At 69.7% G+C, this 55,767-nt stretch carries 54 protein-coding genes (2 of these 54 only partly in view); 33 read left to right on the forward strand and 21 right to left on the reverse strand.

Translation table 11 applies throughout. The annotated features are described in order from the left end of the window. From zwf to tkt, 6 genes are all read left to right on the forward strand, one after another. Positions 1-1,104, forward strand: partial view of a glucose-6-phosphate dehydrogenase gene (gene zwf / locus R2APBS1_RS18955; protein WP_015449173.1) — the 3' portion only. 303 nt of this gene lie to the left of the window's left edge; 1,104 of the gene's 1,407 nt are visible here — the last part of the coding sequence; its start codon lies off the left edge, out of view; the stop codon is at positions 1,102-1,104. Further along, complete coding sequence (locus tag R2APBS1_RS18960) at positions 1,098-1,814, forward strand: HAD family hydrolase (RefSeq protein ID WP_015449174.1); 717 nt, start codon at positions 1,098-1,100, stop codon at positions 1,812-1,814. Before zwf ends, R2APBS1_RS18960 begins: the two co-directional genes overlap by 7 nt. Before the next feature lie 37 nt (positions 1,815-1,851). Further along, on the forward strand, positions 1,852-2,946 hold the full coding sequence (gene tal / locus R2APBS1_RS18965; protein WP_015449175.1) for a transaldolase: 1,095 nt from the start codon (positions 1,852-1,854) through the stop codon (positions 2,944-2,946). Beyond that, positions 2,943-4,592 carry a glucose-6-phosphate isomerase gene (gene pgi, locus R2APBS1_RS18970; RefSeq protein ID WP_015449176.1) on the forward strand — a complete coding sequence of 550 codons (1,650 nt, stop codon included), beginning with the start codon at positions 2,943-2,945 and terminating at the stop codon, positions 4,590-4,592. The genes tal and pgi overlap by 4 nt, the downstream gene beginning before the upstream one ends. Then, positions 4,589-6,235 carry a phosphoglucomutase (alpha-D-glucose-1,6-bisphosphate-dependent) gene (pgm, locus tag R2APBS1_RS18975; RefSeq protein WP_015449177.1) on the forward strand — a complete coding sequence of 549 codons (1,647 nt, stop codon included), beginning with the start codon at positions 4,589-4,591 and terminating at the stop codon, positions 6,233-6,235. Before pgi ends, pgm begins: the two co-directional genes overlap by 4 nt. A 99-nt stretch (positions 6,236-6,334) precedes the next feature. Further along, positions 6,335-8,383 (forward strand): transketolase, encoded by a 2,049-nt coding sequence (tkt, locus tag R2APBS1_RS18980; protein ID WP_015449178.1) that lies wholly within the window; start codon positions 6,335-6,337, stop codon positions 8,381-8,383. Positions 8,384-8,446: 63 nt separating this feature from the next. On the opposite strand, the gene R2APBS1_RS18985 is transcribed toward tkt, so the two are convergent. Continuing rightward, on the reverse strand, positions 8,447-9,202 hold the full coding sequence (locus tag R2APBS1_RS18985; protein ID WP_015449179.1) for a Bax inhibitor-1/YccA family protein: 756 nt from the start codon (positions 9,200-9,202) through the stop codon (positions 8,447-8,449). Between the two features lie 123 nt (positions 9,203-9,325). Between R2APBS1_RS18985 and hemC the strand changes: the two genes are divergently transcribed. Next, the gene (gene hemC / locus R2APBS1_RS18990) at positions 9,326-10,243 is read left to right on the forward strand and encodes a hydroxymethylbilane synthase (protein ID WP_007512233.1); all 918 of its coding nucleotides are present in this window, start codon (positions 9,326-9,328) and stop codon (positions 10,241-10,243) included. Positions 10,244-10,302: 59 nt separating this feature from the next. On the opposite strand, the gene R2APBS1_RS18995 is transcribed toward hemC, so the two are convergent. Together R2APBS1_RS18995 and R2APBS1_RS19000 are read right to left on the reverse strand one after the other, a co-directional pair. Further along, positions 10,303-11,112, reverse strand: a complete 810-nt coding sequence (locus tag R2APBS1_RS18995) for a DUF481 domain-containing protein (protein WP_007512232.1) — start codon at positions 11,110-11,112, stop codon at positions 10,303-10,305. A gap of 98 nt (positions 11,113-11,210) precedes the next feature. Continuing rightward, positions 11,211-12,101, reverse strand: a complete 891-nt coding sequence (locus R2APBS1_RS19000) for a hypothetical protein (RefSeq protein WP_015449180.1) — start codon at positions 12,099-12,101, stop codon at positions 11,211-11,213. 102 nt (positions 12,102-12,203) lie between these two features. On the opposite strand from R2APBS1_RS19000, the gene R2APBS1_RS19005 reads away from it, so the two are divergent. After that, the gene (locus R2APBS1_RS19005) at positions 12,204-13,187 is read left to right on the forward strand and encodes a helix-turn-helix transcriptional regulator (protein WP_041676832.1); all 984 of its coding nucleotides are present in this window, start codon (positions 12,204-12,206) and stop codon (positions 13,185-13,187) included. 10 nt (positions 13,188-13,197) lie between these two features. Next, positions 13,198-14,133, forward strand: a complete 936-nt coding sequence (locus R2APBS1_RS19010; RefSeq protein ID WP_007512229.1) for a patatin-like phospholipase family protein — start codon at positions 13,198-13,200, stop codon at positions 14,131-14,133. Between the two features lie 10 nt (positions 14,134-14,143). Here R2APBS1_RS19010 and R2APBS1_RS19015 read toward each other — a convergent pair whose 3' ends face one another. The 5 genes from R2APBS1_RS19015 to R2APBS1_RS19035 form a co-directional block, all read right to left on the reverse strand. Further along, complete coding sequence (locus R2APBS1_RS19015; protein WP_007512228.1) at positions 14,144-14,512, reverse strand: DUF488 domain-containing protein; 369 nt, start codon at positions 14,510-14,512, stop codon at positions 14,144-14,146. A gap of 64 nt (positions 14,513-14,576) precedes the next feature. Then, a complete protein-coding gene (locus R2APBS1_RS19020; RefSeq protein WP_015449182.1) occupies positions 14,577-15,293 on the reverse strand; it encodes a glycosyltransferase in 717 nt (238 codons plus the stop codon). Between the two features lie 145 nt (positions 15,294-15,438). Then, positions 15,439-16,308, reverse strand: coding sequence for a ParB/RepB/Spo0J family partition protein (locus R2APBS1_RS19025; protein WP_015449183.1), 870 nt, complete (start codon positions 16,306-16,308; stop codon positions 15,439-15,441). 3 nt (positions 16,309-16,311) lie between these two features. Then, positions 16,312-17,181 carry a ParA family protein gene (locus R2APBS1_RS19030; protein WP_015449184.1) on the reverse strand — a complete coding sequence of 290 codons (870 nt, stop codon included), beginning with the start codon at positions 17,179-17,181 and terminating at the stop codon, positions 16,312-16,314. 77 nt (positions 17,182-17,258) lie between these two features. Continuing rightward, positions 17,259-18,350 carry an ABC transporter ATP-binding protein gene (locus tag R2APBS1_RS19035; protein ID WP_015449185.1) on the reverse strand — a complete coding sequence of 364 codons (1,092 nt, stop codon included), beginning with the start codon at positions 18,348-18,350 and terminating at the stop codon, positions 17,259-17,261. Positions 18,351-18,484: 134 nt separating this feature from the next. Here R2APBS1_RS19035 and R2APBS1_RS19040 point away from each other — a divergent pair, with 134 nt between their 5' ends. Further along, the gene (locus tag R2APBS1_RS19040; protein WP_015449186.1) at positions 18,485-19,846 is read left to right on the forward strand and encodes a GH1 family beta-glucosidase; all 1,362 of its coding nucleotides are present in this window, start codon (positions 18,485-18,487) and stop codon (positions 19,844-19,846) included. 16 nt (positions 19,847-19,862) lie between these two features. Here R2APBS1_RS19040 and rsmG read toward each other — a convergent pair whose 3' ends face one another. Together rsmG and R2APBS1_RS19050 are read right to left on the reverse strand one after the other, a co-directional pair. Beyond that, positions 19,863-20,492 (reverse strand): 16S rRNA (guanine(527)-N(7))-methyltransferase RsmG, encoded by a 630-nt coding sequence (rsmG, locus tag R2APBS1_RS19045; protein WP_007512215.1) that lies wholly within the window; start codon positions 20,490-20,492, stop codon positions 19,863-19,865. Positions 20,493-20,642: 150 nt separating this feature from the next. After that, entirely contained in the window at positions 20,643-21,092 is a 450-nt protein-coding gene (locus R2APBS1_RS19050; RefSeq protein WP_007512213.1) for an SPFH domain-containing protein, read from the reverse strand. A 410-nt stretch (positions 21,093-21,502) separates the two neighbouring features. Here R2APBS1_RS19050 and R2APBS1_RS19055 point away from each other — a divergent pair, with 410 nt between their 5' ends. The 6 genes from R2APBS1_RS19055 (at position 21,503) to R2APBS1_RS19080 (ending at position 30,094) form a co-directional block, all read left to right on the forward strand. Beyond that, the gene (locus R2APBS1_RS19055; protein WP_007512211.1) at positions 21,503-22,513 is read left to right on the forward strand and encodes a LacI family DNA-binding transcriptional regulator; all 1,011 of its coding nucleotides are present in this window, start codon (positions 21,503-21,505) and stop codon (positions 22,511-22,513) included. A gap of 168 nt (positions 22,514-22,681) precedes the next feature. Continuing rightward, complete coding sequence (locus tag R2APBS1_RS19060; protein ID WP_015449187.1) at positions 22,682-25,492, forward strand: TonB-dependent receptor; 2,811 nt, start codon at positions 22,682-22,684, stop codon at positions 25,490-25,492. Between the two features lie 132 nt (positions 25,493-25,624). Next, a complete protein-coding gene (locus R2APBS1_RS19065; RefSeq protein WP_015449188.1) occupies positions 25,625-27,088 on the forward strand; it encodes a glucoamylase family protein in 1,464 nt (487 codons plus the stop codon). Next, the gene (locus tag R2APBS1_RS19070) at positions 27,085-28,386 is read left to right on the forward strand and encodes a sugar ABC transporter substrate-binding protein (protein ID WP_015449189.1); all 1,302 of its coding nucleotides are present in this window, start codon (positions 27,085-27,087) and stop codon (positions 28,384-28,386) included. Before R2APBS1_RS19065 ends, R2APBS1_RS19070 begins: the two co-directional genes overlap by 4 nt. Continuing rightward, positions 28,383-29,276, forward strand: coding sequence for a carbohydrate ABC transporter permease (locus R2APBS1_RS19075; RefSeq protein ID WP_007512203.1), 894 nt, complete (start codon positions 28,383-28,385; stop codon positions 29,274-29,276). Before R2APBS1_RS19070 ends, R2APBS1_RS19075 begins: the two co-directional genes overlap by 4 nt. Beyond that, a complete protein-coding gene (locus tag R2APBS1_RS19080) occupies positions 29,273-30,094 on the forward strand; it encodes a carbohydrate ABC transporter permease (RefSeq protein ID WP_015449190.1) in 822 nt (273 codons plus the stop codon). The genes R2APBS1_RS19075 and R2APBS1_RS19080 overlap by 4 nt, the downstream gene beginning before the upstream one ends. 41 nt (positions 30,095-30,135) lie before the next feature. On the opposite strand, the gene R2APBS1_RS19085 is transcribed toward R2APBS1_RS19080, so the two are convergent. The 4 genes from R2APBS1_RS19085 to xth form a co-directional block, all read right to left on the reverse strand. Then, the gene (locus tag R2APBS1_RS19085) at positions 30,136-30,969 is read right to left on the reverse strand and encodes a pirin family protein (protein WP_015449191.1); all 834 of its coding nucleotides are present in this window, start codon (positions 30,967-30,969) and stop codon (positions 30,136-30,138) included. Positions 30,970-31,072: 103 nt separating this feature from the next. After that, positions 31,073-31,819 (reverse strand): DUF4336 domain-containing protein, encoded by a 747-nt coding sequence (locus R2APBS1_RS19090; RefSeq protein ID WP_015449192.1) that lies wholly within the window; start codon positions 31,817-31,819, stop codon positions 31,073-31,075. Between the two features lie 77 nt (positions 31,820-31,896). Further along, positions 31,897-32,574 carry a YecA/YgfB family protein gene (locus tag R2APBS1_RS19095; protein WP_015449193.1) on the reverse strand — a complete coding sequence of 226 codons (678 nt, stop codon included), beginning with the start codon at positions 32,572-32,574 and terminating at the stop codon, positions 31,897-31,899. Continuing rightward, positions 32,571-33,383 (reverse strand): exodeoxyribonuclease III, encoded by an 813-nt coding sequence (xth, locus tag R2APBS1_RS19100; protein ID WP_007512191.1) that lies wholly within the window; start codon positions 33,381-33,383, stop codon positions 32,571-32,573. Before xth ends, R2APBS1_RS19095 begins: the two co-directional genes overlap by 4 nt. A 222-nt stretch (positions 33,384-33,605) precedes the next feature. On the opposite strand from xth, the gene R2APBS1_RS19105 reads away from it, so the two are divergent. Continuing rightward, positions 33,606-33,815, forward strand: a complete 210-nt coding sequence (locus tag R2APBS1_RS19105) for a cold-shock protein (RefSeq protein WP_007512189.1) — start codon at positions 33,606-33,608, stop codon at positions 33,813-33,815. Between the two features lie 105 nt (positions 33,816-33,920). Here the strand turns inward: R2APBS1_RS19105 and R2APBS1_RS19110 are convergent, their stop codons facing one another. Next, positions 33,921-35,978, reverse strand: a complete 2,058-nt coding sequence (locus tag R2APBS1_RS19110) for a M3 family metallopeptidase (RefSeq protein ID WP_015449194.1) — start codon at positions 35,976-35,978, stop codon at positions 33,921-33,923. An 87-nt stretch (positions 35,979-36,065) separates the two neighbouring features. Here R2APBS1_RS19110 and R2APBS1_RS19115 point away from each other — a divergent pair, with 87 nt between their 5' ends. Beyond that, positions 36,066-36,599, forward strand: coding sequence for a gamma carbonic anhydrase family protein (locus tag R2APBS1_RS19115; RefSeq protein ID WP_015449195.1), 534 nt, complete (start codon positions 36,066-36,068; stop codon positions 36,597-36,599). 7 nt (positions 36,600-36,606) lie between these two features. On the opposite strand, the gene R2APBS1_RS19120 is transcribed toward R2APBS1_RS19115, so the two are convergent. The 3 genes from R2APBS1_RS19120 to aroE all read right to left on the reverse strand — a co-directional run bounded on the left by R2APBS1_RS19120 (position 36,607) and on the right by aroE (position 38,364). Continuing rightward, a complete protein-coding gene (locus R2APBS1_RS19120; protein WP_015449196.1) occupies positions 36,607-37,158 on the reverse strand; it encodes a hypothetical protein in 552 nt (183 codons plus the stop codon). 112 nt (positions 37,159-37,270) lie between these two features. Next, positions 37,271-37,537, reverse strand: a complete 267-nt coding sequence (locus tag R2APBS1_RS19125; RefSeq protein ID WP_015449197.1) for a YkgJ family cysteine cluster protein — start codon at positions 37,535-37,537, stop codon at positions 37,271-37,273. Beyond that, on the reverse strand, positions 37,534-38,364 hold the full coding sequence (aroE, locus tag R2APBS1_RS19130; protein ID WP_015449198.1) for a shikimate dehydrogenase: 831 nt from the start codon (positions 38,362-38,364) through the stop codon (positions 37,534-37,536). The genes R2APBS1_RS19125 and aroE overlap by 4 nt, the downstream gene beginning before the upstream one ends. Before the next feature lie 113 nt (positions 38,365-38,477). Here aroE and R2APBS1_RS19135 point away from each other — a divergent pair, with 113 nt between their 5' ends. Further along, the gene (locus R2APBS1_RS19135; RefSeq protein ID WP_007515133.1) at positions 38,478-38,735 is read left to right on the forward strand and encodes a hypothetical protein; all 258 of its coding nucleotides are present in this window, start codon (positions 38,478-38,480) and stop codon (positions 38,733-38,735) included. 21 nt (positions 38,736-38,756) lie between these two features. On the opposite strand, the gene R2APBS1_RS19140 is transcribed toward R2APBS1_RS19135, so the two are convergent. After that, positions 38,757-40,244 carry a RimK family alpha-L-glutamate ligase gene (locus tag R2APBS1_RS19140; protein ID WP_007515131.1) on the reverse strand — a complete coding sequence of 496 codons (1,488 nt, stop codon included), beginning with the start codon at positions 40,242-40,244 and terminating at the stop codon, positions 38,757-38,759. A gap of 191 nt (positions 40,245-40,435) precedes the next feature. On the opposite strand from R2APBS1_RS19140, the gene R2APBS1_RS19145 reads away from it, so the two are divergent. The 5 genes from R2APBS1_RS19145 (at position 40,436) to idi (ending at position 46,170) form a co-directional block, all read left to right on the forward strand. Further along, on the forward strand, positions 40,436-40,969 hold the full coding sequence (locus R2APBS1_RS19145; protein ID WP_015449199.1) for a GNAT family N-acetyltransferase: 534 nt from the start codon (positions 40,436-40,438) through the stop codon (positions 40,967-40,969). 235 nt (positions 40,970-41,204) lie between these two features. Then, positions 41,205-42,197 carry a diphosphomevalonate decarboxylase gene (gene mvaD, locus R2APBS1_RS19150; RefSeq protein WP_015449200.1) on the forward strand — a complete coding sequence of 331 codons (993 nt, stop codon included), beginning with the start codon at positions 41,205-41,207 and terminating at the stop codon, positions 42,195-42,197. Further along, entirely contained in the window at positions 42,197-43,216 is a 1,020-nt protein-coding gene (locus tag R2APBS1_RS19155) for a mevalonate kinase family protein (protein WP_015449201.1), read from the forward strand. The genes mvaD and R2APBS1_RS19155 overlap by 1 nt, the downstream gene beginning before the upstream one ends. Positions 43,217-43,244: 28 nt before the next feature. Further along, positions 43,245-45,590 (forward strand): hydroxymethylglutaryl-CoA reductase, degradative, encoded by a 2,346-nt coding sequence (locus tag R2APBS1_RS19160; protein WP_015449202.1) that lies wholly within the window; start codon positions 43,245-43,247, stop codon positions 45,588-45,590. Continuing rightward, the gene (gene idi / locus R2APBS1_RS19165; protein WP_007510003.1) at positions 45,583-46,170 is read left to right on the forward strand and encodes an isopentenyl-diphosphate Delta-isomerase; all 588 of its coding nucleotides are present in this window, start codon (positions 45,583-45,585) and stop codon (positions 46,168-46,170) included. Before R2APBS1_RS19160 ends, idi begins: the two co-directional genes overlap by 8 nt. On the opposite strand, the gene R2APBS1_RS19170 is transcribed toward idi, so the two are convergent. Next, positions 46,148-46,837, reverse strand: coding sequence for a hypothetical protein (locus R2APBS1_RS19170; protein ID WP_015449203.1), 690 nt, complete (start codon positions 46,835-46,837; stop codon positions 46,148-46,150). The genes idi and R2APBS1_RS19170 overlap by 23 nt on opposite strands. Positions 46,838-46,948: 111 nt before the next feature. Here R2APBS1_RS19170 and lptM point away from each other — a divergent pair, with 111 nt between their 5' ends. The 9 genes from lptM (at position 46,949) to rbsK (ending at position 54,582) form a co-directional block, all read left to right on the forward strand. After that, a complete protein-coding gene (gene lptM, locus R2APBS1_RS19175) occupies positions 46,949-47,125 on the forward strand; it encodes an LPS translocon maturation chaperone LptM (RefSeq protein ID WP_015449204.1) in 177 nt (58 codons plus the stop codon). Positions 47,126-47,138: 13 nt separating this feature from the next. Continuing rightward, complete coding sequence (gene dapF / locus R2APBS1_RS19180) at positions 47,139-47,987, forward strand: diaminopimelate epimerase (RefSeq protein ID WP_015449205.1); 849 nt, start codon at positions 47,139-47,141, stop codon at positions 47,985-47,987. Between the two features lie 94 nt (positions 47,988-48,081). Continuing rightward, positions 48,082-48,774: a DUF484 family protein gene (locus R2APBS1_RS19185; RefSeq protein WP_015449206.1), complete on the forward strand. Its 693-nt coding sequence runs from the start codon at positions 48,082-48,084 to the stop codon at positions 48,772-48,774. A gap of 7 nt (positions 48,775-48,781) precedes the next feature. Then, positions 48,782-49,666: a tyrosine recombinase XerC gene (gene xerC / locus R2APBS1_RS19190; RefSeq protein ID WP_015449207.1), complete on the forward strand. Its 885-nt coding sequence runs from the start codon at positions 48,782-48,784 to the stop codon at positions 49,664-49,666. A gap of 88 nt (positions 49,667-49,754) precedes the next feature. After that, entirely contained in the window at positions 49,755-50,846 is a 1,092-nt protein-coding gene (locus R2APBS1_RS19195; protein ID WP_015449208.1) for a glycosyltransferase family 9 protein, read from the forward strand. 74 nt (positions 50,847-50,920) lie between these two features. Then, positions 50,921-51,457: an ATP-dependent protease subunit HslV gene (gene hslV, locus R2APBS1_RS19200; RefSeq protein ID WP_015449209.1), complete on the forward strand. Its 537-nt coding sequence runs from the start codon at positions 50,921-50,923 to the stop codon at positions 51,455-51,457. Positions 51,458-51,563: 106 nt separating this feature from the next. Further along, on the forward strand, positions 51,564-52,907 hold the full coding sequence (gene hslU / locus R2APBS1_RS19205) for an ATP-dependent protease ATPase subunit HslU (RefSeq protein WP_007510018.1): 1,344 nt from the start codon (positions 51,564-51,566) through the stop codon (positions 52,905-52,907). A 36-nt stretch (positions 52,908-52,943) separates the two neighbouring features. After that, positions 52,944-53,567: a hypothetical protein gene (locus R2APBS1_RS19210; protein ID WP_007510020.1), complete on the forward strand. Its 624-nt coding sequence runs from the start codon at positions 52,944-52,946 to the stop codon at positions 53,565-53,567. Between the two features lie 118 nt (positions 53,568-53,685). Beyond that, positions 53,686-54,582: a ribokinase gene (gene rbsK / locus R2APBS1_RS19215; RefSeq protein WP_015449211.1), complete on the forward strand. Its 897-nt coding sequence runs from the start codon at positions 53,686-53,688 to the stop codon at positions 54,580-54,582. A gap of 1 nt (position 54,583) precedes the next feature. Here rbsK and mnmE read toward each other — a convergent pair whose 3' ends face one another. After that, a protein-coding gene (gene mnmE / locus R2APBS1_RS19220; protein WP_015449212.1) for a tRNA uridine-5-carboxymethylaminomethyl(34) synthesis GTPase MnmE crosses the window boundary here: on the reverse strand, positions 54,584-55,767 show its 3' portion. 160 nt of this gene lie beyond the right edge of the window; the window shows 1,184 of its 1,344 coding nt (coding positions 161-1,344); its start codon lies beyond the right edge, outside the window; its stop codon occupies positions 54,584-54,586.

Consider the following 55,767-nt stretch of genomic DNA (forward strand, 5'->3'; position numbering starts at 1 on the left):
CGGGCGCTGGGCGCGGCACAACGGCCGCTGCACTATCTGGCGATCCCGCCCGGGCTGTTCGCCGTGGTGGCGAAGAACCTGCAGCAGGCCGGCTGCGCCGACGGGGCTCGGATCGTGGTGGAGAAGCCGTTCGGCCGCGACCTGGCCTCGGCGCAGGCGCTCAACCGCACGCTGCACGCGGTGTTCCCGGAGTCGGCGATCTTCCGCATCGACCATTACCTGGGCAAGGAGCCGGTGCAGAACCTGTTGTATTTCCGCTTCGCCAACACCGTGCTGGAGCCGGTGTGGAACAACCGCTACGTAGACCGCGTGCAGATCACCATGGCCGAGCAGTTCGGCGTGGACGGCCGCGGCGCGTTCTACGAGGGCGTCGGTGCTATCCGTGACGTGCTGCAGAACCACCTGCTGCAGGTGACCTCGCTGCTGGCGATGGATGCGCCGATCGGCAGCGAGCCGGAAGCGCTGCGCGCGGAGAAGCTGCGGCTGTTCCGCGCGATGCGCCCGCTCGACCCGGCCGAGGTGGTGCGCGGCCAGTTCCGCGGCTACCGCGAGGTCGAGGGTGTGGCCGCCGATTCCAACGTGGAGACCTTCGTGGCGCTGTGCCTGCACATCGACACCTGGCGCTGGGCCGGCGTGCCGTTCCACATCCGCGCCGGCAAGCGGCTGCCGCTGACCACCACCGAGGTGATGGTGGACATGAAGGCGCCGCCGCTGTCGGTGTTCGACCCGGTCGGCGCGGCGCAGTCGAACTACTTCCGCTTCCGGCTCAGCCCGCAGGTGATCCTCGCCGCGGGCATGCGGGTGAAGCAGCCGGGCGAGGAGATGCGCGGCGAGCCGGTGGAGCTGGTCGTGCGGCACGACCTGGCACCGGAGAAATCGCCGTACCAGCGCCTGCTCGGCGACGCGATACGCGGCGACAACGCGCTGTTCACCAGCGACGAATGCGTGGAGGCGGCGTGGGCGGTGGTCGACCGCGTGCTCGCCCACGAAGGCGCGGTGGAGCTCTACGAGCCGGGCAGCTGGGGTCCGGCCGCGGCGGCGCACCTGGTCGGCGGCGACGAGGGCTGGCACGACCCGCGGGCGGAGGAGAACCGGCCATGCTGAGCCACCCTGCCGCCGAAGCCGCTGCGGTGGTGTTCCTGCTCGACGTGGACAACACCCTGCTCGACAACGACCGCTTCGGCGCCGACCTCGGCGCCACGCTGGAGGCGGCGTTCGGCGCCGCTGCGCGCGAGCGCTACTGGGCGATCTACGAGGAGCTGCGCCAGCAGTCCGGCTTTGCCGATTACCTGGGCGCGCTGCAGCGCTTCCGCACCGGCCTGGACAACGACCCGTCGCTGCTGCAGATGTCGTCCTACCTGCTGGACTACCCGTTTGCCGAACGGCTGTATCCGCACGCGCTGGAAACCGTGGCGCACCTGCGCACGCTGGGTCCCACCGCAATCCTGTCCGACGGCGACGTGGTGTTCCAGCCGCACAAGATCCAGCGCGCCGGGCTGTGGGCCGCGCTACGCGGCGAGGTGCTGGTCTACGTGCACAAGCAGCAGATGCTGGTGGCGATGCAGCAGCGCTACCCGGCCGCGCACTACGTGATGGTGGACGACAAGCCGCAGGTGCTGGCGGCGATGAAGCAGCGCCTGGGCCGCAAGCTCACCACGGTGTTCGTGCGCCAGGGCCACTACGCGGCCGCCGGTGCCGGCGAAGCCGTCACGCCGGCGCCGGACCTGACCCTCGCGTGCATCGGCGATCTGCGCCGGCGTAAGCTTGAAGACTTCCTGCCGAGCGCGCCCGCGATCAGCCTGCCGGCAGACTGACATCATCTATCGATCGAATCGGAGACACGGAGCAAGCATGAAAGCGACTCGCCAATTGCACGACCTCGGCCAGAGCCTGTGGCTGGACAACATCACCCGCAGCCTGCTCGACGACGGCACGCTGGCGCGCTACATCGCCGAGGACTCGATCACCGGCCTCACCTCGAACCCCAGCATCTTCGACGCGGCGATCGGCGGCGGCGACGCCTACGACGCCGGCATCCACGCCAAGACGCTGGCCGGGCTGTCCGGCGAGGCGCTGTTCACCGAGCTGGCGCTGGAAGACCTGCGCCGCGCGGCCGACCTGTTCCGCCCGGTGTTCGACGCCACCGGCCAGGTCGACGGCTGGGTCTCGATGGAGGTCTCGCCGCTGCTGGCCGCCGACAGCGCCGGCTCGATCGCCGCGGCGCGGCACATCCACCACCAGGGCCGGCGCGACAACCTGTTCGTGAAGATTCCCGGCACCCCGGAAGGCGTGCCGGCGATCGAGGAGGCGATCTTCCTCGGCATTCCGATCAACGTGACCCTGCTGTTCTCCTGCGCGCAGTACCAGGCCGTGGCCGAGGCGTACCTGCGCGGCATCGAGCGGCGCCTGGCCGCCGGGCTGGACCCGCGCGTGGGCTCGGTCGCCTCGCTGTTCATCAGCCGCTGGGACGTGGCCGCCAACCCGCAGCTGCCGGACGCGCTGCGCAACCAGCTGGGCATCGCGGTGGGCCAGCAGACCTACCGCGCCTACCGCGAACTGCTGGCCTCCAAGCGCTGGCACAAACTCGCCGCCGCCGGCGCCCGGCCGCAGCGCCTGCTGTGGGCCAGCACCGGGGTGAAAGACCCGTCCGCGCCGGACACGCTGTACGTCAGCGCGCTGGCCGCGCCGGACACCATCGACACGATCCCGGAGAAGACCCTGCACGCGTTCGCCGACCACGGCCAGCTGCACGGCGTGCTGGCCGACGACGGCGGCGACGCGGACGCGGTGCTGGCGCAGATCGCCGCCGCCGGCGTGGACCTCGACGCGCTGGCGCTGAAGCTGCAGCGCGACGGCGCCGCGGCGTTCGTGAAATCGTGGCAGCAGTTGCTGCAGCGCATCGCCGACAAGGCCAGCGCACTGGAAAAGGAATCCCAGCTGCCATGAGCGAGCCGCGACTGACCCGCCTGCCCCAGTGGCAGGCGTTGCAACGGCATGCCGACGCGATCGGCCACAAGCATCTGCGCGAGCTGTTCGCCGCCGACCCGCAGCGCGGCGAGCGCTACGTGCTGGAGGACGTCGGCCTGTATTTCGACTACGCCAAGCAGCGGGTGGACGCCGACGCGCTGCGCCTGCTGCGCGAACTGGCGCTGGCCTGCGGCCTGCCGCAACGGGTCGAGGCGATGTTCCGCGGCGAGCGCATCAACACCACCGAGCAGCGCGCCGTGCTGCACGTGGCGCTGCGCGCGCCGGCAGGCGAAGCGATTCTGGTCGACGGCCACGACGTGGTGACGGACGTGCACGCGGTGCTCGAGCGCATGGGCGCGTTTGCCGAGCGCGTGCGCAGCGGTGCCTGGCTGGGCCACGGCGGCCAGCGCATCCGCCACGTGGTCTCGATCGGCATCGGCGGCTCCGACCTCGGCCCGGTGATGGCGTACGAAGCGCTGCGCGCGTACAGCCGGCGCGAGATGACGTTCCATTTCGTCTCCAACGTGGACGGCACCGACATCGCCGAGGCGGTGCACGGCCTAGACGCGGCCGAGACGCTGTTCATCGTCTGCTCGAAGACCTTCACCACGCTGGAGACGCTGGCCAACGCGCGCGCCGCGCGCGCCTGGTGCGTCGCGGCGTTGGGCGACGAGGCGGCGGTGGCGAAGCACTTCGTGGCGGTCTCCACCAACGCCGCCGAAGTGGCGAAGTTCGGCATCGACACCGCCAACATGTTCGGCTTCTGGGACTGGGTGGGCGGGCGCTACTCGATGGACTCGGCGATCGGCCTGTCCACCATGCTGGCGATCGGCGCGGAGCATTTCCGCGCGATGCTGGCCGGCTTCCACGCCATGGACGAGCACTTCCGCCACGCGCCGCTGGAACGCAACCTGCCGGTGCTGATGGGCCTGCTCGGCATCTGGAACAACAACTTCCTCGGCGCGGCCAGTGTCGCGGTGCTGCCGTACGAGCAATACCTGAAGCGCTTCCCGGCCTACCTGCAGCAGCTGACCATGGAAAGCAACGGCAAGCGCGTGACGCGGGACGGCGCCGCGGTCGACTACGCCACCGGGCCGATCTACTGGGGCGAGCCGGGTACCAACGGCCAGCACTCGTTCTACCAGCTGCTGCACCAGGGCACGCGCCTCGTGCCGTGCGACTTCATCGGCTTCGGCCAGAGCCTGAACCCGCTCGGCGACCAGCACGACCTGCTGCTGGCGAACCTGATCGCCCAGGGCGAGGCGCTGGCGTTCGGCAAGACCGCCGAGGAAGTGCGTGCCGCCGGCACCGATGCGGCGCTGGCCCCGCACCGCACCTTCCCCGGCAACCGTCCCAGCAGCACCCTCCTCGCCAAGAAGCTCACTCCGCACACGCTCGGCACGCTGATCGCGTTGTACGAGCACAGCGTGTTCGTGCAGGGCGTGATCTGGGACATCGACTCGTTCGACCAGTGGGGTGTGGAATTGGGCAAGCAGCTGGCGAAGACCACCATTGCCGAGCTGACCGCGAAGAACATGCCGACGCTCGCGCACGACAGCTCCACCAACGCCCTGATCCACCGCTATCGCCAGCTGCGCGATCGCCAGACAACGGAAGGTCCATGAGCCAGAAGATCAGTCCCCTCGCCGGCAAGCCGGCACCGTCGTCGATCCTGGTCGACATCCCGCAACTGCTGGCCGCCTACGCCGACCTGAAGCCCGATCCCGCGGTGCCGGCGCAGCGCGTGGCGTTCGGTACCTCCGGCCATCGCGGCAGCTCGCTCGAGCGCAGCTTCAACGAGGCGCACATCCTGGCGATCAGCCAGGCGATCTGCGAGTACCGCCGCTCGAAAGGCATCGACGGCCCGCTGTTCATCGGCGCCGACACCCATGCGCTGTCGCAGCCGGCGTTCGAGAATGCGCTGGAAGTGCTGGCCGCGAACGGCGTCGCGGCGATGATCTCCGCGGGCGGCGAGGTCACGCCGACGCCGGCGGTGTCGCACGCGATCCTGGTCTACAACAAGGGCCGCACATCGGGCCTCGCCGACGGCATCGTGATCACGCCGTCGCACAATCCGCCGGACAACGGCGGCTTCAAGTACAACCCCAGCAACGGCGGCCCAGCCGACAGCGACATCACCAAGTGGGTGGAGAACCGCGCCAACGCCCTGCTCGAAGGCGGCCTGAAGGACGTGCGCCGGATGCCGTACGCGCAGGCGCGCCAGGCGGCCACCACGCACGAGCACGACTATCTCAACAGCTACGTCGCCGACCTGGCGAACATCGTCGACTTCGACGTGATCCGCAGCGCCGGCGTGCACATGGGCGTCGACCCGCTGGGCGGCGCCGGCGTGCACTACTGGGCGCCGATCGCCGAGCGCTACAAGCTCGACCTCACCGTGGTCAGCGCGGTGGTCGACCCGCAGTTCGCCTTCATGAGCGTGGACTGGGACGGCAAGATCCGCATGGACCCGTCGTCGAAGTACGCGATGCAGCGGCTGATCGGGCTGAAGGACCAGTACGACGTCGCGTTCGCCTGCGACACCGACCACGACCGCCACGGCGTCGTCACCCGCAGCAGCGGGCTGATGGAGCCGAACCACTACCTGTCGGTGCTGATCGACTACCTGTTCCGCCATCGCCCGCAGTGGGGCGCGCACGCCGCGGTGGGCAAGACCGTGGTCAGCACCGCGCTGATCGACCGCGTGGCGAAACGGCTCGGGCGACAGCTGTACGAGGCGCCGGTCGGCTTCAAGTGGTTCGCGCCGGGCCTGTTCGACGGCTCGCTCGGCTTCGGCTGCGAGGAAAGCGCCGGTGCCTCGCTGCTGCGCCGCGACGGCACGGCCTGGGTCACCGACAAGGATGGCCTGGTGCCGGCGCTGCTGTCGGCCGAGATCACCGCGCGCGAGGGCAAGGACCCGGGCGAGCTGTACGCGCAGCTGACCCGCGAGCTCGGCAAGCCGTTCGCCAGCCGCGTCGATGCTGCCGCCACCCCGGCGCAGAAGGCGAAGCTGGCGAAACTGTCGCCCGATCAATTGAAGAGCGACCAGCTGGCCGGCGAAAAGATCGAGCAGGTGCTGGACAAGGCACCCGGCAACGGCGCCGCGATCGGCGGCATCAAGGCGATCGCCGCCAGCGGCTGGTTTGCCGCGCGGCCATCCGGCACCGAGGCGATCTACAAGGTCTACGCCGAGAGCTTCAAGAGCGAGGAACACCTGCAAGCGCTGCTGAAGGAAGCCCAGGGCATCGTCGACGCCGCGCTCGCGTAGGAGCGCGCCTTGTGCGCGCTGGCTCTTCGTCACGTAACGAAAGGCATCGCGCGCACGCTGCGCTCCTGCATAACCCCATCCACCACCGGAGATACCGCCATGTCCCACACCCTCGACCAGCAATGCATCGACCTGCTGCGTTTCCTGTCGGTGGACATGGTGCAGAAGGCCAACAGCGGCCATCCCGGCCTGCCGCTGGGCGCCGCGCCGATGGCCTACGCGCTGTGGACGCGGCAGCTGAAGCACAACCCCGCCAATCCGCACTGGTCCGACCGCGACCGCTTCGTGCTGTCCGCCGGCCACGGCTCGGCGCTGCTGTACAGCCTGCTGTTCGCCACCGGCTACGACCTCACGCTGGACGACCTCAAGCAGTTCCGCCAGTGGGGCAGCAAGGCGCCCGGGCATCCCGAGTACGGCCACACGCCGGGCGTCGAGATCACCACCGGCCCGCTCGGCCAGGGCCTGGCCAACGCGGTGGGCATGGCGATCGGCGAGGCGCACCTGGCCGCGCGCTACAACCGCGACGGCCATCGCGTGATCGACCATCGCACCTGGGCCATCGTCAGCGACGGCGACCTGATGGAAGGCGTGGCCAGCGAGGCCGCCTCGCTGGCCGGGCACCTGAAGCTGGGCAAGCTGGTCTGCCTGTACGACGACAACGACGTGACGCTGGCCGGCGGCACCGACATCACCTTCTCCGAGGATCGCGCGAAACGCTTCGAAGCCTACGGCTGGCAGACCATCCACGTGGCCGACGGCAACGACCTGGCGGCGATCGACGCCGCGCTGCTTGAAGCGCGCGCCGACACCACGCGGCCCTCGCTGATCCTGCTGCGCACGCATATCGGCTACGGCTCGCCCGAGCAGGACACGTTCAAGGCGCACGGCTCGCCGCTGGGCGTCGAGGACGTCAGGAAGACGAAGGAGAAGCTGGGCTGGCCGGTCGAACCGGACTTCCTGCTGCCGCCGCCGGCGCTGGCGCATTTGCGCGAGGCATTGGATCGCGGCGTGGCAGTCGAGCGCGCCTGGAACAGCCGTATGGACGTCTATGCCAAAGCCTTCCCCGAGCTGGCCGCCGAGTTGCAGGGCCGCCTGGACGGCGAACTGCCGCCGGGCTGGGACGCGGACATCCCGGTGTTCCCCACCGACGCCAAGGGCCTCGCCACTCGCGTCGCCGGCGGCAAGGTGATGAACGCGATCGCGCCGAGATTGCCCGCCCTGTTCGGCGGCTCGGCCGACCTCGATCCGTCCACCCACACCGCGCTGAAGGACCTGGGCGACTTCAATCCGCCGCTGGCGCCGGGCGAAGACAGCCAGGGTTCGGACGGCGGCGGCTGGAGCCACGCCGGGCGCAACCTGCACTTCGGCGTGCGCGAACATGCGATGGGCGCGATCGCGAACGGGCTGGCCGTGCACGGCGGCTTCGTGCCGTACGGCTCGACCTTCCTGATCTTCTCCGACTACATGCGCCCGGCGATCCGCCTGGCCGCGCTGATGGGCGTGCACGTGGTGCACGTGTTCACCCACGACAGCGTGGCGCTGGGCGAGGACGGCCCCACCCACCAGCCGATCGAACAGCTGGCCAGTCTGCGTGCAATCCCCAACCTCAGCGTGATCCGCCCCGCCGACGCGAACGAGACCACGGTGGCGTGGCGGGTGGCGCTGGAAACGAAGCGGCGACCGGTGCTGCTGGCGCTGACCCGGCAGAACGTGCCCACGCTGGACCGCACCCGCTACGCCAGCGCCGACGGCCTGCGCCGGGGCGCGTACGTGCTCCGCGATGCGCCGGACGGCAAGCCCTCGCTGATCCTGATCGCCAGCGGCTCCGAAGTCGGCCTGATCGTCGAAGCCGCCGACCAGCTGCAGGCCGATGGCATCGCCGTGCGCTGCGTGTCGATGCCGAGCTGGGAGCTGTTCGATGCACAGCCGCAGGCGTATCGCGATCAGGTGTTACCGCCCGACGTACCGGCCCGGCTGGCGGTGGAGCTGGGCGTATCGCAAGGCTGGGACCGCTACACCGGCGCGCACGGCGACATGCTCGGCATCGACCACTTCGGCGCCTCCGCCCCGGCCGAAGTGCTGCTGCGCGAGTTCGGCTTCACGGTGGACAACGTGGTGGCACGGGCGAAGGCGCTGCTGGGCAAATAAGCCCGCGGACACGAAGAGGCCGGCGGATCGCGACGATTCGCCGGCCTCTTTGTTTTCAGTCGATCAATTGCGCGACTGCAGCTTCGACAGCAGGCGCAGCAGTTCCAGGTACAGCCAGACCAGGGTCACCACCAGCGCGAACGCGCCATACCACTCCATGTACTTCGGCGCGCCCTGCTGGGCGCCGGTTTCGATCAGGTCGAAGTCGAGGATCAGGTTCAGCGCCGCGATCACCACCACCACCGCGCTGAACGCGATGCCGACGCCGCTGCTGCCGTTGATGAAACCGATCGAGTGGCCGAAGAAGCCCATCGCGAAGTTGGCCAGGTACAGCAGCATGATGCCGCCGGTGGCGGCGACGATGCCGAGCTTGAACTTCTCGGTGGCGCGGATCAGCCCGCTGCGATAGGCCAGCAGCAGTGCGGCCATGGTGCCGAAGGTCAGCCCCACCGCCTGCATCACGATGCCGGGGTAGCGCAGCTCGAAGATCGCCGACAGCGCGCCGATGAACAGCCCTTCCGCCACCGCGTACAGCGGCGCGGTGAACGGCGCCCAGGTCTTCTTGAACGCGGTGACCAGGCCCAGCACCAGGCCGCCGAGGGCGCCGCCAAGCACCAGCGGCAGCATCGCCGGCAGGCTGTCCGGGCCGGCGAAGCGGCTCCAGCTGACCATCGCGCCGACCAGCACCAGGAGCAGCAGCAGGCCGGTCTTGTTGACCGTGCCGTTGATCGTCATCGCCTCGTCGCCGCGCGTGAAGACCGCGCCGCTGGAAGCGTCGAGGAAGGTGTTCTTGTTGAGCGCCGGATTGCCGCTTTGCATGGTCTGCTCCCGTGGTTTGCCCTCATCGTAGCGGCTTTGCCGGCGCCCTGCGCCAACATGCCGTTACGCCGCTGCGCAGAAACTACGCGACAATGCGCTCTTGCCGAACCGTGCGGAGCCCCGATGAACCCTGCCACCCTGCGTATCGCCACCCGCAAGAGCGCGCTCGCGCTGTGGCAGGCCGAACATGTCGCCACGCTGCTGCGCACGACGCACCCGGGGCTGACGGTGGAACTGGTGCCGATGAGCACGCGCGGCGACGAGATCCTCGACCAGCCGCTGGCCACGATCGGCGGCAAGGGGCTGTTCCTGAAGGAACTCGAGGTGGCGATGCTGGAAGGCCGCGCCGACCTCGCCGTGCATTCGCTGAAGGACGTGCCGGCGCAGCTGGAGCCGGGCTTCGCGCTGCCGGCGATCCTGCCGCGCGCGGACGCCGCCGACGCGTTCGTCAGCAACCATTACGACGACCTGGCCGCGCTGCCCCATGGCGCGCGCGTGGGCACCTCGTCGCTGCGCCGGCAGGCGCAGTTGCGCGCGTTGCGGCCGGATCTCGTCTTGCTCGACCTGCGCGGCAACGTCGGCACCCGGCTGGGCAAGCTCGACGCCGGCGCCTACGACGCGATCGTGCTGGCCTGCGCCGGGCTGGAGCGCCTCGACCTGGCCGCGCGCATCCGCTCGCGACTGGCCGCGCCGGACTGGCTGCCGGCGCCGGGCCAGGCGGCGATCGCGATCGAGGCGCGCGAAGGCCAGCCCGGCGTGCTGGCCTTGCTGGCCGCGCTGGACGATGCCGACACCCGGCTCACGGTGAGCGCCGAGCGCGCGATGAACCAGGCGCTGGGCGGCAGCTGCACGGTGCCGGTCGGTGCCTGGTGCATGCTGGGCGAACACGGCCTGCACCTGCGCGGCCTGGTCGGCGACGCGGCCGGCGGCCGGTTGCTGCGCGCCGAAGCCAGCGGCCCCAGCAACCAGGCGATCGCACTGGGCCGGCAGGTGGCGGCCGAGCTGCTGGCGCAGGGCGCGGCGGAGTTTCTCGGGCTCTGAAAAGCCGCAGGGGCGACCGGCACCGATGGCCGGCGCCGGTCCGCAACCCCGGTCGCTACTCAGAAGCTGTAGACCAGGTTGGTGGTGGTCAGCGTGTCGGTCTTCCTGGTGCCGGGCAGCACGTCGCTGTTGTGGCGCACCTGGAAGCCGACCTTCAGCGCCAGCTTCTGGGTCATGCTGACCGCCACGCCCGCGTCGTTCTGCAGGTAGGTGTTCTTCGAACCGGCTTCCATCAGGAAGGTGTCCTCGAACGCGGTGTTCTCGGTGAGCTTGTACTTGTAGTTGGCCAGGCCGCGCGCAACCATTTCGCTTTCGGTCGGCTGCCGCTGGTGCTCCACCACGCCATTGACCACGAGCTCGACGTCGGCGGGGCGGTAGCGCTTGTAGCCGGGGCCGATTTCGAACGACAGCTCGTTGCGCCCGTCCTTCAGCGCGATGTAGCCGTAACCGAGCGAGACGATGCCCTGCCACAGGTTCGCGCCGAAGTCGTCGTGCTCGTAGCGGGCGGCGCCGACGATGTAGCTGCGCGGGTCGAGCTTGAGGCCGACCGAGGCGCCGCCGTCATAGCGGTTCGCGGTGGTGTTGAACTGCTTGAGGGTGTTGCCGTTCGTATCCACGATGGTCTGCTGGCTCTTCGAGCGCAGCGCATCGAGGAAGAAGTTGTTCTTCCACTGCTCGTTTTCCTGGCTCAGGCCGAGCTTGGCGTTGATGTTCTCGGAGCGCGAGTTGCCGGTGGAGGAGGCGAAGCCGAACTCGCCCGAACCGCTCCAGCCGCCGTTGCTGGCGGGGTTGACGTCAGTGTTCTGGGCCTGGGCAGCGAAACTCGCGAAAGCGGCCAGCAGCAGGCCGGCGATCAGGGTCTTTTTCATCGGGGGACGATCCATTTGTTAAACAATAGTAAGACCGCTACCTTAACGGGGCGGCTTGAATTGGCAATGAACGGCGTGGCGACGCCATCCACGCCGATTCACCCGCCGGCCGCCAAGCCGCCCGCCAGCGCCGTCTCGTAGACGCGCTGCTCCAGCATCTTGCCGAGCAGGCAGCTGGGCACCGTCAGCGCGGCGGCCAGCAAGCCGCCGCCGTAGCGTTCGGTCAGCAACAGCGCGGCACACGGCAGCACGTAAACGAGGATCGCCGCCACGATGCGCGCCGGCGGCACGTGGTGCGCCTCCAGCTCGCCGCCCGCGCCGTGCGGCAGACCCAGCAGCTGCCAGCGCATGCCTTCGAGCAGGCCCAGCAGCAAGGCCAGCGCCAGCAGCAGCAGGATCCACGGATACGCGCGGTGCGGCGGCTCCAGCCCGCCCTGCACTATCGTGCACAGCCACAACCACAGGCCACCACCGTACCAGGCGGTGATCAGCCGGCTCACCGGCAGCGACGACGACACCCGCTGCAGGCCGGGCGACAGGTGGCGGCGATAACGGTAGGCGGTGTAGACCAGGCTGACCAGGCTGCACAGCATCAGCGCCACGCCGGCCAGACGCATCGCCGGGACATGGCCGTGGCCATCGCCCAGGATGATCACCAGCAGCACCGGCAGGAGGGTCAGCAGCGCCATCGGCAGCACCTGCGCGGGCCGGCGCTCATGCTCCGGCGACCAGCGGCAGGCGGCGGCCGCCGGCCGCCGCGACTGGGTCAGCGGCAGGCCCGCCGCGACCAGCGCGGTGCCGAGGATCAGCGGCATCCGCATGTCGCAGCGGCCGATCCGCTCCATGCCCAGCGCCAGCGCCATGCCGAGCCAGAGCCACAGGCCGTAGCCGCTGATCGCCAGCAGCCGCAGCAGGATCTCCGCGTAGCTCGACGGCGGCGCGCGGTCGATGCCGGCGGTGGAGAGGACGTCGGGGGGCAGTTCGCGCATGGGCGGAAAGGCATCCGGGGAGTCGAAGGCGGCGACTTGCGACCGCCGCAGGCCGCCGCCATGCTACACAAGGCCTCTTCCCCACGATATGCCGACGCTCCCATGGATCGCTACGAACGCATACTGACCCTGCACCGGCTGCTGAAGTCGGCGCACTATCCGATTCCGCTGTCGCGCCTGCTCGGCGAGCTGGAGTGCTCGCGCGCCACGCTGTACCGTGACGTGGCGTTCCTGCGCGACGCGCTGGGCGCGCCGGTGGAAAGCGCCGGCACCGACCAGGCCGCCTTCCGCTACGAGGCGGGCGAGGGCGAGAAATTCGAGCTGCCCGGACTGTGGCTGACCTCCGACGAACTGGCCGCGCTGCTGGCGCTGAACGAGCTGATCGGCCGCTCCGGCCCCGGCGTGCTGGCCGGCGCGCTGGCGCCGTTCAAGTCGCGCATCGAAGGCCTGCTGTCCAGCCACGACAACGGCAAGACGCTGCCGATCGAGCGCATCCGGGTGATTCCGTGGGGCGAGCGCAAGCTCGACCAGCAGGTGTTCCGCATCGTCGCCGGCGCGGTGCTGGAGCGGAAGCAACTGCGCTTCCGCTACCGCGCGCGCACCACCAACGCGGACAGCCGGCGCACGGTCTCGCCGCAGCGGCTGACCCACTACCGCGACAACTGGTACCTCGACGTGTGGGACCACGACCGCCAGGCGCTGCGCAGCTTCGCGGTGGACCGCATCGCCGACGCGCAGGCGCTGGACACGCCCGCCACCGACGTGGCCGACGCCGAGCTCAACGAACTGCTCGCCTCCAGCTACGGCATCTTCGCCGGCAAGCCGAAGGCGTGGACCACGATCCGCTTCTCGCAGCACGCCGCACGCTGGGTCGCCGACGAGCACTGGCATTCGCAGCAGAAGGGGGAGTGGCTGCCGGACGGCCGCTACGAGCTGAAGCTACCGTACTCCAACTCCAAGGAACTACTGATGGACGTGCTCAAGTACGGCCCGGATGCGGAGGTGGTGGCGCCGCTGCCGCTGCGCGAGGAGATGAAGATCCTGCTGCAGCTGGCGCTCGGCGGCTACCAGCAACCACCGCGCTGAGCGCAGCCCGATGACCTCCACCGATCCCGTTGGCATCGCGCCGGGGCGGCGCCCGCCGACCGTGGCGCTGGCGCTCGGCGCCGGCGGCGCCAAGGGGCTGGCGCACATCGGCGTGATCGAGGAGATCGAGGCGCAGGGTTTCCAGATCGTGGCGATCGCCGGCAGCTCGATGGGCGCGCTGATCGGCGGCATCCACGCCACCGGCCGGCTCGACGTGTACCGCGACTGGGTCTGCGCGCTGGCCAAGCTCGACGTGCTCAGGCTGGTCGACTGGAGCTTCTCCGGCGGCGGCCTGATCAAGGGCGACAAGATCATCGAGACCATGCGCGGGCTGGTCGGCGACGCGCAGATCGAGGAACTGCCGCTGGCGTTCACCGCGGTGGCCACCGACCTCGAGCGCGGCCGCGAGGTGTGGCTGAGCCGGGGCGGCCTGTTCGAGGCGATCCGCGCATCGATCGCGATCCCTACGGTGTTCCGCCCGCACACCATCGACGGCCGCCGGCTGGTCGACGGCGCCCTGCTCAACCCGGTGCCGGTGACGCCGCTGATCCGCGAGCGCGCCGACTACCTGATCGCGGTGAGCGTGGACGGCCCAGCGGTGGCGGCGACGCCGCCGGAACCGCCGCTCCAGCCGGCGGCCGCGGAAGACAGCTATCGCTACCGCATCGGCGAGTTCATCGGCCGCATGCTCCCGCGCGGCGAGAGCCGCCCACGCGAGCCGGGCACGCTCGAACTGCTGACCCAGGCAATGGACCTGATGCAGGCCAACCTGTCGCGCCTTCGCCTGGCCGCGTACGCGCCGGACCTGCTGATCCAGCTGCCGCACAACATGGCGCTGGCCTACGAGTTCTACCGCGCGCACGAGCTGATCGAACTGGGTCGCCTGCAGGCACGCGCGGCACTGGCGAACTGGCCACGCGCCGGCACGCCGCAACGCGAGGCCTGAACCGCACGCCTCAGCGCGGGCCGTGCGTGCGCAGCCAGTTGTCCAGGTACGCCTTCAGCGCCACCGCGTTGTTGTGCTCCTCGTCGCGGGCACCGAACAGCAGGGTGACGGGGTGCCGTGCGGCCCGCTCGGCCAGCGGCTGCCAGTACTCGGCCAGCGCGTCCAGCTCGCCGGCGTAGCGGTGGCGGAAGCCATCCCACAGCGCCGGGTCGTGGCCGAACCACTGGCGCAAGGCGGTCGACGGGGCCAGCTCCTTCGCCCACAGGTCCAGCGGCACCGCCTCCTTCTTCAGCCCACGCGGCCACAACCGGTCGATCAGCACGCGATAGCCGTCGGACTTCGCGGCCGGTTCGTAGACACGTTTGACGCTGATGCTCATGGGTGCCTCCCTGGAAGGAAGATCCCCAGCATACGACCGCCGGCGCAAGGCGGCGTGACGCCGATCAGAGTTCCTCGACCTTCGTCACCTTGCCCCGGCGCATCAGCCAGGCCACCCCGCGCAGGTCGGCCAGGCCGACCCACAGCCGGTCCAGCATGCCGTACTTGGACACGCCGGCGGTGCGCGGGCGATGGCCCACCGGCACGCTCTGGCTGGCGAAACCGGCGCGCTTGACCAGCGCCGGCAGGTAGCGGTGCATGTGGTCGAAGTAGGGCAGGCGCAGGAACACCTCGCGCTCGAACAGCTTCAGGCCGCAGCCGGTGTCCGGGGTGGCGTCCTTCAGCATGCGCGAGCGCACCGCGTTGGCGACCTTCGAGGAGATGCGCTTGTTGAAACTGTCGCGGCGGGTGGTGCGCCAGCCGGCGAACAGCCGCGTTTCGGCCGATGCCGCGTCGCGCGCGGCGAGCAGCTTCGGGATGTCGGCCGGATCGTTCTGGCCGTCGCCGTCCAGCGTGGCGATCCACGGCGACGCGGCCGCGCGCACGCCGTTCCACACCGCCGTGCTCTGCCCGCTGCGGGTGACGTGGTGCAGCACGCGCAGCTCCGGGTGCAGCGCCTTCTGCGCGGCCAGCACGGCGCGGCTGTCGTCGCTGGAATCGTCGTCGACGTAGACCACTTCGTAGTCGACCCGGCCGCGCAGCGCGGCGGCGATCTCGGCCAGCAGCGGCGGGATGTTGTCGCGCTCGTTGAAGACGGGGACGACGACGGAGAGTTGCGGCATGGCGATGACCTTGCGGTGTGGTGCGGGGCGTTGTCTGGCGGCGGCGGGCAGGGCAGTGAGTGAAGAGGAGTGCGGCGTGAGAAAAGTCGTTGCGCCGACCGGGCTTCCCCCTCGCTTCTCACGCCGCTCCCCGCACTCCCGTTTTTCAGCGGATCTTGCCGAGGATGCCGTCCAGCTCGTCGTTGCTGTGGTAGTGGATCACCAGCTTGCCGCGACCGCCGCGGCCCTGGGCCAGTTCGACCCGGGTGGCCAGGCGTTCGGCCAGTTCGCGCTCCAGCGCGGCGACGTTCGGGTCGCGCGCGGGCGCGTGCTTGGCCTTGCCCTTCGGCGCGGTTTGCGCGCGGCGCGCGGCTTCCTCCAGCTCGCGCACCGACCAGCCGAGGGTCGAGGCCTGACGCGCCAGCGGCACGGCGATGGATTCGTCCAGGGTCAGCAGGCAGCGCGCGTGGCCCATTTCCAGCTTGCCGTCGTCGAGCAGGCGCCGGATCGGCTCCGGCATCTCGGTCAGCCGCAGCATGTTCGACACCGCCGCGCGCGAACGGCCGACCGCATCGGCGGCCTGCTGGTGGGTGAGCTCGAAGTCGTCGATCAGCCGCTTCAGCGCGTCGGCTTCTTCCAGCGGGGTGAGGTCCTGGCGCTGGATGTTCTCGATCAGCGCCATCGCCGGCACGGCCGCCTCCGGCACCGCCTTCACCAGCGCCGGCAGTTCGCTCAGCTGGGCGCGCTGTGCCGCCCGCCAGCGGCGTTCGCCGGCGATCAGCTCGTAGCTGTTCTTGCCGATCTCGCGCACCACCACCGGCTGGATCAGGCCCTGCGCCTTGATCGACGCGGCCAGTTCGTCCAGCGCCTCGTCGTTCCAGTGCCGCCGCGGCTGGTACTTGCCGGGCTGGATCTGCTGGATCGGCAGCACGCGCAGTTCGCCTTCCTGGGTCAGTACCGACGGCGCAGCGTCGCCGTCGCCACCGAGCAGGGCGTCCAGTCCGCGTCCCAGTCCACGTTTTTTCGCAGCTGCCATGCCTTATTCCTGATGGTTGGCGGCCGGCGCCTTGAGCGTCGGGCCGCCGTCGCCGTATGCCGGCGGTTCGATGTCGTCGAGCGCCTCGGCGTGGCTGGGGCGCGGCGGCAGCCCGCGCTCGCGCCGGATCACCTCGCCGGCCAGGCCGATGTAGGCGATCGCGCCGCGCGAGCTGCGATCGTACAGATGGATCGGCTGGCCGTGGCTGGGCGCCTCGGCCAGGCGCACGTTGCGCGGGATGATCGAGCGCAGCACCTTGTCGCCGAAGTGCTGGGTGAGCTGGGCGGAGACTTCGTTGCCGAGGTTGTTGCGCACGTCGTACATGGTGCGCAGCAGGCCCTCGATCTCCAGATGGGGGTTCAGCCGGTGGCGCACCGCCTTGATCGTGTCGAGCAGGCTGGACAGGCCTTCCAGCGCGAAGTATTCGCACTGCACCGGGATCAGCACGCCATCGGCGGCGGTCAGCGCGTTCAGCGTGAGCAGGTTCAGCGACGGCGGGCAGTCGATCAGGATGGTGTGGTAGTTCGGCGCGATCTTCGCCAGCACTTCCTTCAGCCGGTGCTCGCGCGCCAGCGCGTCCATCAGCTTCAGCTCGGCGGCGGTGAGGTCGCCGTTGCCGGGCAAGAGGTCGTAGTGCGCCTCGGTGGGCACGATCGCGGCAGCGATCTCCACTTCCTCCAGCAACACCTCGCAGCCGCTGGCCTTGATGTCGCGCTTGTTGACGCCCGAGGCCATCGTGGCATTGCCCTGCGGGTCGAAGTCGACCAGCAATACCTTGCGCTTCGCCGCGGCCAGCGCCGCGGCGAGATTGACGGCAGTGGTGGTCTTGCCGACGCCGCCCTTCTGGTTGGCGACAGCGATGATGCGGGCCATGGATGGATAGCTACCGTTCGCGAAGGACGGCTAGATTAGCATTGCCGCCGCGGCTTGCCTCCCCGGGGACTGCGCTCTCAGGTACCGATCCGCGCCCCGCTGGCGGCATCGAACAGATGCAGCCGTTCGGCCGCCAGGCCCAGCGCCAGCGTGCTGCCCGGCTCAGGCAGGGCGCGCGGCGGCACCCGCGCGACCAGCGGCTGGTCGCCGTAGCGCAGGTTCAGGAACACCTCGTGGCCGACCGGCTCGAGCACTTCCAGCCGGGCGCTCAGCGCACCGGCGCCGTCCGCCTGCGGCTGCAGGTGCTCCGGACGGATGCCCAGCACCACCTCGCGATCGCGCCACAGCTGCCACGCCGCCGCCTGCGCCGGCTCGCCCAGCGCGATGGCGCCGTGGGCGGTGGCCAGCGTCCAGCCGCCGTCGCGCTGCAACGTGCCGCGCAGCTGGTTCATCGCCGGGCTGCCGACGAAGCCGGCCACGAACAGGTTGGCCGGCCTTTCGTACAGCGCCATCGGCGTGTCGATCTGCTGGATCACCCCGCCGTCCAGCACCACGATGCGCTGGCCCAGGGTCATCGCCTCGATCTGATCGTGGGTGACATAGACCATGGTGGCGCCGAGCTGGCGGTGCAGCCGCGCGATCTCCACCCGCATCGACAGGCGCAGCTTGGCGTCCAGGTTGGACAGCGGCTCGTCGAGCAGGAACACCTTCGGGTCGCGCACCAGCGCCCGGCCCAGCGCCACGCGCTGGCGCTGGCCGCCGGACAGCGCCGCCGGGCGCGCAGCCAGCCGCGACTCCAGCTCCAGCGTCTTCGCCGCCACCGCCACGCGACGGTCGATCTCGGCCGGCTTGTGCCCGCGCAGCTTCAGGCCGAAGCCGAGGTTCTCGGCCACCGTCATATGCGGGTACAGCGCGTAGTTCTGGAACACCATCGCGATGTCGCGGTCCTTCGGCGCCACCGCGTTGACCACGCGGCCGTCGATGCTCAGCGTGCCGCCGCTGATCGACTCCAGCCCGGCGATCATGCGCAGCAGGGTGGTCTTGCCGCAGCCGGACGGCCCCACCAGCACCAGCAGCTCGCCGTCGGCGATCTCGAAACTGGCGTCGGCCACGCCGACGTGGCCGTTGGGGTAGACCTTGCGCAGCTGATCCAGGCACACGCGAGCCATCGGCGTCTCCGCTGGGGGTTGGCCACGACGGCCGGTCTTCGCCACAGCATGCACTCGTCTGCACAGCGGCGATACATTGGGCTATTCTGTCGATGTAATCGTTTACATCAAGCGCCTTGATCGCAGGACCTCCCATGACGCGCCCCAGCTTCCGCTTCCCCGACGGCTTCCATTGGGGCGCCGCCACCTCGGCCTACCAGATCGAAGGTTCCCCGCTGGCCGACGGCGCCGGCCCCAGCATCTGGCAGCGCTTCGCCCACACGCCGGGGATGATGGTCAACGGCGACACCGGCGACGTCGCCTGCGACCACTACCGCCGCTACCGTGAAGACGTGCAGCTGATGAAGGCGCTGGGCCTCAAGGGCTACCGCTTCAGCATCAACTGGGCGCGCGTGCTGCCCGAGGGCAGCGGCCGGTTCAACCCGAAGGGACTGGACTTCTATTCGCGGCTGGTCGACGAACTGCTGGAGCACGGCATCGCGCCGAACGCCACGCTGTTCCACTGGGACCTGCCGGCGGCGCTGGACGACCGCGGCGGCTGGCTCAACCGCGACAGCGCGTACTGGTTCGCCGAGTACGCCGAGGTGATGTTCAAGGCGCTGGACGACCGCGTGCCGCGCTGGTCCACACTCAACGAGCCCTGGGTGGTCACCGACGGCGGCTACCTGCACGGCGCGCTGGCGCCCGGCCACCGCAGCAAGTACGAGGCACCGATCGCCGCGCACAACCTGATGCGCGCCAGCGGCGCCGGCATCCAGGCGTACCGCGCGCACGGCAAGCACGAGATCGGCGTGGTGTTCAACATCGAACCGAAGTACCCGCACTCGGACAGCGCCGGAGACCTCGCCGCCACGGCCCGCGCGCACGCCTACATGAACCAGCAGTTCGCCGACCCGGCCCTGCTCGGCAGCTACCCGCCCGAGCTGAAGGAGATCTTCGGCGACGCCTGGCCGGATTTCCCGGCCGAGGATTTCAAGCTGACGAAGCAGCCAGTCGATTTCGTCGGCATCAACTACTACACCCGCGCGGTGGTGAAGCACGACGCGAACGCGTATCCGTTGCACGCGGTGTCGGTGCGCCAGCCGAACAGGACCTACACCGAGACCGGCTGGGAAGTGTTCGAGCAGGGCCTGACCGACACGCTGAGCTGGTTCAAGGGCCGCTACGGCGACATTCCGCTGTACATCACCGAAAACGGTTCGGCGTTCTACGACCCGCCGGTGGCCGAGGGCGAGGTGCTGGACGATCCGCTGCGCACGAACTATCTGCGCAAGCACCTCCAGGCGCTGCACCGGGCAATCGCGGCGGGCGTGAACCTGAAGGGCTACTACGCGTGGTCGCTGCTGGACAACCTGGAGTGGTCGCTGGGTTTCTCCAAGCGCTTCGGCCTGTACCACGTCGACTTCGCCACCCAGCAGCGCACGCCGAAGGCCAGCGCGAAGCTGTACGCGCAAGTGATCGAGAGCAACGGCGCAGTGCTGGACGAAGACGCGTAGGAGCCCTCGGGATTTCTCAGGCGCGGCCGAGCAGCAGCACGTGGCGCTCGGCGTCGAGCCCCGGCACCTTCAGCGCGTGGCGTTCGCGCAGCGCGAAGCCGGCCGGCACGCCGGGCAGCTCGTCGTCCGCCGGCTTGCCCTTCATCGCCAGCCAGATCCCGCCCGGCGCCAGCAGATGACCGCCCCAGGCCAGCATGTCGGCGAGGCTGGCGAACGCGCGTGCGGTGATGCAGTCGAACTGGCCCTCGACCTCTTCCACCCGCGACTGCAGCGCGCGCACGCCGTCCAGCTTCAGCGCGCGGATCGCCTCGCGCAGGAAGCGCACCTTCTTGCCGTTGGAATCGACCAGCAGGATCTGCCGCCCCGGCGCGGCAATCGCCAGCACGATGCCGGGCAGGCCGGGGCCGGTGCCGAGGTCGGCCAGAGTCGCGCCCTGCACGTACGGCAGGATCGCCAGCGAATCGAGCAGGTGACGGGTGACCATCTCCGCCGGGTCGCGCACCGCGGTGAGGTTGTAGGCCGCGTTCCAGCGTTCGAGCAGCGCCTGGTAGTCGAGCAGCCGTGGCACCGCATCGGCCGGCAGCGACAGCCCCAGCGCGGCAATGCCTTGTTCGAGTCGGGCCTGCAAGGCGTCACGCGTGGTCATGGGCTCATTTGGAGGATTGGGGGCGCAAAGTATCCGCGGGCCGCGCCGGCATTGCCAACCCCGTCAAAGGAAGACCCGCCGAAGCGGGTCGAAGGCTTGCAAATCCCCTGCGGCGCGGGCGCTCTCGGGCGCCCTGGCGCGGTGCACGACTCAGGCCACGTCGAGCTCGACCCGGGTCACCATCATGCCGCGCTCGCGCAACGAGCTGTTCAAGGACTGCTTCACTTTCGCGCCGAGGTCGCGACGGTCGGCGGCCGGCTCGCTGCGCAAGGCTTCCTGCGCGCCGCGGCGGATCAACTGGTCGACCTGCTCGAACACCGCGTCGGCACGCTCCGGCTCCAGCACCTGCCAGTACACCGTGCCGCGCACGTCGTGCGCATCGGCCAGCGGCTCCTCGAAACGCAGGGTCTGGCCGGCCAGGTTGATCTTGTGTCCGACCCGATCCAGCAGCGGCAGCACCATGTGCGTGCCGGCCTCCAGCACGCGCAGCAGTCGGCCGTGGCGATACAGGCTGTAGACCTGGCCGGCCGGCACGCGCCTGACCGCACTGGCAAGCAGGACGGCGGGGAGTGCGAGCAGCAGGGTCAGCAGAGTCGTCATGGCCTGAGAAAACAGTAGTTTGCCTCTGGTTTCTTCACTATTTGCGATAGCTTGAGGATACAGTGGCCTGAGCCCGCAAAGATTAACCTTCATTTAACGACAAAACCAAGCCTTTAACAACCGGCGCCGAGCCGGGTATTGGCGACGCCATTCACAGAATCGGAAGATCCGCACGACGGCATGCCTGAATCATGCCAACAGGCCGGCTGTTGCACCGCCGTAGTGCCTTCCTCCCGGCGCCACTGCTGTCACCACTGGCGATCCACCCGTCGCGCCAGCCACGAAGGTGCGAAAGCTGCGGCAGCGCAACAGAAAAGTTTGCTTTACAAGCACTTTACAATGCGCCATGAAAACGTTTACGTTGCCGCGGCGATGCGGTTTTCTGCACGTTTTGACCGGACACATCCAGGATGTCGGCAGCAACCATCAAAGATGTAGCGCGCGAGGCCGGGGTTTCGGTGGCCTCGGTGTCGCGTGCACTGAACGGCGGCCACGGGGTGACCGCCGAAACCAGCCGGCGCATCCATGAAGCCGCGCAACGCCTGCACTACGTGCCGCATGCCGCGGCACGCATGCTGATCACCCGCCGCACCAACACCGTCGGCGCACTGCTGCCGGACCTCTACGGCGAGTTCTTCTCCGAACTGATCCGCGGCATCGACCTGGCCGCCCGCGCGCGCGGCCTGCACCTGCTGGTGTCCAGCTCGCACGACGACGCCGACGCCGCCGCCGTTGCGCTGCGCGCGATGCAGGGTCGCGTCGATGGCCTGCTGCTGATGTCGCCACACGCCGACGCCGACTTCCTGCGGCAGAACCTGCCGCACGATCTGCCCACCGTGCTGATGAACACCCGGCCCGCCGGCAGCGACTACTGCGCGCTGTCGGTAGACAACGACGGCGGCGCCCGCCTGATGGTCGAGCACCTGCTGTCGCTGGGCCACCGGCGCATCGCCTTCATCCAGGGGCCGCCCGGCAACCGCGACGCCGGCGAGCGCGAGCACGGCTACCGCGAGGTGCTGGCCAGCCACACGCCGGGCAGCCCCGCGATCACCCTGGAAGGCGATTTCAGCGAGGAATCCGGCTACCGCGCCGGCCGGCAGGTGCTGGCGATGCGGCCGCGACCGGACGCCGTGTTCGCTGCCAACGACATGATGGCGATCGGCTGCATGGCGGCGCTGCGCGAGGCCGGCATCTGCGTGCCGGAAGAGATCGCCATCGGCGGTTTCGACGACGTGCCGATGGCGCGTTACGTGACGCCTTCGCTGACCACCATCCAGGTGCACATCGCCGAGCTCGGCAGCCAGGCGATGGCGCTGCTGGGCGAGCAGATCGACCACCCCGGCAGCGTGCCCGCCGGCACCCGACGCCACGTCGGCGCCGAGCTGGTCGTGCGCGCCTCCAGCGGGGCGGCGATCGCGTAGCGACACCGACAGTTTGACGACGCGGGATCGCGTCGGATGGAAGCGCCCGCGACAACCGGGCAGCTGGCGCGAAGGGATCGAGGGAATCTGCCGACGGGCAACACCCCAGCAACGCGGCAACAGAAAAGTCCGAACTACTTGCAACGACCTACGGGAGAGGATCAGCTCATGGCCAACCAACGCACGCTACCCAGGCACATCTCACTGGCCCTCGCCGGCCTGCTGCTCACCACGCTCGCGCTGCCGGGCGTGCAGGCCCAGACCAGCACGGCGACCCTGCGCGGCCGCGTCAGCGCCGCACAGGGGCAGGTACCCACCGAGGTCGTCGCCACCAATGTCGCCACCGGCTTCGTCAGCAAGGCCAGGGTCAACGCCGACGGCAGCTATACCCTGGCCGGACTGGCGCCAGGCAGCTACACCATCAGCTCCGGCGGCGCCAGCCGGACCGTCACCGTGCAGGTCGGCCAGTCGCTGAACCTGAACCTGGACGCCGCCGCCGCGCCAAGCACCGCCAGCGCCACCACCCTGCAAAGCGTCACGGTGAACGCAGCCACGCTGGTCGAGACGCGCACCTCGGAGGTGGCCACCAACGTCACCCAGAAGCAGATCCAGACGCTGCCGCAGAACGAGCGCAACTTCCTCGACTTCGCCAAGCTGGTGCCGGGCGTGGTCACCTCGCGTGATCCCACCCAGAAAACCTTCTCCTCGGGTGGCCAATCGGCCGAGAATGTAAACGTTTTCATCGACGGCGCCAGCCTGAAGAACAACGTGCTCAAGGGCGGCATCGCCGGGCAGGATTCCACCCGCGGCAACCCGTTCTCGCAGGAGGCGGTGCAGGAATTCCGCGTGCTGACCAACAACTACAAGGCCGAGTACGAGCAGGCCGGCACCGCGATCATCACCGCGGTCACCAAGTCGGGCACCAACGAGTTCCACGGCTCGCTGTACGACTACTACCAGAACCAGGGGATGATCGCGCAGAACTCGTTCGACAAGAAAAACCACGTCAAGAAGCCCGACTACAAGCGCGAGCAGCGCGGCTTCACGCTGGGCGGCCCGATCATCAAGGACGTGGCGCAGTTCTTCATCAACTACGAGGAGCGCAAGGACACCGCCAACAACACGGTGCAGATCAACGACCCGCGCTTCGCCCAGTACAACGGCACCTTCTCGGCGCCGTTCAACGAGAAGGCCTTCTTCGGCAAGTTGAGCTGGCAACCGAACCACGACAACAACGTCGACCTCAGCCTGACCACCCGCCGCGACAGCGAGCAGCTCGGCTTCGGCGGCACCACCGCCTACAGCGCGCGCAGCAACCGCAAGAACAACGTCGACGACCTGCTGGTGAAGTGGCAGTCGCGCGGCGACAGCTGGATCAACGACCTGCTGCTCGATGCCGGCATGGCGAAGTGGCACCCGACCTCGGCCGAGTCCGGCTCGGTGCGCCGCATCTACGACCCGGGCATCGCGGTGATCGGCAGTGGCAGCGACCTGCAGGACAAGGGCCAGGACCAGCGCACCCTGCGCGACGACTTCACCTGGTTCGGCCTGCCCGACCACACCATCAAGGCGGGCATCAAGTACGCCGCCTACGGCATCACGCTGGAACAGAACAGCGCCACCGTGCCCACCTACTACTTCCAGGAAGGCGCGGCCTTCCCCGGCGGCTTCAACTCGCCGTACAAGGCGGTGTACTCGCCCACCGGCGCCAGCGCGAACCTGCACACCAACCAGCTCGGCCTGTACGTGCAGGACGACTGGGATGTCACCGAGCGCCTGCAGCTGAACCTGGGCCTGCGCTGGGACTACGAGACCAATGCGCTGAACAAGGACTACGTGACGCCGGCGGTGCAGATCCCCACGCTGGAATACCTGGGCCTGCAGGACTACATCAGCACCGGCCACAACCGCGACGGCTACAAGGGTGCGATCCAGCCGCGGCTGGGCTTCTCGCTGGACGTCAGCAAGGACGGCGACCAGAGCACCACCATCTTCGGCGGTGCCGGCCGCTACTACGACCGCACGCCGTTCGACTGGATCAGCCAGGAGGAACTGCACTCGCTGGTGCCGAACTACACCTTCCTGTTCAGTCCGGGCGGTGTCACCCCCGGCACCATCGCGTGGGATCCGAGCTACGTCACCCCGGCCGGCCTCAACAGCCTGCTGGCCTCCGGCCAGGCCGGCTTCAGTTCCGAGATCGACGTGGTCAACAACCACACGAAGCCGCCGCACACCGACCAGTTCAGCCTGGGCGTGCGCCAGCTGATGGGCGACTGGACCGCGTCGCTGACGCTGGCCCGCGTGCTCGGCTACGACCAGTTCACCTGGGTGTGGAACCGCCTGCCGGAGCCGGGCTTCGTGCTCAACCAGATGCCGGGAAGCCCGTATGGCGTGGTGCTGCACAACACCGACAAGAAGACCCAATCCAGCAGTGTGCTGATCAGCATCGACAAGCCGTACACCGAGGCCTCCGGCTGGGGCGTGGGGCTGGCCTATACCTATCAGCGCGCGCGCCAGCAAGGCAACGACAACTACTCGCTGGACTACGTCGATCCGGCCGGCTACCCCGCCGGCCACGTCGGCGAGAAGCAGCACCTGGTGCTGAACGGCATCGTGCGCGGACCGTGGGACACCCGCCTGACCGGCATCTTCACCTACGGCTCCGGCCTGCCCTACGACTACTTCGCCAACGTGCCGGGCTGCGACTACAACTGCATCTTCTTCCACAACGGCAAGTACGGGCAGAAGTACCTCAACCTCGACCTGTCGATCGCCAAGGAATTCCGCTGGGGCGAGAGCCAGGCGCTGGAGCTGCGCTTCGACGTGATGAACGTATTCAACCGCGACGTCGACAACGGCTATATCAACAACCAGTACAACTGGGGCACCACCAACCCGAACCCCGACTTCGGCCGCGCCACCAGCGCCGACCCGAACCAGACCCGCCGCTTCCAGATCGGCGCGCGCTACACGTTCTGATCCAGCCGCGGCAGCCGGCATCGCCGCTTCGCCCGTCCGCCCGCAGACTGCGGGCGGACGTTTGAACGGCCCCGTGAATCCGTGTGAAGCTGCGGGTCCGCTGGGCTGCAAATGCAACCTACGGCAGACCCCATGACGCTTTTCCCACGGCCAAGGCGGCTGTTATCGCTACTGCTCGGTTTCGCCCTGATCCTCGCGGCCCCGGCCAGCCCGGCCTGGCAGGCGCAGCCCGCCGCCGTCACCCAGGCCCGCGCGCCGGTCGTGCCGGCGCTGGTCGACGATCTCGAACAGCGCAGCTTCCGTTTCTTCTGGGACAGCGCAAACCCGGCCAACGGGTTGGTCCCCGATCACTATCCCGGCGAGTCGTTTTCCAGCATCGCCGCGGTTGGCTTCGGCCTGACCGCCTACGGCGTCGGCGTGGAGCGCGGCTACATCAGCCGCGCGCAGGCGATCGAACGCACCCTGGCCACGCTGCGCTTCTTCGACACCGCGCCGCAGAACGCGAGCGAGGACGAGGCCAGCGGCTACCGCGGCTTCTTCTACCACTTCCTCGACATGCGCAGCGGCAAGCGCTACGCGCGCTGGACCGAGTTGTCCACGGTGGACACCACCCTGCTGCTCGGCGGCGTGCTGTTCGCGCAGTCGTACTACGACCGCGACACGCCGGCCGAACGCACGATCCGCGTGCTGGCCGACCGCATCTACCGCCGCGTCGACTGGCGCTGGGCGCAGGCGCGCCCGCCACTGATCAGCATGGGCTGGACACCCGGCGGCCGCTTCATCCCGAGCGACTGGGAGGGCTACAACGAGGCCATGCTGCTGTACGTGCTGGCGCTGGGCTCGCCCACCCACCCGGTCGACGGCGACGCCTGGCGCGCATGGACCCGCACCTACGACCGCCACTGGGGCAGGTTCGAAGGCCAGCAGCTGCTGAACTTCGGCCCGCTGTTCGGCCACCAGTACAGCCATGCGTGGATCGACTTCCGCGGCATCCGCGACGCCTGGAGCCGCGCGCACGACCTGGACTACTTCGAGAACAGCCGCCGCGCGGTGATCGCCCAGCGCAACTACGCCATCGCCAACCCAGGCCGCTGGAGCGGCTACGGCCCGAACGTGTGGGGGCTGACCGCCAGCAACGGCCCCGGCGGCTTCGTGGTGGAAGGCCACGGCCGGCGCGAGGCGTTCCACGGCTACACCGCGCGCGGCGCCGGACTCGGCTACCTGGTCGACGACGGCACCATCGCGCCGACCGCCGCCGCCGGCTCGATCGCGTTCGCGCCGGAGCTGGTGATCCCGGCGCTGGAAGAAATGAAGCGCCGCTACGGCAAGGCCATCTACGGCGAGTACGGCTTCGTCGACGCGTTCAACCCCAGCTTCCACGTGCAGACTCCACTGCGTACCGGCAAACTGCTGCCGATGGGCTGGGTCGACACGGTGTACCTGGGCATCGATCAGGGTCCGATCGTGTTGATGATCGAGAACTGGCGCAGCGACTTCGTGTGGAACGTGATGAAGAAGAATCCGTACATCCGCCGGGGACTCCAACGCGCCGGCTTCGCCGGCGGCTGGCTGGACGCGGGGGCCGCGGAAAAATGAAACCGGGCGGGCGCCCGCGGCGGCCGTGGCGCGGTCGGTGGCTGGCCGCGATCGCCGCGGGCAGCGTGCTGCTGGGCGGCTGTTCACCGGCACCGGCGGGACACGAACTCACCTTCTGGACCATCGGCCGCGAGGGCGAGGCGATCGCCCAGCTGCTGCCGGCGTTCGAGCGCGCGCACCCGGGCATCACGGTGAAAGTGCAGCAGCTGCCGCTGACCGCGGCGCACCAGAAGCTGCTCACCGCGTTCGCCGGCAACTCCACGCCGGACCTCAGCCAGCTCGGCAACACCTGGCTGCCCGAGCTGGCCGCGCTGCAGGCACTGGAACCGCTGCAGGCACGCGTGGACGCCTCGGCTGTGGTGCAACCGCGCGACTACTTCGCCAGCATCTGGGCCACCAACGTGATCGACGGCACCTTGTACGGTGTGCCGTGGTACGTCGACACGCGGCTGCTGTTCTACCGCAAGGATCTGCTTGCGGCCGCCGGCTTCGCCGCGCCGCCGCGCAACTGGGCCGAGTGGCGGCGCCAGCTCGCCGCGCTGAGCGAGCCGGCGCGGCACCGCTACGGCATCCTGCTGCCGACCAACGAGTACGAGCAGCTGATGTCGCTGGCGCTGCAGCAGAGTGAACCGCTGCTGCGCGACGGCGGCCGCTACGGCAACTTCGAGAGCGCCGGCTTCAAGCGCGCGCTGAGCTTCTACGTCGACACGTTCAAGCTGCAGCAGGCGCCGGCGATCACCAACGTGGAGGCCGGCAACCCGTGGACGGAATTCGGCCGCGGCGTGTACGCGTTCTACCTGTCCGGGCCGTGGAACCTCGGCGAATTCCGCTCGCGCCTCCCGGCATCGCAGCAGGACGACTGGGCCACCGCGCCGCTGCCCGGCCCCGACGGCGCCGGCATCGGTGTGGCCGGCGGCTCCAGCCTGGTGATCTTCCGCGCCTCGAAGCACAAGGACGCCGCCTGGCAGCTGATCGAGTACCTGTCGCAGCCGGCGGTGCAGCAGCGCTTCTACGAGCTGCTCGGCGACCTGCCGCCGCGGCGCAGCTCGTGGGAGGACCGTGCGCTGCGCGACGATCCGAAACTGCGCGCGTTCCGCGAGCAGCTGGAACAGGTGCGGCCAGCCCCGCCGGTGCCGGAGTGGGAGCGCATCGCCAACGAGATGCAGCTGGTCGCCGCCGAGGCGATCGCCGGCCGGCTGAGCATCGACCAGGCCGCGGCCGAGATCGATCGGCGCACCGACGCGATCCTGGCCAAGCGCCGCTGGGTGCTCGACCACGCACGCGAGCGCACGCCGTGAAGCCGCCGCGCAGCGCCTGGCTGTTCCTCGCCCCGGCACTGGTCGTGCTGGGCGTGTTTTTCCTGCTGCCGGTGCTGGCCGCGCTGGTGCTCAGCCTCACCGACTACGACCTCTACGCGCTGGCCGACCTGCGCAACCTGCGCTTCGTGGGCTTCGGCAACTACTGGGCGCTGCTGCAGCGGCCGCTGTTCTGGTCGGCGCTGGGCCACACCGTGTATTTCGTGGCGGTGGGCGTGCCGCTGTCGATGGGCGCCTCGCTGGGTGCGGCGCTGCTGCTGAACTCGCCGCTGGCGCGCTGCAAGGCGCTGTTCCGCACCGCGCTGTTCGCCCCGGTGGTGACCACGGTGGTGGCGGTGGCGGTGATCTGGCGCTACCTGTTCAACACCAGGTACGGCATGGCGAACCATCTGCTGGACCTGCTCGGCATCCACCCGATCGACTGGCTGGGCGATCCGCACTGGGCGATGCCGACCATCATCGCGTTCGCGGTGTGGAAGAACTTCGGCTACAACATGATCATCTTCCTGGCCGGGCTGCAGGCGATCCCGCCGGAGCTGTACGAAGCCGCGCGCATCGACGGCGCATCAAGCTGGCGGCAGTTCCGCCACATCACCCTGCCGATGCTGAAACCGACCCTGCTGATGGTGGCGATCCTTACCGTGTCGGGCTACTTCCAGCTGTTCGCCGAGCCCTACGTGATGACCGAGGGCGGCCCGCTGCAGAGCACGGTGAGCGTGCTGTACCTGATGTACGACGACGGCTTCAAGTGGTGGAACCTCGGCTCCGCCTCGGCGGTGGCGTTCCTGCTGTTCCTGCTCATGTTCGCGGCGACCGTGCTGATGCTGAAACTGTCGCGACGCGGCGAGCATCCTGATGGAGGGCCGGCATGAGTCCGCGACTGATGAAGGCGATCATCAACGGCCTGCTGATCGGCGGCGCGGTGGTCGCGCTGTTCCCGCTGCTGTGGATGCTGTCGGTGTCGTTCATGGTGCCGGGCGAGGCCAGCGCGCTGCCGCCGCCGCTGCTGCCGGCGCATGCCACGCTCGGCAACTACCGCGAGCTGTTCGTGCGCGCCGGCATGGGCCGCTACCTGCTCAACAGCGTGCTGGTGGCCGGTGCGGTCACCGCACTGTCGCTGGTCTTCAACCTGATGGCCGGCTACGCCTTCGCCAAGCTGCGCTTCGCCGGGCGCGAACGATTGTTCCGCGCGCTGCTCGGCGCGCTGGTGATCCCGGCGCAGGTGGCGATGCTGCCGCTGTTCCTGCTGCTGAAATACATGGGCCTGGTCAACAGCTACGCCGGCGTGGTGGCGCCGGCGCTGGCCAGCGTGTTCGGCATCTTCCTGGTGCGCCAGTACGCGCGCGGCATCCCCGACGAACTGCTGGAGGCCGCGCGCATCGACGGCGCCGGCGAGTGGCACATTTTCACGCGGATCGTGCTGCCGCTCTTGAAGCCGATCATCGTGACGCTGGCGATCTTCACTTTTCTCGCCGCCTGGAACGACTTCATGTGGCCGCTGATCGCGCTGACCGGGCAGGAGCACTACACGCTGCCGATCGGGCTGGCCTCGCTGGCGCGCGAGCACGCGCAGGACAGCGAGCTGATGATGGCCGGCTCGGTGGTCACCGTGCTGCCGGTGCTGGCGCTGTTCCTGTCGCTGCAGCGCTACTACCTCGAAGGGTTGCTGCTCGGCAGCGTGAAGGGCTGAGCGCGCTCCGGCGCGAGCGCGCGCTCCTCGCGTGGCCTTGCCTAGAACTTCCCGGCGCGGAAGTCGGCGATCGCCTGGTGGATCTGCTCGGGCGTGTTCATCACGAACGGCCCGTAGCGCGCCACGGTTTCATTCAGCGGCCGGCCGGCGACCACCAGCAGGCGCGATGACTGGTCGCCGCCGACCAGTTGCAGCTGGCTGCCTTCGGACAGCACGCCCAGCTCGCTGCGACGCAACTGCTCGCCGCCGACCAGGGCCGATTCGCCTTCGAACACGTAGGCGAAGCCGTGATGGCCGGTCGGCAGCTCCAGCGTGAATTGCGCGCCCGCTTGCAGGGCCACGTCCAGATAGATCGGCGCGGTGACGATGCCCTCGACCGGGCCGGTGGCGCCGGCCAGCTCGCCGGCGATCACCTTCACTTCGACGCCGTCGGCCGGACGCACGACCGGAATGCGCTCCGGGCCAATGTCCTGGTAGCGCGGCGCGGTCATCTTGTCCTTCGCCGGCAGGTTCACCCATAACTGGAAGCCCCACATCAGACCGTTCTCCTGCTGCGGCATCTCCGAGTGCAGGATGCCGCGGCCGGCGGTCATCCACTGCACGCTGCCGGCCACCAGGTCGCCGCGGTTGCCGTGGTTGTCGCCGTGCTGCATGTGGCCGGCCAGCATGTAGGTGACCGTCTCGAAGCCGCGATGCGGGTGCTCGGGGAAGCCGGCGATGTAGTCGTCGGCGCTGTCGGAGTGGAACTCGTCCAGCAGTAGGAACGGGTCGAGCATGTCCAGCGCGGGCTGGCCGATGATGCGCTTGAGCTTCACGCCAGCGCCGTCGGACGTGTCCATGCCGCGGAAGCGGCGGGTGATGTGGCGATCGCTCATGGGGTGCTCCGGCTGGGAAGACATGCCCGCCAAGATGGTCCTGTTCGCGCTCCAATCCAAGCGGCGTCACCGGAACGGATCGTTCCGGTGGCGCGACACCGGCTCAGTCGAGCCAGCGAAAGGCCCGGCGCAACTCGGCCATGGCGTGGTCCGGAAACCAGCGCCCGTGCGCCAGCACCACGCGCTGCGGCCGCCACGCCAGCATCCGTGCCAGGCAAGCGCGCGCCTGGCGTTTGCGGCCCAGAAAGGTCAGGCGCATGTCCGATGGCGCCTTGCCATCGGGATCCAGTACGCCACCCAGCCGGGCCAGCCAGCGCATCGGGCCGTGCAGCCTGGCGAGTTCAAAATTCTCGATCAGGTCGGTGAGGATCAGCGTACCGCTGGCGCCATGCAGGAACACGAACTCCTGCATGACGCGACTGCCGCGGAAGCGCAGCTGCTCGATGCTGCCGGCCCAGTCTGGTGGCGGCGCATCGTCCAGATCGGCGTCGAAATGCACCTCGATCCGCTGGCTGGCAGCGCGCTGGCGCACCCCGGGCGAAGCCCACGCCGTGGCGTGCGGATAGCGCCGCTTCCACGCGGCGATGTGGGCGTAATGAAGCAGGTTGGGCGACACCAGGTGGTGCACCGGGCCGAGCGCATCGATCGCCTCGAACAGGTCCGCGTCGGGCGCGATCGGCGAGTGGCACCACAGCCCGCCGTCAGGCAACCGCACCACCGTCATGCGGGTAGGGAACGGCATGCGCAGGCCCAGCGCCGCCATCGCCACCACCGGACCGTCGACGATCCAGATGCCGGCGGCGACCGGCTTCAACGTGTTGAGCGGGGTATACAAGCCGAGTTCCGTCACGAATGACCTCGCGGGTGCTGCAGGAGCCCGCTTGCGGGCGATGGTTTGCTCCGGTTCCCGAATCCGATTCCCGGCCCTCAATGCACCCAGTGGCCGCTGCGCTGGCGCGGCGGCGAACTGTCGTCGTCGTCGGCTGGACGCTGCTGCAGCACCATCGCCTCGACTTCCGCCTCGGTGGCGGGCTTGGCCTGCCAATACTGGTTCACCGCGCCGAGCACGGCCGGCACCTGGGCCAGGCATTCGTCGTATTCGTCGTCGCTGAGCTTCTCGAACTCGGCGTCGGCGCTGAGGATGCCTTCGTCCACCGCCAGCGCCATCACCGGGCCGAGCAGTTCCATCAGCTGCGGATCCTCGGCCAGCCGGCTCTCCCACAGCCCGGCGCGCAGGTCGATGCCGCGGCTGAAACCTTCGCACCAGCCGGCGGCGGACAGCATCGGGCCGCCCTCCAGCTCGACCTCGCCGAGGATCGGCTCGTAGGCGTCGACCTCGAGCTCGGCGACGATCGAATCGTTGAGCTTGGCCAGCAGTGCCAGCACCCGGTTGCCTTCGTCCTCGTCGGTGAACGGCTCGTGCAGCACCTCGGGCAGCCACTCGTCCGGCAGCACCAGCAGCGGGCCGACTGCCAGCGCCGAGAGCAGGCCGTGCACGCCATCCAGCAGCAGGTCGCCTTCGCCGGTGTGCGCGCGCAGGTAGCGGTCCAGTTCATCCAGCTCGTTGTCGTCCAGCGAGCTGGGCCATTCGCTTTTTGCAGTCATGTCGTTCGGAGATCCAGGTCCAGCGTCACCGGCGTGTGGTCCGAAGGTCGCTCCCAGCGGCGCGGCTCACGGTCGATCGCCGCCGCGGTGGCGGCGGATTTCAGGGCATCGCCGATCAGGATCAGATCGATGCGCAGACCCATGTTGCGGCGGAACGCGGCCTGCCGGTAATCCCACCAGCTGTAGTGCCCGGGCTCCGCCTGGAACAGCCGGAAGCTGTCGTGCAGGCCGAGGTCGGTGATCGCCTTCAGCGCGGCGCGCTCCGGCGGCGAGCACAGGATGTCCGCGCCCCAGGCCACCGGGTCGTAGACGTCGCGGTCGTCCGGGCAGATGTTGAAGTCTCCCAGCACGACCAGGTTCGGGTGGCGTTCCAGCTCATGCGCCAGGAACTCGCGCACCTTGGCCAGCCAGTCCAGCTTGTACGCGTACTTCTCGTCGCCGACCGCCTTGCCGTTGACTACATAGAGATTCACCACGCGCAGCGTCTGCCGCGGACCCGAGGCGGGGTCGCCGACGCTGGCGGCGAGGATCCGTCGCTGCGGATCATGCAGGCCGGGAATGTCGGTGACCACCTCGCCAAAGTCGTCATGGACGCCGTCGCGGGCCAGGATCGCCACCCCGTTGTAGGTCTTCTGGCCCGAATACACCGCCCGATAGCCCGCCGCCGCCAGCTCGTCCACCGGAAACTTCGCGTCCTCCAGCTTGGTTTCCTGCAGCGCCACCACGTCCGGCCGCGTGTCGGCCAGCCACTGGGTCAGCTGCGGCAGGCGCACCTTCAGCGAGTTGACGTTCCACGAGGCGATCTTCATGGCGCCATTGTACGGGATGCGCCGCTGGCCCCCGCGGCGCGGGCAGGTTTGACCGGGCGGCGAGCCAAGATGAACGGAGGCGGTGAAAAACCCCCCGGAACGCTTGTTCCAGTGTATGCTGTCCGAGCAAGAATCCGAGGAAACTCCTATTTTTGCTTCTTTTGCGGCCCGTGCCTTGCGCACCCGGACGCAAACACTTCCATGCTTCAAAGGTAAAGTTACATGTCGGATCGTCAGAGCGGTACAGTCAAGTGGTTCAACGACGCCAAGGGTTTTGGCTTCATCACCCCGGAAAGCGGTGATGACCTGTTCGTGCATTTCCGCGCGATCCAGGGCACGGGCTTCAAGTCCCTGCAGGAAGGTCAGCGCGTCACGTTCATCGTCACCAAGGGCCAGAAAGGCCTGCAGGCTGAGGAAGTCCAGGCGGTCTGAAGTCCCACGGACTCCAAACCCCTGAAAAAAAGCCCGCTTCGGCGGGTTTTTTTTGCTTCACAGGAGCCCGCTGACGGGCTCCCGTGGACGGGCCGGCGATGGTGTTCAGGCCAGCCCGTGGCTGCGCAGCAACGCCTCCGGTTCCGGCTTGCGGCCGCGGAAGGCGACGAAACTTTCCAGCGCCGGGCGGCTGGCGCCGACGGCAAGAAACTCGCGGCGGAAGCGCTCGCCGGTGGCGCGGTCGATCACGCTGCCACCTTCTGCCGCGCGCTGCTCGAACGCACCGAACGCGTCGGCACTGAGCAGTTCGGCCCACAGGTAGCTGTAGTAACCGGCCGCGTAGCCGCCGGCGAAGATGTGGCTGAAGCCGTGCGGGAAGCGCTGCCACGCTGGCGGGTGCAGCACCGCGACCTGCTTGCGCACGTCTTCCAGCACGGCCAGCGCGCGCGCACCCTGCGCCGGGTCGTACTCCAGGTGCAGCAGGAAATCGAACAGCGCGAATTCCAGCTGGCGCACCAGGAACAGGCCGGCGTGGAAGTGCCGCGCCGCCAGCATGCGTTCGAACAGTTCGTCGGGCAGCCGTTCGCCGGTCTGCCAGTGCCGGGCGAACAGGTCCAGCGCCTCGCGGTTCCAGCCGAAGTTCTCCATGAATTGGCTGGGCAGCTCCACCGCATCCCATTCCACGCCGTCGATGCCGCCGATCGAGGGCAGCGCAATCTCGGTGAGCAGGTGGTGCAGGCCGTGGCCGAATTCGTGGAACAGGGTCAGCACGTCGTCATGGGTGAGCAGGGCCGGCTTGCCCTCGGTGGGCGGCGCGAAGTTGCAGGTGAGGAACGCCACCGGCAGCTGCATGTGCTCACCATCGTCGAAGCGGGCACGGCAGACGTCCATCCATGCGCCGCCGCGCTTGCCGTTGCGTGCGTAGAGATCCACGTAGACACCGGCGAACACGCGGCCGGCGGCGTCGCGCACGTCGTAGTAGCGCACCCCGGGATGCCACACGTCGACGCCCTCGCGCACGGCGAGGGTGATGCCGTAGAGTTTTTCGGCGAGGCCGAACAGGCCGTCGATCACCGCCGGCAGCGGGAAGTACGGCTTCAGCTGTTCCTCGTCCAGCGCGTAGTCGCGCTGGCGCAGCTTCTCCGCGGCGTAGCCGACGTCCCACGATTCGAGGTTGTCGAGTTTCAGCTCGGTGCTGGCGAACTCGCGCAGCCGCGCCAGCTCGCGCTGCGCCACCGGCTTCGCGCGTACGGCCAGGTCGTGCAGGAATTCCAGCACCTCGGTCGGCGAGGCGGCCATCTTGGTCGCCAGCGACTCCTCCGCCGCATTGGCGAAGCCGAGCAGCTGCGCCGCCTCGTGCCGCAGCGCCATGATCCGCTCGATGCGCGCGCCGTTGTCGAACTTGCCCGCGTCCGGCCCCTGGTCGGAGGCGCGCGTCTGGTAGGCCCAGTACACCCGCTCGCGCAGGCCGCGGTTGTCGGCATAGGTCAGCACGGCCTGCACGCTGGGCTGCTTCAGGGTGACCAGATAGCCGTCCAGCTGCTGGTCCTCCGCGTATTGGCGCAGCACCGCGCGGCCGGACTCGGGCACGCCGGCAAGGTCGCGCTCGTCGGTGACGTGTTCGTGCCACGCCTCGCTGGCATCCAGCACGGCATTGGAGAATTCGGTGGAAAGGCGGCTCAGCTCGACCCCGATCGCGCGGAAGCGCGAACGCGCCGGCTCCTCCAGCGCCACGCCGGACAAGCGGAAATCGCGCAGCGCATGTTCGACCAGCGCGCGCTCGGGCCGCGGCAGCGCGGCGAAATCCGCCGCCGCGGCCAGCGCCTGCACCGCGGCGTACAGCTCGCGGTTCTGGCCCAGCTCGATCGCGTGCTCGGTGAGCTTCTCCTCGGCCGGCCCGTAGACCTTGCGCAAGGCTTCGCTGTCGGCCACCGCATGCAGGTGCGACACCGGCGCCCAGGCCCGCGCCAAGCGCTGCTCCAGCCGCTCCTGGGTCAGCATCACGTGGCCGAAATCGCGCGGCGCGCCGGGCGCGACCAGCGCGTCGATGCCGGCGCGATAGTCGGCCAGGAGGGCGTCGATCGCCGGCTCGACGTGTTCGGGAAGGATCTGCGCGAACGCCGGCAGCGTGTCGTCGGCCAGCAGCGGGTTGGGGTGACTCATGGACGCTCCTTTGCGAAGCCGCCAGCGTGGCGACCCCGCCGGCCGAAATCAAGCGCGGCGGCGTGACGGCGCCGCTAGAATGCCCGGATGAATCCCCTGCGCAGCTTCAAGGGCATCGCGCCCCGCCTCGGCCAGCGCGTCTACCTCGACCCCGCCGCCAGCGTGATCGGCGACGTGGCGCTCGGCGACGACGTCTCGATCTGGCCCGGCGCGGTGCTGCGCGGCGACGTCAACCATATCCGTGTCGGTGCGAAGACCAGCATCCAGGACGGCGCGATCGTGCACGTCGCCCACGCCGGCCCATACGGCCCGGGCTACCCGTGCCTGATCGGCGAGGGCGTCACCGTCGGCCATGCCGCGGTGGTGCATGCCTGCACGATCGGCGACTACTGCCTGATCGGCATGCACGCCAGCGTGCTGGATGGCGCGGTGGTGATGAAGCACGGCTTCGTCGGCGCCGGCGCGCTGGTGCCGCCGGGCAAGATGGTCGGCGAGCGCGAGCTGTGGCTGGGCAACCCGGCAAAGTTCGTGCGCCTGCTCAGCGACCGCCAGATCGAGCAGCTGCACTATTCCGCCGATCACTACGTGCGCCTGAAGGACGCCTACCTGGCGTCCGCCTGAGGCGGTGTCACAGCGCCGCGCCGCGCGCGGCGTTCGCCTGGCGGATACGCTCGGCTTCCGCCTCGTGCTGCCGCGCCTCGATGTTGCGCGCGGCGGAAAGTTTGCCGCCGAGCAGGGCGAGGGTGAAGTTGTCGCGGTCGAACTCGCGCAGCAGGTCGATCTCGCGGCGCGCTTCGTCCAGCCCCTTCTGGTTGATGGTGCGCTCGATCTCCTCCGAGGCTCGCGGGAACGATTCGCGCAGGGCCTCGTTGGCGGTCTTGTTGTCCGGCTCCAGCTGCAGCACGCTGAGGTAGAACTCGAAGGCATTGCTGCCGGCCGGCGCGACCAGCCGCCCGTCGTGCATCGCGTCGCGGGCCAGGCCGAGCAGGATCGCGCTGCCGCTTTGCGCGTCGTCGCCTGGCGCCCCTGCCGCACCCGCCGCGGCGGGTGCGGCCACATTCAACGTGGCGTTCGTCGTCGCCCGGGTGTACCAGAAGACGCCGCCGACGCCGGCCAGCAGGAGCAGACAGACAAGCGTGATCGCGTATCGGTGCGATACGACGGGAAGAAAACGGGGCATGACACCTGCTGCGCAAACCGGTCCCGCACGCTGGAGCCCGCGTCATCGACACGCTCCCGGCGGATGCCGCCATCATCGCCGGGCCATGTTTCAGCCGCGTGGCGGCACCGCCTCAGCGCGCGGCCGTAGCCGCTTCCAGCTGCGCCAGCCAGGCCAGCGCATGGGCGCGATCCGCGCCGCACATCGCCGGCTCTGCACCCAGGCGGCGGCAAACCGCGGGCCGCTCGGGGCGACCGAAGATCGCGCAGCGGTGGTCGTCGGTGAGCTGCACGCAGCGCACGCCGGCCGGCTTGCCATCGGGCATGCCGGGGATCGGCGAACTGATCGAGGGGGCGATGCAGCAGGCGCCGCAGCCGGCACGACAAGCCAGCGCGTTCACGCGGACTGCCGGCGCAGCGCCTGGTACACCGGCTCGGTATCCGGGCGCCGGCCATGCCACAGCGCGAACGCATCGGCCGCGGTTTCCACCAGCATGCCGAGGCCGTCGAACGCGTAACGTGCGCCGGCCGTCGTCGCCCAGCTCAGGAAGCTGCTGGCGGCGGTGCCATAGGAAAGGTCGTAGCACAGCGCGCGCGCGCCGACCAGCGAGGGCGGCAACTGCAGCGACACGCCCAGCACGCCGGCCGAGGTGGCGTTGACGATCAGGTCGTAGCTGCCGATGCCGGCCAGGTCGGACCAGTAGCGGGTGTGCGCACGCGCCGGCTCGCCGATCGCGTCGGCCAGCGCGTCGGCCGACGTGGCGGTGCGGCTGACGATGGTCAACGTCGCCACGCCGGCGTCCAGCAGGTTCCACGCCACGCCGTGCGCGGCACCGCCGGCGCCCAGCAGCAGCGCGGTGTGGCCGCGCAGATCCAGCCCGTGGCGCTCGGTGAGGTCGCGCACCAGGCCGTCGCCATCGGTGTTGTGCGCGGCCAGCCGGCCGGCGACCAGCGCGGTCAGCACGTTCGCGCTGCCGGCGCGGGTGGCCGCCACGCTGCGTTCGTCCGCCAGCGCGAAGGCGGCGGCCTTGTGCGGCAGGGTGACGTTGGCGCCGCGGCCGCCGTCGGCGAAGAAGCGTCGCACCGCCGCGGCAAACCCGGCCGGTTCCACGTCGATCGCACGGTACGTCAGCTCGATCTCGAACTGTCGCGCGAAGGCCTGGTGGATGGTCGGCGACAGGCTGTGCGCGATCGGATGGCCGAACACGGCGAACTGGGCGACTGGCATGAAGATCCCCGAGGAAGGTCCGGCCACCATTCTACAAGGCGGATTTTCTGCACGTCGCAGCCGGTGAGATGGGGGCGCGGCACCTTGCGGCCACCTTCCGGTGGAAAACTCCCATGCGCCCGCAAGTCCTGCCTTCGCCGCACCACCAGCGCCTGCTCGGCGCCGCCGCACTGTGGCTGCTCGGTGGCGGCACGTTGCTGCTGAGCACGCTGGTGCCGGCGCACACCATGCTGCTCGGCTGGACGCCGGCGTTCTGGCTGCTGGGGGCACCGCTGGTCGTGCTGCTGGCGCTGGAACCCTCCTGGCCGCGGCAGCTGCTGGCGCTGTGCCGGCCACGCCGGCGCACGGTCCGCGGCGCAGCCTGGCACTGAGGCGGCCGGGAAACCGCTCCGTCAGCGGACGCCGTCACCCTGGCGCTTGCGCTCCATCCGGCGCAGGAACTCCCGCATCACGCGCAGATACAGCTCCTCGCCGAGGTAGGCGTCCTCGACGCCGGCGTCGATCGACGGGTTGTCGTTCACCTCGATCACCACCGGCTTGCTGCCGACCTGCTTCAGGTCGACACCGTAGAGACCGTCGCCGATCGGCTGGGTCGCCTTCAGCGCCAGCTTGACCACCGCCGCCGGCGCCTCCTTCAGCGCGATGGTCTCGAAGCCGCCGGATTTTGCCGTGCCCTTGGCACCGTGGTTGTAGATCTGCCAGTGGCCGCGCGACATGTAGTATTTGCAGGCGTAGATCGGCTCGCGATTGAGTACGCCGATGCGCCAGTCGAACTCGGTGTAGACGTATTCCTGCGCCAGCAGCAGCGCACTGTGCTGGAACAGGCCGCTGGCCGCGTGTGCCAGCGCGTCCTCGTCCTCGACCTTGACCACGCCGCGCGAGAACGAGCCGTCCGGGATCTTCAGCACCAGCGGGAAGCCGAGCCGGGCCACCACTTCCTTCATGCCCTTGCTGTCGTCGCGGTAGAGGATTTCCGTACGGGGGACAGCCAGCTTGCGCGAGACCATCAGGTCGTTGAGGTAGATCTTGTTGGTGCAGCGCAGGATCGAGCTGGGGTCGTCGATCACCACCATGCCTTCCTTCTCGGCGCGGTGGGCGAAGCGGTAGGTGTGGTTGTCGGACGCGGTGGTCTCGCGGATAAACAGGCCGTCGTATTCGGCCAGGCGCTGGTAGTCGTTCTTGCCGATCGGGTCGACCTCGATGCCGAGCTCCCTGCCGGCGGCGACGAAGGACTTCAGCGCCTTCTTGTTCGACGGTGGCATCTGCTCCTTCGGGTCGACCAGCATCGCCAGGTCGTAGCGGAACTGGCGCCGCGCGCGCGGCTTGCGCCACAGCTTGCGCGAGAAGCGGTCGAGCTCCTCGGCGAACGCGTCCTCCTGGGTGTCGACCAGGGTGTGCAGGCCGACCGGCTTGATCGAGCTGACCTGCCACACGCGGTCGCGCTCGAACTCGATGCGCAGCAGCGGGCAGGGGAACATTTCGAACACCTGCCGGGCCAGGTCCTGCAGCGCCGGGTAGGCCGTCTCGCCAAAATAGACCAGGGTGCCGAAATCGGTGGTGTCGCGGCCGCCGGCCGGCAGGAAGTGGGTGAGCTTCTGGTTGAGGTCGTCGATGTCCAGGCCGTACAGCGAGCGCCGGCGCAGGTCGTTCACCGTGCGCACCGACGGCATCACCTTGTGCCCGCGCGCCTCGGCCAGCAGCGACACGTAGTAGCCGGTGCCCAGGTACTTGTAGCTGCGGCACAGGTTGATCACGTGGGTGCGTTCGTCGTCGCCGCCGACCGGCTTGCGCAGATAGTCCATCGCGCTCATCACGTCGACGGACGGGTAGTACGAACTCCAGTCGGAAGCTTTTTCGACAACGATGACCAGACGGGTCATGGCACCACTCGGGCGATACGGCGATGGCGGGCCGCCCCGGCGCAGCGTGGGGCAGGGCGTGCAAAACGCGCAGTTTGGCACAGCGCCGGCACGGCACAAGGGCACGCGCTGAAGGGCGAGTGAACGGCACCGGCGCGGCGCGGCAAGGCGGAATCGCCCGCATCGGCGCGGCTGCCTGCTAGAGTCCGCGCGTGCCGACCGCCCTGCCCCCGCCATCCCCCGCCCACGGCCGCCGCATCGCCGCGGGACCGGCCGACCTGCCGTCGGCAACCAGCGGCCCGCGCGTGCGCCGCGCCGCCGCATCCGACCTGGACGAGCTGGTCGCGCTGGAACAACGCAGCTTCAGCAGCGACCGGCTGAGCCGTGCGCAATACCGCCGCCACCTGGACAGCGACTCCGCCCTGGTACTGGTGGCCAGCGCCAACCATCACCTTTTCCTCGGCAGCGCCGTGCTGTTCTTCCGCAAGCGCAGCGCGGTGGCCCGCCTGTACTCGCTGGCCACCGCGCCGGAGGCACGCGGCCAGGGCGTCGGTGCCGCGCTGCTGGCCGCGGTGGCCGACGCCGCGCGGCGCCGCGGCTCGCGCGCACTGAAACTGGAAGTGCGCACCGACAACGCCGCCGCGATCCGGCTGTACGAACGCCACGGCTTCCGCCGCATCGCCCGCTACGCGCGCTACTACGAAGACGGCGCCGATGCCTGGCGCTACGAGCAGACGCTCGACTGACCCGCGCGACGGTGCGCCAGATCGGCCTTGCGCGGCCTGATGTACATCAGGTCGCGCGAGGCCCGGCGCCGGCACAATGGCGGGGATGTCGGCGGCGTGGTTGGCCGGGGCCGCGGCGACCGTGCCGCGGTTTCCCGCGCGCCACGCGCTGCCGGCAAGCGGCAGCTGCCGACCGCTCCGGATGCACGCACCCGTCCGGTGCCGGCGGTGCGGCCGCTTCCGCAACGGAACCCCGATGGCCGCCACCGCGCAAGCACAACCGAACATCGCCCTGGTCAAATACTGGGGCAAGCGCGACACGAGGTTGAACCTGCCGGTCACCGGCTCCCTGTCGATCACCCTGGACGCGCTGTGGACGCGCACCCGGATCGAGTTCGATGCGTCGCTGCGGCATGACGAGCTGCGCCTGAACGGGAAGGAGGACCCGGCAACGCTGGCCCGGGCCAGCGCCTGCCTGGATCTGCTGCGGCGGCGCGCCGGCACCACGCAGCGCGCGCGAATCGACACGCGCAACAATTTCCCCACCGCGGCGGGACTGGCTTCCTCGGCATCCGGCTTCGCGGCGCTGGTGGTGGCGGCCGACGCCGCGCTCGGCCTCACGCTGGATCGCCGGACCCTGTCCATGCTGGCCCGGCAGGGTTCGGGTTCGGCGGCGCGCTCGCTGTTCGGCGGCTTCGTCAGCATGGCCGCGGGCCAGCGCGACGACGGCGCGGACGCGGTCGCGCAACCCCTGCTCGGCGCCGCCGCATGGCCGCTGGCGGTGGTCGTCGCGGTGACCTCGGACCGCCGCAAGCACGTCGGCTCGGGCGCCGGCATGGAGCGCAGCCGCCGCACGTCGCCGTTCTACCCGGCGTGGGTGGACAGCGCGGCGGCGGACCTGGCGGCCGCGCAGCGCGCGGTGCAGGCGCGCGACTTTGCCGCGTTGGCCGAGCTGAGCGAACACAACTGTCTGAAGATGCATGCAGTGATGCAGTCCAGCCGGCCGCCGCTGCTGTACTGGAACGGCGCCACCGTCGACTGCATGCAGCGCATTCGCGCCTTGCGCGAGGACGCGGGCGAGCAGGTCTTCTTCACGGTCGATGCCGGCGCCCAGGTGAAGGCCGTCTGCACGCCGGACGCGGCGCCCCGGGTCGCCGCCGCGCTGGCCGAGTTGCCCGGCGTCGCCCAGGTGCTGAGCAGCCGCCTGGGCGAAGGTGCGCGGCGGCTCGACGACAGCGAGGCGCCCTGATGCGCGTACTGGCTACGGCGCCGGGCAAGCTGGTGATCGCCGGCGAGTACGCGGTGCTGGAGGGCGCCCCCGCGCTGGTCCTGGCGATCGACCGGCAGGCACGCGTGACGCTGGAAGACACCGACGGCAGCGATTACGAGATCACGGCGCCCGGGCTCGGCATCGATGCCGCGCACGGCCGGCTGGATGCGGCCGGGCGGATCGCCTGGCCGGCGCTGGATGCGGCGGCGAGCGCACCGCTGCGGCTGGTCGGCGCCATCCTGGAAACGCTCGGCGCGGAGGACCGGCCGCCGCCGTTTCGCGCCAGCCTGGACACCCGCGCGTTCCATGCCGGCAGCGATGGCCGGCGCAAGCTCGGCCTGGGTTCCAGCGCGGCGCTGACGGTGGCGCTGGCCAGCGCGATCGGCACGCTGGGCCGGCGCGGCGTGCCGTCCCTCGACACGCTGCTCGCGGCACACCGCCGGGCGCAGGATGGCTACGGCAGCGGATTGGACGTCGCCGCCAGCCTGACCGGCGGCCTGCTGCTCTACCGGCTGCACGACGGGCAGCCGCGGATCGCGCCGGCGACATGGCCGCAAGGGCTGGCGTGGTGCTGCGTGTGGACTGGCCGGCCGGCCTCGACCGGACTCTTCCTGCAGCGGCTGGCCGCCTGGCGCGCGCAGGCGCCGGCGCGCCACGCCGCGGCGATGCGCGAGCTCGGCGACTGCGCCACGGCCGCCGCCGGCGCAACCAGTGCGGCCGCGCTGCTCGAGGCGGTCGCCGCTTGCGCCCAGGCGCTGGAGCGACTGGGCGCGGCCAGCGGCCTGGACATTTTCAGCCCCGAGCACCGCGCGCTGGCCGCGCTGGCGGCGCGCCTGGGGGTTGCCTACAAGACCTGCGGCGCCGGCGGCGGCGACATCGGCATCGCGCTGGCCACCGACGCTGCGCGCCTGCAAGCCTTCCGGCGGGCCGCCAGCGCCGCCGGCTTTCCCGTGCTCGACCTGCACCCGGCCGCCGCCGCCAGCGTGCAGGCGCACTGATTCGTCCGACCTATCCAGGAAAACCCACGTGGACTCGTTACCCGCAACCGGCCAGGCCGACTCGCCTGCCGCAACCCCGGCCGACGACACGCCGTGCGATCGCGCGGCGAGTGCGCCCGAGCATCCCGCCCGCCTGCCCGGCTTCCATCGGCTGGCGGTGACCGAGCGGCTGCAGCTGCTGCGCAGCCGCGGGCTGCTGACGCAGGCCGACCACCGCGCGCTGACCAGCGGTGCGCAGCGGCTGGAGCCGGCGCAGGCCGACAAGATGATCGAGAACGTCATCGGCGTGATGGGGCTGCCGGTCGGGCTGGGCCTGAATTTCCTGATCAACGGCAAGGACTACGTGGTGCCGCTGGTGGTCGAGGAGCCGTCGATCGTGGCCGCGCTGAGCGCCGCCGCCAAACTGGTGCGAGGCTGCGGCGGCTTCACCACCGCGAGCGACCGGCCCCTGCTGATCGGCCAGGTCCAGCTGACCGGCCTGGCCCACTCGGGCAAGGCGCGCACGGCCTTGCTGCAGCGGCGCGACGAGATCATCAACCTGGCCAACAGCCTGCACCCGAACATGGTCGCACGCGGCGGCGGCGTGGCGGACGTCGAGGTGCTGATCCACGCCGCGCCGGACGGCGGCCCCGACATGCTGGTGCTGCACCTGCTGGTCGACACCTGCGACGCGATGGGCGCCAACCTGGTTAACACGATGTGCGAGGGCGTGGCCCCGTTGGCCGAGGCGATCACCGGCGGCAAGGCCTGCCTGCGCATCCTGTCCAACCTGACCGACCGGGCGCTGGTGCGCGCCAGCGCGGTGATCCCGGCGCATGCGCTGGCCGGCAAGGGCCACGACGGCGGGCAGGTGCGCGACGGCATCATCCTGGCCAACGACCTGGCCCTGGTCGACCCGTATCGCGCCGCGACCCACAACAAGGGCGTCATGAACGGCGTGGATGCAGTGGCGCTGGCCACCGGCAACGACTGGCGCGCGCTGGAGGCGGCGGTGCACGCCTACGCCGCGCGCGGTCAGGGTTATCGCGCGCTGACCCGCTGGTCGCGCAACGCGCAGGGCGATCTGGTCGGCAGCATCGAGCTGCCGCTCAAGGTCGGCACCGTGGGCGGTTCGCTGCAGGCCAACCCGATGGTGGCGATCAACCATCGTTTGCTGGGTTCGCCCGGCGCGCGCGAGCTCGCCGAGGTGATGGCCGCCGTCGGCCTGGCGCAGAACTTCTCCGCCTTGCGGGCGCTGGTCACCGACGGCATCCAGCAAGGCCACATGACCCTGCACGCGCGCAGCGTGGCGATGGCGGCCGGCGCCACGCCGCCGATGTTCGAGCAGGTGGTGGAACGCCTGCTGGCCGACGGCGAGATCAAGCTGTGGAAGGCGCAACTGATCGTGGCCGAGCTGGGCGGGCAGGCGGCGCCGGGGCAAGCTGCCAGCGGCCACCCGCGGGCGGCCGGCACGCAGGAATGGGCGGCCGGCCACGGCAAGGTGATCCTGCTCGGCGAACACGCCGTGGTATACGGCCGCCACGCAATCGCCGCGCCGTTGCCGCTGGCGATCCGCGCGCGCGTGGAGGACGCCCGCGACGGCACCACGCTGCTGATCCCGCGCTGGGGCATCGAGCAACGCCTGCCGCAGCAGCCGGCGCACCCGGGTTCCTTCCTGCAGTCCCTGACGCTGCTGCTGGAGCGTCTCGGCCTGGACCGGCGCGCGCTGCGCATCCAGGTGGCGCCGGAGATGCCCCGGGCGATGGGCCTGGGCGGCTCGGCGGCGCTGGCGGTGGCGGTGATCCGCGCACTCGACCGGCACTGCGCGCTGGGCCTCGACGACGCCAGCGTCTGCGCGCTCGCCTTCGAGTGCGAGACGATCGCCCACGGCACGCCCTCGGGCATCGACAACACGGTCGCCACCCACGGCGAGGCGCTGCTGTACCGGCGCGGCGAGCCGGCGACGATCCGCCCGCTTGCGCTGAAACAGCCGCTGCCGCTGGTGATCGGCCTGAGCGGCAGCGAGAGCCTGACCGCCAGGATGGTGGCGCGCGTGCGTCAGGCGTGGCGGCAGCATCCGGCGCGATACGAACGCATCTTCGACGAAATCGACGTGCTGACCCGGCACGCGCTCGACGCGCTGCAAGCCCACGACCTGGGCGAACTCGGCGAACTGATGAACATCTGCCAGGGTCAGTTGAACGCGCTGCAGGTGTCCAGCCGCGAGATCGAGGAACTGGTCCAGCTGGCACGCGAGCACGGCGCGCTGGGCGCCAAGTTGACCGGCGGCGGCGGTGGCGGCGCGGTGATCGCGCTGTGCCCCGACGGCGGCGCGCGCGTGGTCCGGGCGATGCGCGACGCCGGCTACCAGGCGCTGGAGGTGTCCTTTGGCTGACGCGACGCCACGCCACCCCACGGTCTCCTCCGAAGCCGAGCGGCTGATCCTGGTCGACGCCGACGATCGCGCGGTCGGCTACGCCAGCAAGGCGGCCGCCCACGATGGCCGCGGCCAGCGCCATCGCGCCTTCTCGCTGTTCATCTTCAACGGGCACGGCGAGTTGCTGCTGCAGCAGCGCAGCCGCAGCAAGCGGCTGTGGCCCGGTTACTGGGCCAACAGCTGCTGCAGCCACCCGCGCCAGGGCGAAAGCATGGAGCAGGCCACCGAACGACGCCTGCAGCAGGAGCTGGGCATGCGCTGCCCGCTGCGTTACCTGTTCAAGTTCGAATACCAGGCCGATTACCGCGACCTCGGCGCCGAACACGAACTGTGCTGGGTCTACGCCGGCACCTGCACGCAGCCGGTGCGCGCCAATGCCACGGAAGTCGAGGCCTGGCGCTTCGTCGCGCCGGCCGCACTCGATCGCGAGATCGCCCGCTGCCCGGAGCGCTTCACGCCCTGGCTGAAGCTCGAATGGGCGCAACTGCGCCAGGGCCTGGCGCTGTCGGCTTACCTCAGCCCCCCAGCGGGTGGCTGATTTTCTCCGCGGTCGCGGCATCCGGCCGCGCCACCAGCGCGCCGGTGCGCATCAGGCTCACCGCGTAATGCCCGCCATCGACCAGCGGCAGGAACGCACCGCTGCCGTAGACGGTATCGATTTCCGGCACCCAGCGCGGGTACTGCTTTTTCAGGTTGAGCAGGTCGAACGCGCCGGCTTCGTCGAAGCCGATCACCGTGCGCGGCGCCTGGGCCTCCTGCGCGGGATCGTCGTAGCGGCCGGACAGCCGGTCGAGCCGGTACAGCGGCGGCACGCCGGCCAGCAGCGCGGGCAGCTTCCACTTCAGCACGATCGCCTCGACACGCCAGGCGTCGCCGGCCAGCTGCAGCCGGCGCGTGCTGCCGTCGGGCCAGCTGAGGGTCAGCACCCAGCGCTGCGGCGACAGGATGTGCGCGTCGATCTCGACCACCGGCGCCTCCTCGCCAAGCAGCCGGTAGCCGCGCAGCGCACAGCCGGCACCGGCCAGCAGCAGGGTCAGTGCGAAGGCGCCCACGCACAGCAGCGCACGCCAGCTGGCGGCCAGATGCCGGCCGCCGTGCAGGCGCTGGCGCAGGGCCACCAGCTGCACCAGGGTGATCAATGCAAACACCGCCGCCAGCACCAGCAGCACGGTCATCGGCATGCGCAGCAGCGCACTCCAGTCCATCGTCGTCACCTCGTCCCCGCGTCGTGCGATTCGTGCGCGCATCATAGCGGCGATGCCGCGGCCGAGCCGGCGCGGCTCGCTATACTGCACCCGTCCCCAGGAATCCCGACCATGCGCCGATCCTTCTTGCTGCTGCCGCTCTGCCTCGCCCTCGCCACGCTTGCCGGCTGCGGCAACAAGGGACCGCTGGTGCTGCCGAGCCAGCCCGCCGCCGCGTCGACCACGGTACAGCCGGCCGCGCCCGCGCTGCCGGCCAGCGTCGACGAACCGGCGCCCGGCCAGCACTGAGCCGCAGCCGCCCATGCAGCTGCGTTTCTCGAAGATGCACGGCATCGGCAACGACTTCGTCGTGCTGGATTGTCGGCAACGCGCGTTTCCGCTGGATGCGGCGCAGATCCGCGCGCTGGCCGACCGCCATACCGGCGTGGGCTTCGACCAGCTGCTCAGCGTGGAGCCGGCGCGCAGCCCGGACGGCGCGTTCTACTACGGCATCTGGAACGCCGACGGCTCGCCGTCCGGCCAGTGCGGCAACGGCGTGCGCTGCGTGGCGGCGTGGCTGCACCGCGCCGGCGCGCTGGCGATCGGCAAGGACGTGGCGATCGAGAGTCCGTCCGGTCCGGTGACGGTGCGCCTGCTCGGCGCGCACGAAGTCGCCGTGGACATGGGCGAGCCGGTGTTCGAGCCCAGGCGGATCCCGTTCGCGGCCGACGCCGCAGCCGATCGCTACGCGATCGACGCGGCCGGCGAGACACTGGACATCGGCGCGGTGTCGATGGGCAACCCGCATGCGGTGGTCACGGTGGACGACCTCGCCGACCCCGTGCTGGCGCGGCTGGGCCCGCTGCTGACCAGCCACCCACGCTTCGCCCAGGGCGCCAACGCCGGCTTCGTGCAGCGGCTGGACCGCCGCCATCTGCGCCTGCGCGTGCACGAACGCGGCGCCGGCTGGACCCTGGCCTGCGGCACCGGCGCCTGCGCCGCGATGGCGGTGCTGCGCCGGCGCGGCGAGGTCGATGCCACGGTGGCGGTCGAGTTGCCCGGCGGCACGCTGCGCATCGACTGGGCCGGCCCCGGCCACACCTTGTGGATGACCGGCCCGGCCGCGTTCGCGTTCGAGGGCGAATGGCCGGTTCCGGCCACCAGCCCCTGACGCGGCGGTTGAAGCGCGCCCGCGTCCATCGCACACTCCGGCCGGACGGCGCGCCTTCTTCGCGTACCGCGCAACGGTTCGAGGATTTCCGCGCATGACTGCCACCCTGCTCGACGACGCCACCCAGGCCCGCGTGGTCGCCGCCTACCTGAAGCGCCATCCGGAGTTCCTCAGCGAATACCCGGAGCTGGCCGCCAAGCTGACCATGCCGCCGCGCGAGCGGGGCGGCGCGGTGTCCTCGCTGGCGGTGTACCAGCTGCAGAGCCTGCGCGACAAGAATGCGGAACTCGAACGCCAGCTGGCCGAGCTGGTCGCGATCGCCGCCGAGAACGAGAAGCTGATGGAGCGCGTGCACGCGCTCACCGTGGCGCTGCTGCGCGCGAACACGATGGAGGTGACCGCGCGCACGGTGATCGCCAAGCTCAGCGCGGATTTCCATACCGAGCAGGTGCGCCTGCTGCTGTTCGGCGACGAGCCGCGGCTGCCGCGTGCGGAATGGCTGCAGCAGATCCCCGGCGGCGCCGCCGCGCTGCCGGAGTTCGGCGAATTCCTGCACAAGGGCGAGCCGGTCTCCGGCCGCCTGTCCGCCGAGAAGCTCGAACGCCTGTTCGGCGTCGACGCCGGGCAGATCCGCTCGGTCGCGATGATGCGCCTGGGCGACTGCGGCATCCTGGCGATCGGCAGCACCAACCCGGACCGCTTCCAGCCCGGCATGGGCACGCTGTTCCTGAAGATGATCTCGGCCACCATCACTGCCGCGCTGGCCCGCTCGCGGGATATCTCCTGAGCCGGCGATGACGCCCGCCGAACAGGTCGAGCAATGGCTCGCCCGCCTCGCCGGCGAGCGCCATGCCTCGCCGCACACGGTCGCCGGCTACCGCCGCGACCTGGCCAAGCTGCTGCGCTTCATGCACGAGCAGCGACTGGAGGCGTTCGACGCGCTGGACGCGAACCGGATGCGCACGTTCGTGGCCGGCGAGCATCGCAGCGGGCTGGCGCCGAAGAGCCTGCAGCGCCTGCTGTCGTCCTGCCGCAGCCTGTTCCGCCAGCTCAATCGCGAAGGCCAGCTGGCCAGTGATCCGCTGCTCGGCGTGCGCGGCCCCAAGGTGCGCCGCAAGCTGCCGCAGGTGCTCGACGTCGACGAGGCCGCCGCGCTGGTGGAGACCGACAGCGGCGGCAGGTTGGCGGTGCGCGACCGCGCGATGCTGGAGCTGTTCTACTCCAGCGGCCTGCGCCTGTCCGAACTGTGCGGCCTGCGCTGGCTCGACCTCAACCTCGACGAGGGCGAAGTGCGCGTGCTCGGCAAGGGCAGCAAGACCCGCATCGTGCCGGTCGGCCGCCACGCCCTCGCCGCGCTGCGCGCGCTGGGCGCGGGGGAAGGCATGCCGGCGGACAGCCCGATCTTCCGCGGTCGCGGCGGCGCGCCGATCAACCCGCGCACGATACAACTGCGCATGAGCAAGCTGGCGTTGCAGCAAGGCATTCCGAAGCACATCCACCCGCACCTGCTGCGGCATACTTTCGCCAGCCACATGCTGGAATCCTCCGGCGACCTGCGCGCGGTGCAGGAGCTGCTCGGCCATGCCGACATCGCCACTACCCAGATCTACACCCACCTGGACTTCCAGCACCTGGCGCGGGTCTACGACGCCGCGCACCCGCGCGCGCGGCGCAAATGACCGCCATCGGGCGAACCGCCGCAAAAGCCCGCAGAAAGATTCCCCCGGCCACAATGGCGGCACGATACCTCTTGCCAGGCGCCAGCCAGTGACCCCCTCGGAAACGCCACTTGCCGCCATCGCACCCACGGTGTTCGGTCGCGACGCGTGGCCGACACACCGGCATCTGCTTGGGGTGGGAGAGCTGCCGCGACGCGACGTCTTCCGCATCCTGCTGCTGCGCCCCAACCATCGGCTTGGCAACACGCTGCTGCTCACTCCGCTGCTGAGCGAGCTGGAACGGCGCTATCCCGGTGCCGAGATCGACCTGGTCACCGGCTGCGAAGCGGCCGACGAGGTGTTCGCCGGATTTCGCCAGGTTCGCCACATCTTTCAACTGACCCGCCGGCCAGGCCACCATCCGCTGCGGCTGTTGCGCACCCTGCTGCGTCTGCGACGCGCCCGTTACGACCTGGCGATCGACGGCACCCGCGGTTCGCGCTCCGGTCGCCTGCTGCTCTTCCTGAGTGGCGCCCGCCATCTGCTCGGCCTGCCGGGCAGCAAGCGCGAATTGCGTGAGGGCGGTTCGGCCTGGAAAACCGCGCTGGCTCACGCACCCGACCACTTTTCGCTGGATGGCGTATACGCGCTGCGCTGCGCGATGGGATTGTCCTTCCCGGAACAGGAAGAAAGCTGGCCGCCGCTGCGAATCCATCTGGGCGCAGAGGAGCGGGCGAGCGGCCGCGCGCTGCTGCTCGACCTGCTTGGCCACGAGCCGGACCGCAACCACCGGGTGATCGCGCTGTTCCCCAATGCCACCGGCAGCAAGCGTCTTTGCAGCGAGTGGTGGCTGGCCCTGGTCGACGCGCTGACGACAGCCCACCCGGAGCTGCGCTTCATCGAGATGCTTCCGGCGCACGGCCAGTCGCAACTGCAATCGCGCTTCCCCGCCTTCTACTCCAGCAACGTGCGCCGGATGGCGGCGGTGCTTGCGCAGTGCGACGGCTACATCAGCGCCGACTGCGGGGTGATGCATCTGGCCTGCGCCGCCGGCGTGCCCACGCTGGGCTTGTTCACGCGGGACAACCTGACGCGTTATCGCCCGCGCGGCCAGCACGACGAGGCACTGTGCGTGGCCGGCCTCACCCCGGTCCAGGTCGCCGCGGCGGCGGCGCCATTCGTGCACGCCCTGCAGCGCTGAAGCCGGGCGCATCGCTTGCAATCGGCGGGGCCGATCCTTATCTAGTCAGCTCCTCCCCGGAGCAAGACACCACCATGGAATCGTTTCACGCCACCACCATCGTCTGCGTGCGCCGCGAAGGCCGCGTCGTGATCGGCAGCGACGGCCAGGTCACGCTGGGCAACACGGTGATGAAGGGCAATGCGCGCAAGGTCCGCCGGCTGGGCAAGGCGGGCGACGTGGTGGCCGGCTTCGCCGGTGCCACCGCCGATGCGTTCACGCTGTTCGAGCTGTTCGAGCAGAAGCTCGAGAAGCACAACAGCAACCTCACCCGCGCCGCCGTGGAGATGGCCAAGGAATGGCGCACCGACCGCCGCTTCGGCCGGCTCGAGGCGATGCTCGCCGTGGCGGACAAGGAGGCCTCGCTGCTGATCTCCGGCAACGGCGACGTGGTGGAACCCGAACACGGCCTGATCGCGATCGGCTCCGGCGGGCCGTTCGCGCAGTCCGCAGCGATGGCCCTGCTCGAAAACACCGAACTGGATGCGCGCACCATCGTCGAGAAGGCGCTGAAGATCGCCGGCGACATCTGCATCTACACCAACCACAACGTGTCGATCGAAGAGCTGTGATTCGGGATGGGGGATTCGGGATTCGCAAAAACCCGCCCCCACTCCCATGCGCCACCCGCTGATCTTCCGCATACCGAATCTCGTCTCCCGAATCCCGGCGAAGCCCATGTCCGAACTCACTCCCCGCGAAATCGTCAACGAACTCGACCGCTACATCATCGGCCAGCACGACGCCAAGCGTGCAGTGGCGGTGGCGCTGCGCAGCCGCTGGCGGCGCATGCAGCTGCCGGCCGAGATGCGCAACGAGATCACGCCGAAGAACATCCTGATGATCGGGCCCACCGGCGTCGGCAAGACCGAGATCGCGCGGCGGCTGGCCACGCTGGCCAATGCGCCGTTCGTGAAGGTCGAGGCGACCAAGTTCACCGAGGTGGGCTATGTCGGCAAGGATGTCGAATCGATCATCCGCGATCTGGCCGATGGTGCCTACAAGCTGACCCGCGAGCAGGCGATCAAGCGCGTGCGTTCACAGGCCGAGGATCGCGCCGAAGACCGCATCCTGGACGCACTGCTGCCGCGCCGGCAGGCCCCGCCGACCGACTGGAGCCACGACGCACCGGCCGCTCCCGCCATCGACAGCGACACCCGCCAGAAGCTGCGCAAGCAACTGCGTGAAGGAGCGCTCGACGAGCGCGAAATCGAGCTGGATTTCGCCATGAACGTGGGCGTGGAGATCATGTCGCCGCCGGGCATGGAGGAGATGGGCGCGCAGCTACGCCAGATGTTCCAGAACCTGGGCGGGGCCAAGACACAGAACCGCAAGCTGGCGATCAAGCTGGCGCGCCCGCTGCTGATCGACGAGGAGGCCGGCAAGCTGCTCAACGACGAGGAAATCCGCGCCCAGGCGATGGAAGCTGCCGAGCAGAACGGCATCGTCTTCATCGACGAGATCGACAAGGTCGCCCAGCGCGGCGACCACGGCCACGCCGGGGTCAGCCGCGAAGGCGTGCAGCGCGACCTGCTGCCGCTGGTGGAGGGCTCCACCGTATCGACCAAGTACGGCCCGATCAAGACCGACCACATGCTGTTCATCGCCTCCGGCGCGTTCTCGCTGGCCAAGCCGTCCGACCTGATCCCCGAGCTGCAGGGGCGGTTGCCGATCCGGGTTGAACTGTCCGCACTCAGCGTGGACGACTTCAAGCGGATCCTGCGCGAGCCGCAGAACGCGTTGACCAAGCAGTACGTGGCCCTGCTCGGCACCGAAGGCGTCAGCATCGAGTTCACCGACTCCGGCGTCGACCGGCTGGCCGAGGTGGCGTTCCAGGTGAACGAGCGCACCGAGAACATCGGCGCCCGTCGGCTGCACACCGTGATGGAGCGCCTGCTGGAAAAGATTTCCTTCGAGGCGGCGGACAAGTCCGGCGAAAAATACCTTATCGACGCCGAACATGTAGACAAAAACCTTGGAAGCCTGGCCCGGAACGAGGATCTCAGCCGCTACATCCTCTGAACAAGCCGGTTACCCCCATCTGCTAAAATAGGCGCCGTGAGCAACATTATTGAACTGAAAAACACCGGCCAGCGCGCCCAGTTGCGCGAGGCGCAACAGAAACAGACGCTGGTGCGGTTGTGGCGAGAGGAGCTTGAACACGGCAGCTTCTGCGGCTACGTGGGCGGCGTGGGACGCGAGTTCTTCCTGCTCTGGGTGGTCGGCGACGGCGTCACCTACGACGGCATGTACGTGATGCGCCACCGCGACGTCAGCGAGCTGGAGGCACCGGACAAGCACCACGTGTTCTTCGAGAAGGCGCTGGCGCTGAAGCAGATCCTGCCGCGGATGCCGCGCGGCTTCCCGCTGGACAATATCCGCGAGGTCATCCAGGCCGCCGGTGCGCAGGCGCCGGTGATCGGCGTGCACGTGGACAGCGAGGACGAGTCCGAGGTCTGCTACATCGGCCGCCTGATCGACGTCGAGGAAGACGGCTTCAACATGCAGGAGCTGAGCCCCGACGCGGAGTGGATGCGCGAACCCTCGTTCTTCGCCTGGGACGAGGTCTCCACCGTCAGCATCGAGGACAGCTACGCGCAGTCCCTGCTCGCCGTGGCCGGCCCTGCGCCGGCCCTGCTGCCCGGCGGCGACGCCGGCTTCGGCCGCGCTCCCTCGCCCTGATTCCCAGAAAAACGCCCTTGCAGGAGCCCGCTCGCGGGGTTCCCGTCGCACCCGGCTCGCCACGCCAACGAGTAAGCTTTCGGATACGTCCTGAAAGCCCACCCGCCCGGGAGCACACATGTGCCGCATCGTCGTCGTCGGCAGCATCAACATGGATCTGGTCACCCAGGCGCCGCGCTTCGTCGGGCCGGGCGAGACCATCCTCGGCGAGCGCTTCCTCACCATGCCCGGCGGCAAGGGTGCCAACCAGGCGGTGGCCGCGGCGCGACTGGGTGCCGAGGTGGCGCTGGTCGGTGCGCTCGGTGATGACGCCTTCGGCCAGCAATTGCGCGCCGGCCTCGCCACCGAAGGCGTCCACCTGGACCACGTCGCGCGCCTCGCCGACAGCGCCAGCGGCACCGCCTCGATCACCGTTGCCGACGGGGAAAACCAGATCATCGTGGTGCCGGGTGCCAACGCCCGTGTCACCCCCGCGCAGGTGGACAACGCACACGCGCTGATCGAGCGCGCCGACGCCGTGCTGGTACAGATGGAAATCCCGCTGGACACCGTCGAAGCCACCGTGCGCCTGGGCCACCGCCTCGGCGTGCCGGTGATCCTCAACCCCGCGCCCGCGCAAAAGCTGCCCACCGACTGGCTGCAACTCGCCCGCTACGTCACTCCGAACCAGCACGAACTGGCGATCCTGCTCGACGCCGATCCCGACGAAGACTTCCGCACGTTGATGCAACGCGCGCCCTGTCCGGTGGTGCTCACCCGCGGCGGCGAAGGCGCCTGGTACCGCGAGCAGGGCGAACCGCTGCACCAGTCCGGCTTCAAGGTCCACGTGGTCGACAGCACCGGCGCCGGCGACACCTTCAACGCCGCGCTGGCGGTGTTCCTGCACGAAGGCCTGCCCACCGCCGTACGCAAGGCCTGCGCCGCCGCCGCGCTGTCGGTGACGAAGCTCGGCGCGCAGGGCGGCATGCCGGGGCTGCAGGAACTGGATGCTTTTCTCGCGCGGCAGGCCGGCTGAATCACTTGCCGATGCAGAACGAACTGAAGATCGCGCCGAGCAGGTCGTCGCTGCTGTAGCTGCCGGTGATTTCACCGAGCGCGTGCTGGGCCTGGCGCAGTTCCTCGGCGGCGAGTTCGCCGGCGCGGCTGCCGGTGAGGATGGCGGCGGTGCGATCGAGAAGCGCGCCGACCTGCTGCAGCGCCAGCACGTGACGACGACGCGCGCTGAAGGCGCCTTCGCCGCTGCCGGCGCCGGCCAGCCGCTTGAGGTGCTCGCGCAGGGCGTCGAGGCCGGCGCCGGTTTTCGCCGAGGCCCACAGCCAGTGCATGCCTGCGCACTGGCTGTGGCGGGCGGGAGCCTGGTCGAGGTCGATCTTGTTGATCAGCACGATGCGTTCGACGCCGACGGGCAGGGCGTCAAAGAAGGCCAGGTCGGCGGCGCAGTCGGCAGCGGTGGTCACCAGCAGGGCGACGTCGGCGCGCTGCAGTTCGCCGTGGGCGCGGCGCACGCCTTCGCGTTCGACTTCGTCGTCGGTGTCGCGCAGGCCGGCGGTGTCGGCCAGTTCCAGCGCGATGCCGTCGAGGCTGAGGCTTTCGCGCAGCACGTCGCGGGTGGTGCCGGCGATCGGGGTGACGATGGCGCGCTCGCTGCCGGCCAGCGCGTTGAGCAGGCTGGACTTGCCGGCGTTGGGGCGGCCCACGATGGCCACCTTGAGGCCATCGTTCAGGCGCAGCCCGCGTTGCGCCTCGCGCAGGAGTTCAGCCAGTTCGGCGCGCAGTCTTTCGAGTCGTGCCGCGATCGCCGGGTCGGCGAGGAAGTCGATTTCCTCCTCCGGAAAGTCGATCGCCGCCTCGATGTGCACGCGCAGCGCGATCAGCGATTGCAGCAGCGCCCCGACCTTGCGCGAGAACACGCCTTCCATCGACTGCAGCGCCGCGCGCGCGCCGGCCTGCGAGCGGGCGGCGATCAGGTCGGCGACGGCTTCGGCCTGGGCCAGGTCGAGCTTGCCGTTCAGGAACGCGCGCTCGGTGAACTCGCCGGGGCGTGCCAGCCGCGCGCCGAGTTCGCACACGCGACGCAGCAGCGCGTCGAGCAGCACGGCGCTGCCATGGCCCTGCAGTTCCAGCACGTGCTCGCCGGTATACGAGGCCGGCGCGGGGAAATGCAGCAGCAGGCCACGGTCGATCAACTCGCCGGCACCGT

It is taken from the genome of Rhodanobacter denitrificans, from assembly GCF_000230695.2.
Lineage (GTDB): Bacteria > Pseudomonadota > Gammaproteobacteria > Xanthomonadales > Rhodanobacteraceae > Rhodanobacter > Rhodanobacter denitrificans.

Bases quoted from the DNA above. Each gene is read 5' to 3' on its own strand.
- R2APBS1_RS18960 (WP_015449174.1), top strand. From the start codon at position 1,098: ATGCTGAGCCACCCTGCCGCCGAAGCCGCTGCGGTGGTGTTCCTGCTC.
- tal (WP_015449175.1), top strand. From the start codon at position 1,852: ATGAAAGCGACTCGCCAATTGCACGACCTCGGCCAGAGCCTGTGGCTG.
- pgi (WP_015449176.1), top strand. From the start codon at position 2,943: ATGAGCGAGCCGCGACTGACCCGCCTGCCCCAGTGGCAGGCGTTGCAA.
- pgm (WP_015449177.1), top strand. From the start codon at position 4,589: ATGAGCCAGAAGATCAGTCCCCTCGCCGGCAAGCCGGCACCGTCGTCG.
- tkt (WP_015449178.1), top strand. From the start codon at position 6,335: ATGTCCCACACCCTCGACCAGCAATGCATCGACCTGCTGCGTTTCCTG.
- R2APBS1_RS18985 (WP_015449179.1), bottom strand. From the start codon at position 9,202: ATGCAAAGCGGCAATCCGGCGCTCAACAAGAACACCTTCCTCGACGCT.
- hemC (WP_007512233.1), top strand. From the start codon at position 9,326: ATGAACCCTGCCACCCTGCGTATCGCCACCCGCAAGAGCGCGCTCGCG.
- R2APBS1_RS18995 (WP_007512232.1), bottom strand. From the start codon at position 11,112: ATGAAAAAGACCCTGATCGCCGGCCTGCTGCTGGCCGCTTTCGCGAGT.
- R2APBS1_RS19000 (WP_015449180.1), bottom strand. From the start codon at position 12,101: ATGCGCGAACTGCCCCCCGACGTCCTCTCCACCGCCGGCATCGACCGC.
- R2APBS1_RS19005 (WP_041676832.1), top strand. From the start codon at position 12,204: ATGGATCGCTACGAACGCATACTGACCCTGCACCGGCTGCTGAAGTCG.
- R2APBS1_RS19010 (WP_007512229.1), top strand. From the start codon at position 13,198: ATGACCTCCACCGATCCCGTTGGCATCGCGCCGGGGCGGCGCCCGCCG.
- R2APBS1_RS19015 (WP_007512228.1), bottom strand. From the start codon at position 14,512: ATGAGCATCAGCGTCAAACGTGTCTACGAACCGGCCGCGAAGTCCGAC.
- R2APBS1_RS19020 (WP_015449182.1), bottom strand. From the start codon at position 15,293: ATGCCGCAACTCTCCGTCGTCGTCCCCGTCTTCAACGAGCGCGACAAC.
- R2APBS1_RS19025 (WP_015449183.1), bottom strand. From the start codon at position 16,308: ATGGCAGCTGCGAAAAAACGTGGACTGGGACGCGGACTGGACGCCCTG.
- R2APBS1_RS19030 (WP_015449184.1), bottom strand. From the start codon at position 17,181: ATGGCCCGCATCATCGCTGTCGCCAACCAGAAGGGCGGCGTCGGCAAG.
- R2APBS1_RS19035 (WP_015449185.1), bottom strand. From the start codon at position 18,350: ATGGCTCGCGTGTGCCTGGATCAGCTGCGCAAGGTCTACCCCAACGGC.
- R2APBS1_RS19040 (WP_015449186.1), top strand. From the start codon at position 18,485: ATGACGCGCCCCAGCTTCCGCTTCCCCGACGGCTTCCATTGGGGCGCC.
- rsmG (WP_007512215.1), bottom strand. From the start codon at position 20,492: ATGACCACGCGTGACGCCTTGCAGGCCCGACTCGAACAAGGCATTGCC.
- R2APBS1_RS19050 (WP_007512213.1), bottom strand. From the start codon at position 21,092: ATGACGACTCTGCTGACCCTGCTGCTCGCACTCCCCGCCGTCCTGCTT.
- R2APBS1_RS19055 (WP_007512211.1), top strand. From the start codon at position 21,503: ATGTCGGCAGCAACCATCAAAGATGTAGCGCGCGAGGCCGGGGTTTCG.
- R2APBS1_RS19060 (WP_015449187.1), top strand. From the start codon at position 22,682: ATGGCCAACCAACGCACGCTACCCAGGCACATCTCACTGGCCCTCGCC.
- R2APBS1_RS19065 (WP_015449188.1), top strand. From the start codon at position 25,625: ATGACGCTTTTCCCACGGCCAAGGCGGCTGTTATCGCTACTGCTCGGT.
- R2APBS1_RS19070 (WP_015449189.1), top strand. From the start codon at position 27,085: ATGAAACCGGGCGGGCGCCCGCGGCGGCCGTGGCGCGGTCGGTGGCTG.
- R2APBS1_RS19080 (WP_015449190.1), top strand. From the start codon at position 29,273: ATGAGTCCGCGACTGATGAAGGCGATCATCAACGGCCTGCTGATCGGC.
- R2APBS1_RS19085 (WP_015449191.1), bottom strand. From the start codon at position 30,969: ATGAGCGATCGCCACATCACCCGCCGCTTCCGCGGCATGGACACGTCC.
- R2APBS1_RS19095 (WP_015449193.1), bottom strand. From the start codon at position 32,574: ATGACTGCAAAAAGCGAATGGCCCAGCTCGCTGGACGACAACGAGCTG.
- xth (WP_007512191.1), bottom strand. From the start codon at position 33,383: ATGAAGATCGCCTCGTGGAACGTCAACTCGCTGAAGGTGCGCCTGCCG.
- R2APBS1_RS19105 (WP_007512189.1), top strand. From the start codon at position 33,606: ATGTCGGATCGTCAGAGCGGTACAGTCAAGTGGTTCAACGACGCCAAG.
- R2APBS1_RS19110 (WP_015449194.1), bottom strand. From the start codon at position 35,978: ATGAGTCACCCCAACCCGCTGCTGGCCGACGACACGCTGCCGGCGTTC.
- R2APBS1_RS19115 (WP_015449195.1), top strand. From the start codon at position 36,066: ATGAATCCCCTGCGCAGCTTCAAGGGCATCGCGCCCCGCCTCGGCCAG.
- R2APBS1_RS19120 (WP_015449196.1), bottom strand. From the start codon at position 37,158: ATGCCCCGTTTTCTTCCCGTCGTATCGCACCGATACGCGATCACGCTT.
- aroE (WP_015449198.1), bottom strand. From the start codon at position 38,364: ATGCCAGTCGCCCAGTTCGCCGTGTTCGGCCATCCGATCGCGCACAGC.
- R2APBS1_RS19135 (WP_007515133.1), top strand. From the start codon at position 38,478: ATGCGCCCGCAAGTCCTGCCTTCGCCGCACCACCAGCGCCTGCTCGGC.
- R2APBS1_RS19140 (WP_007515131.1), bottom strand. From the start codon at position 40,244: ATGACCCGTCTGGTCATCGTTGTCGAAAAAGCTTCCGACTGGAGTTCG.
- mvaD (WP_015449200.1), top strand. From the start codon at position 41,205: ATGGCCGCCACCGCGCAAGCACAACCGAACATCGCCCTGGTCAAATAC.
- R2APBS1_RS19155 (WP_015449201.1), top strand. From the start codon at position 42,197: ATGCGCGTACTGGCTACGGCGCCGGGCAAGCTGGTGATCGCCGGCGAG.
- R2APBS1_RS19170 (WP_015449203.1), bottom strand. From the start codon at position 46,837: ATGGACTGGAGTGCGCTGCTGCGCATGCCGATGACCGTGCTGCTGGTG.
- lptM (WP_015449204.1), top strand. From the start codon at position 46,949: ATGCGCCGATCCTTCTTGCTGCTGCCGCTCTGCCTCGCCCTCGCCACG.
- dapF (WP_015449205.1), top strand. From the start codon at position 47,139: ATGCAGCTGCGTTTCTCGAAGATGCACGGCATCGGCAACGACTTCGTC.
- R2APBS1_RS19185 (WP_015449206.1), top strand. From the start codon at position 48,082: ATGACTGCCACCCTGCTCGACGACGCCACCCAGGCCCGCGTGGTCGCC.
- xerC (WP_015449207.1), top strand. From the start codon at position 48,782: ATGACGCCCGCCGAACAGGTCGAGCAATGGCTCGCCCGCCTCGCCGGC.
- hslV (WP_015449209.1), top strand. From the start codon at position 50,921: ATGGAATCGTTTCACGCCACCACCATCGTCTGCGTGCGCCGCGAAGGC.
- hslU (WP_007510018.1), top strand. From the start codon at position 51,564: ATGTCCGAACTCACTCCCCGCGAAATCGTCAACGAACTCGACCGCTAC.
- rbsK (WP_015449211.1), top strand. From the start codon at position 53,686: ATGTGCCGCATCGTCGTCGTCGGCAGCATCAACATGGATCTGGTCACC.